The 57,671-nt window shown below is 43.7% G+C and carries 50 protein-coding genes and 1 riboswitch (2 of these 51 running past the window's edge); of the genes, 22 read left to right on the top strand and 28 right to left on the bottom strand.

Going from position 1 to position 57,671, the window contains the following annotated elements:
* Positions 1–859, bottom strand: partial view of a methyl-accepting chemotaxis protein gene (locus AC04MN_RS10375; RefSeq protein ID WP_475383136.1) — the 5' portion only. The gene continues 464 nt to the left of window position 1, outside the view; 859 of the gene's 1,323 nt are visible here — the first part of the coding sequence; the start codon lies at positions 857–859; its stop codon lies beyond the left edge, outside the window.
* 254 nt (positions 860–1,113) lie between these two features.
* On the opposite strand from AC04MN_RS10375, the gene AC04MN_RS10370 reads away from it, so the two are divergent.
* Positions 1,114–2,238, top strand: a complete 1,125-nt coding sequence (locus AC04MN_RS10370; protein WP_475381291.1) for a transposase — start codon at positions 1,114–1,116, stop codon at positions 2,236–2,238.
* 71 nt (positions 2,239–2,309) lie between these two features.
* Here AC04MN_RS10370 and AC04MN_RS10365 read toward each other — a convergent pair whose 3' ends face one another.
* From AC04MN_RS10365 to AC04MN_RS10330, 8 genes are all read right to left on the bottom strand, one after another.
* Entirely contained in the window at positions 2,310–2,771 is a 462-nt protein-coding gene (locus tag AC04MN_RS10365; RefSeq protein WP_475383135.1) for a 2Fe-2S iron-sulfur cluster-binding protein, read from the bottom strand.
* Positions 2,772–2,774: 3 nt separating this feature from the next.
* Positions 2,775–4,001, bottom strand: a complete 1,227-nt coding sequence (gene tyrS, locus AC04MN_RS10360) for a tyrosine--tRNA ligase (protein WP_475383134.1) — start codon at positions 3,999–4,001, stop codon at positions 2,775–2,777.
* Complete coding sequence (rny, locus tag AC04MN_RS10355; RefSeq protein WP_475383133.1) at positions 3,998–5,566, bottom strand: ribonuclease Y; 1,569 nt, start codon at positions 5,564–5,566, stop codon at positions 3,998–4,000. Before rny ends, tyrS begins: the two co-directional genes overlap by 4 nt.
* Positions 5,567–5,580: 14 nt before the next feature.
* Positions 5,581–6,138, bottom strand: coding sequence for a 5-formyltetrahydrofolate cyclo-ligase (locus tag AC04MN_RS10350; RefSeq protein WP_475383132.1), 558 nt, complete (start codon positions 6,136–6,138; stop codon positions 5,581–5,583).
* 11 nt (positions 6,139–6,149) lie between these two features.
* Positions 6,150–6,449 carry a cell division protein ZapA gene (locus AC04MN_RS10345; RefSeq protein ID WP_475383131.1) on the bottom strand — a complete coding sequence of 100 codons (300 nt, stop codon included), beginning with the start codon at positions 6,447–6,449 and terminating at the stop codon, positions 6,150–6,152.
* A gap of 109 nt (positions 6,450–6,558) precedes the next feature.
* On the bottom strand, positions 6,559–7,155 hold the full coding sequence (locus tag AC04MN_RS10340) for a hypothetical protein (RefSeq protein ID WP_475383130.1): 597 nt from the start codon (positions 7,153–7,155) through the stop codon (positions 6,559–6,561).
* Between the two features lie 10 nt (positions 7,156–7,165).
* Positions 7,166–9,499 (bottom strand): L,D-transpeptidase scaffold domain-containing protein, encoded by a 2,334-nt coding sequence (locus AC04MN_RS10335; RefSeq protein ID WP_475383129.1) that lies wholly within the window; start codon positions 9,497–9,499, stop codon positions 7,166–7,168.
* A 146-nt stretch (positions 9,500–9,645) separates the two neighbouring features.
* Positions 9,646–11,595, bottom strand: a complete 1,950-nt coding sequence (locus AC04MN_RS10330) for a DUF7844 domain-containing protein (protein ID WP_475383128.1) — start codon at positions 11,593–11,595, stop codon at positions 9,646–9,648.
* 270 nt (positions 11,596–11,865) lie between these two features.
* On the opposite strand from AC04MN_RS10330, the gene AC04MN_RS10325 reads away from it, so the two are divergent.
* Together AC04MN_RS10325 and AC04MN_RS10320 are read left to right on the top strand one after the other, a co-directional pair.
* A complete protein-coding gene (locus AC04MN_RS10325) occupies positions 11,866–12,231 on the top strand; it encodes a hypothetical protein (RefSeq protein WP_475383127.1) in 366 nt (121 codons plus the stop codon).
* A gap of 17 nt (positions 12,232–12,248) precedes the next feature.
* Entirely contained in the window at positions 12,249–13,457 is a 1,209-nt protein-coding gene (locus AC04MN_RS10320; RefSeq protein ID WP_475383126.1) for a hypothetical protein, read from the top strand.
* A gap of 47 nt (positions 13,458–13,504) precedes the next feature.
* Here AC04MN_RS10320 and ftsY read toward each other — a convergent pair whose 3' ends face one another.
* Together ftsY and smc are read right to left on the bottom strand one after the other, a co-directional pair.
* Positions 13,505–14,665, bottom strand: coding sequence for a signal recognition particle-docking protein FtsY (gene ftsY, locus AC04MN_RS10315; RefSeq protein WP_475383125.1), 1,161 nt, complete (start codon positions 14,663–14,665; stop codon positions 13,505–13,507).
* Between the two features lie 168 nt (positions 14,666–14,833).
* A complete protein-coding gene (smc, locus tag AC04MN_RS10310; protein ID WP_475383124.1) occupies positions 14,834–18,421 on the bottom strand; it encodes a chromosome segregation protein SMC in 3,588 nt (1,195 codons plus the stop codon).
* 320 nt (positions 18,422–18,741) lie between these two features.
* Here smc and AC04MN_RS10305 point away from each other — a divergent pair, with 320 nt between their 5' ends.
* The 6 genes from AC04MN_RS10305 (at position 18,742) to AC04MN_RS10280 (ending at position 27,585) form a co-directional block, all read left to right on the top strand.
* Positions 18,742–21,606 (top strand): hypothetical protein, encoded by a 2,865-nt coding sequence (locus AC04MN_RS10305; protein ID WP_475383123.1) that lies wholly within the window; start codon positions 18,742–18,744, stop codon positions 21,604–21,606.
* Positions 21,606–22,058, top strand: a complete 453-nt coding sequence (locus tag AC04MN_RS10300) for a hypothetical protein (RefSeq protein ID WP_475383122.1) — start codon at positions 21,606–21,608, stop codon at positions 22,056–22,058. The genes AC04MN_RS10305 and AC04MN_RS10300 overlap by 1 nt, the downstream gene beginning before the upstream one ends.
* Positions 22,055–23,059, top strand: coding sequence for a hypothetical protein (locus AC04MN_RS10295; protein ID WP_475383121.1), 1,005 nt, complete (start codon positions 22,055–22,057; stop codon positions 23,057–23,059). Before AC04MN_RS10300 ends, AC04MN_RS10295 begins: the two co-directional genes overlap by 4 nt.
* A 24-nt stretch (positions 23,060–23,083) precedes the next feature.
* On the top strand, positions 23,084–24,334 hold the full coding sequence (locus tag AC04MN_RS10290) for an EF-hand domain-containing protein (protein ID WP_475383120.1): 1,251 nt from the start codon (positions 23,084–23,086) through the stop codon (positions 24,332–24,334).
* 53 nt (positions 24,335–24,387) lie between these two features.
* The gene (locus tag AC04MN_RS10285) at positions 24,388–26,073 is read left to right on the top strand and encodes a c-type cytochrome (RefSeq protein ID WP_475383119.1); all 1,686 of its coding nucleotides are present in this window, start codon (positions 24,388–24,390) and stop codon (positions 26,071–26,073) included.
* A 132-nt stretch (positions 26,074–26,205) separates the two neighbouring features.
* A complete protein-coding gene (locus tag AC04MN_RS10280; protein ID WP_475383118.1) occupies positions 26,206–27,585 on the top strand; it encodes a sensor histidine kinase in 1,380 nt (459 codons plus the stop codon).
* Here the strand turns inward: AC04MN_RS10280 and AC04MN_RS10275 are convergent.
* Both AC04MN_RS10275 and ppdK read right to left on the bottom strand, forming a co-directional pair.
* The gene (locus AC04MN_RS10275; protein ID WP_475383117.1) at positions 27,504–28,256 is read right to left on the bottom strand and encodes a hypothetical protein; all 753 of its coding nucleotides are present in this window, start codon (positions 28,254–28,256) and stop codon (positions 27,504–27,506) included. The genes AC04MN_RS10280 and AC04MN_RS10275 overlap by 82 nt on opposite strands.
* 100 nt (positions 28,257–28,356) lie before the next feature.
* Complete coding sequence (gene ppdK, locus AC04MN_RS10270) at positions 28,357–31,065, bottom strand: pyruvate, phosphate dikinase (RefSeq protein WP_475383116.1); 2,709 nt, start codon at positions 31,063–31,065, stop codon at positions 28,357–28,359.
* A 169-nt stretch (positions 31,066–31,234) separates the two neighbouring features.
* Here ppdK and AC04MN_RS10265 point away from each other — a divergent pair, with 169 nt between their 5' ends.
* Entirely contained in the window at positions 31,235–31,882 is a 648-nt protein-coding gene (locus tag AC04MN_RS10265; protein WP_475383115.1) for a GNAT family N-acetyltransferase, read from the top strand.
* A 37-nt stretch (positions 31,883–31,919) separates the two neighbouring features.
* Here AC04MN_RS10265 and AC04MN_RS10260 read toward each other — a convergent pair whose 3' ends face one another.
* Positions 31,920–33,254 carry a glycine--tRNA ligase gene (locus tag AC04MN_RS10260; protein WP_475383114.1) on the bottom strand — a complete coding sequence of 445 codons (1,335 nt, stop codon included), beginning with the start codon at positions 33,252–33,254 and terminating at the stop codon, positions 31,920–31,922.
* Positions 33,255–33,375: 121 nt separating this feature from the next.
* Here AC04MN_RS10260 and AC04MN_RS10255 point away from each other — a divergent pair, with 121 nt between their 5' ends.
* The 3 genes from AC04MN_RS10255 (at position 33,376) to AC04MN_RS10245 (ending at position 34,400) form a co-directional block, all read left to right on the top strand.
* Complete coding sequence (locus AC04MN_RS10255; RefSeq protein ID WP_475383113.1) at positions 33,376–33,759, top strand: photosynthetic reaction center cytochrome c subunit family protein; 384 nt, start codon at positions 33,376–33,378, stop codon at positions 33,757–33,759.
* A 9-nt stretch (positions 33,760–33,768) separates the two neighbouring features.
* On the top strand, positions 33,769–34,146 hold the full coding sequence (locus tag AC04MN_RS10250) for a YbaN family protein (RefSeq protein WP_475383112.1): 378 nt from the start codon (positions 33,769–33,771) through the stop codon (positions 34,144–34,146).
* A gap of 95 nt (positions 34,147–34,241) precedes the next feature.
* Positions 34,242–34,400, top strand: coding sequence for a hypothetical protein (locus AC04MN_RS10245; protein WP_475383111.1), 159 nt, complete (start codon positions 34,242–34,244; stop codon positions 34,398–34,400).
* 72 nt (positions 34,401–34,472) lie between these two features.
* Here the strand turns inward: AC04MN_RS10245 and AC04MN_RS10240 are convergent, their stop codons facing one another.
* Positions 34,473–34,715 carry a Sec-independent protein translocase subunit TatA/TatB gene (locus AC04MN_RS10240; RefSeq protein WP_475383110.1) on the bottom strand — a complete coding sequence of 81 codons (243 nt, stop codon included), beginning with the start codon at positions 34,713–34,715 and terminating at the stop codon, positions 34,473–34,475.
* Positions 34,716–34,848: 133 nt separating this feature from the next.
* Between AC04MN_RS10240 and AC04MN_RS10235 the strand changes: the two genes are divergently transcribed.
* From AC04MN_RS10235 to AC04MN_RS10215, 5 genes are all read left to right on the top strand, one after another.
* Positions 34,849–35,532, top strand: a complete 684-nt coding sequence (locus AC04MN_RS10235) for a response regulator transcription factor (protein WP_475383109.1) — start codon at positions 34,849–34,851, stop codon at positions 35,530–35,532.
* A 76-nt stretch (positions 35,533–35,608) separates the two neighbouring features.
* Positions 35,609–36,880, top strand: a complete 1,272-nt coding sequence (locus AC04MN_RS10230; RefSeq protein WP_475383108.1) for a sensor histidine kinase — start codon at positions 35,609–35,611, stop codon at positions 36,878–36,880.
* A gap of 42 nt (positions 36,881–36,922) precedes the next feature.
* Positions 36,923–37,573, top strand: a complete 651-nt coding sequence (locus AC04MN_RS10225) for a class II aldolase/adducin family protein (protein ID WP_475383107.1) — start codon at positions 36,923–36,925, stop codon at positions 37,571–37,573.
* A 13-nt stretch (positions 37,574–37,586) separates the two neighbouring features.
* Positions 37,587–38,654, top strand: coding sequence for an S-methyl-5-thioribose-1-phosphate isomerase (mtnA, locus tag AC04MN_RS10220; RefSeq protein ID WP_475383106.1), 1,068 nt, complete (start codon positions 37,587–37,589; stop codon positions 38,652–38,654).
* Positions 38,651–39,493 (top strand): MTAP family purine nucleoside phosphorylase, encoded by an 843-nt coding sequence (locus AC04MN_RS10215; protein WP_475383105.1) that lies wholly within the window; start codon positions 38,651–38,653, stop codon positions 39,491–39,493. The genes mtnA and AC04MN_RS10215 overlap by 4 nt, the downstream gene beginning before the upstream one ends.
* A gap of 23 nt (positions 39,494–39,516) precedes the next feature.
* Here AC04MN_RS10215 and AC04MN_RS10210 read toward each other — a convergent pair whose 3' ends face one another.
* The 4 genes from AC04MN_RS10210 to AC04MN_RS10195 form a co-directional block, all read right to left on the bottom strand.
* On the bottom strand, positions 39,517–40,545 hold the full coding sequence (locus AC04MN_RS10210) for a Ppx/GppA phosphatase family protein (protein ID WP_475383104.1): 1,029 nt from the start codon (positions 40,543–40,545) through the stop codon (positions 39,517–39,519).
* Positions 40,542–41,318 carry an acyl-[acyl-carrier-protein] thioesterase gene (locus AC04MN_RS10205; protein ID WP_475383103.1) on the bottom strand — a complete coding sequence of 259 codons (777 nt, stop codon included), beginning with the start codon at positions 41,316–41,318 and terminating at the stop codon, positions 40,542–40,544. Before AC04MN_RS10205 ends, AC04MN_RS10210 begins: the two co-directional genes overlap by 4 nt.
* Before the next feature lie 55 nt (positions 41,319–41,373).
* On the bottom strand, positions 41,374–42,996 hold the full coding sequence (locus AC04MN_RS10200) for an FMN-binding glutamate synthase family protein (RefSeq protein ID WP_475383102.1): 1,623 nt from the start codon (positions 42,994–42,996) through the stop codon (positions 41,374–41,376).
* A 119-nt stretch (positions 42,997–43,115) separates the two neighbouring features.
* The gene (locus tag AC04MN_RS10195; RefSeq protein WP_475383101.1) at positions 43,116–43,688 is read right to left on the bottom strand and encodes a hypothetical protein; all 573 of its coding nucleotides are present in this window, start codon (positions 43,686–43,688) and stop codon (positions 43,116–43,118) included.
* A gap of 206 nt (positions 43,689–43,894) precedes the next feature.
* On the opposite strand from AC04MN_RS10195, the gene AC04MN_RS10190 reads away from it, so the two are divergent.
* Both AC04MN_RS10190 and AC04MN_RS10185 read left to right on the top strand, forming a co-directional pair.
* Entirely contained in the window at positions 43,895–44,422 is a 528-nt protein-coding gene (locus tag AC04MN_RS10190; protein WP_475383100.1) for a hypothetical protein, read from the top strand.
* A 15-nt stretch (positions 44,423–44,437) separates the two neighbouring features.
* Complete coding sequence (locus tag AC04MN_RS10185; RefSeq protein WP_475383099.1) at positions 44,438–45,058, top strand: class I SAM-dependent methyltransferase; 621 nt, start codon at positions 44,438–44,440, stop codon at positions 45,056–45,058.
* Here the strand turns inward: AC04MN_RS10185 and AC04MN_RS10180 are convergent.
* Positions 45,033–45,485: a hypothetical protein gene (locus AC04MN_RS10180; protein WP_475383098.1), complete on the bottom strand. Its 453-nt coding sequence runs from the start codon at positions 45,483–45,485 to the stop codon at positions 45,033–45,035. The genes AC04MN_RS10185 and AC04MN_RS10180 overlap by 26 nt on opposite strands.
* Before the next feature lie 48 nt (positions 45,486–45,533).
* Here AC04MN_RS10180 and AC04MN_RS10175 point away from each other — a divergent pair, with 48 nt between their 5' ends.
* Complete coding sequence (locus AC04MN_RS10175; RefSeq protein ID WP_475383097.1) at positions 45,534–46,325, top strand: Mrp/NBP35 family ATP-binding protein; 792 nt, start codon at positions 45,534–45,536, stop codon at positions 46,323–46,325.
* A gap of 443 nt (positions 46,326–46,768) precedes the next feature.
* Positions 46,769–46,851, top strand: a riboswitch (cyclic di-GMP riboswitch).
* 158 nt (positions 46,852–47,009) lie between these two features.
* Here AC04MN_RS10175 and AC04MN_RS10170 read toward each other — a convergent pair.
* Both AC04MN_RS10170 and AC04MN_RS10165 read right to left on the bottom strand, forming a co-directional pair.
* The gene (locus AC04MN_RS10170) at positions 47,010–48,557 is read right to left on the bottom strand and encodes a LysM peptidoglycan-binding domain-containing protein (protein ID WP_475383096.1); all 1,548 of its coding nucleotides are present in this window, start codon (positions 48,555–48,557) and stop codon (positions 47,010–47,012) included.
* A 98-nt stretch (positions 48,558–48,655) separates the two neighbouring features.
* Positions 48,656–50,857 carry a transglycosylase SLT domain-containing protein gene (locus AC04MN_RS10165; protein WP_475383095.1) on the bottom strand — a complete coding sequence of 734 codons (2,202 nt, stop codon included), beginning with the start codon at positions 50,855–50,857 and terminating at the stop codon, positions 48,656–48,658.
* Between the two features lie 2 nt (positions 50,858–50,859).
* Here AC04MN_RS10165 and AC04MN_RS10160 point away from each other — a divergent pair, with 2 nt between their 5' ends.
* Positions 50,860–51,474 (top strand): hypothetical protein, encoded by a 615-nt coding sequence (locus AC04MN_RS10160; protein ID WP_475383094.1) that lies wholly within the window; start codon positions 50,860–50,862, stop codon positions 51,472–51,474.
* Here the strand turns inward: AC04MN_RS10160 and AC04MN_RS10155 are convergent.
* The 6 genes in view from AC04MN_RS10155 to AC04MN_RS10130 are tightly spaced (each overlapping or abutting the next) and all read right to left on the bottom strand, a layout consistent with a single transcriptional unit that may run on beyond the window.
* Positions 51,471–53,447, bottom strand: coding sequence for a BatD family protein (locus AC04MN_RS10155; protein WP_475383093.1), 1,977 nt, complete (start codon positions 53,445–53,447; stop codon positions 51,471–51,473). The genes AC04MN_RS10160 and AC04MN_RS10155 overlap by 4 nt on opposite strands.
* Positions 53,431–54,207 (bottom strand): tetratricopeptide repeat protein, encoded by a 777-nt coding sequence (locus AC04MN_RS10150; protein WP_475383091.1) that lies wholly within the window; start codon positions 54,205–54,207, stop codon positions 53,431–53,433. Before AC04MN_RS10150 ends, AC04MN_RS10155 begins: the two co-directional genes overlap by 17 nt.
* Positions 54,204–55,271 (bottom strand): vWA domain-containing protein, encoded by a 1,068-nt coding sequence (locus AC04MN_RS10145; protein ID WP_475383090.1) that lies wholly within the window; start codon positions 55,269–55,271, stop codon positions 54,204–54,206. The genes AC04MN_RS10150 and AC04MN_RS10145 overlap by 4 nt, the downstream gene beginning before the upstream one ends.
* Positions 55,271–56,287, bottom strand: coding sequence for a VWA domain-containing protein (locus AC04MN_RS10140; protein WP_475383088.1), 1,017 nt, complete (start codon positions 56,285–56,287; stop codon positions 55,271–55,273). Before AC04MN_RS10140 ends, AC04MN_RS10145 begins: the two co-directional genes overlap by 1 nt.
* Complete coding sequence (locus AC04MN_RS10135) at positions 56,284–57,162, bottom strand: hypothetical protein (protein WP_475383087.1); 879 nt, start codon at positions 57,160–57,162, stop codon at positions 56,284–56,286. The genes AC04MN_RS10140 and AC04MN_RS10135 overlap by 4 nt, the downstream gene beginning before the upstream one ends.
* Positions 57,162–57,671: the 3' portion of a DUF58 domain-containing protein gene (locus tag AC04MN_RS10130; RefSeq protein ID WP_475383086.1), read on the bottom strand. 357 nt of this gene lie beyond the right edge of the window; 510 of the gene's 867 nt are visible here — the last part of the coding sequence; its start codon lies off the right edge, out of view; the stop codon is at positions 57,162–57,164. Before AC04MN_RS10130 ends, AC04MN_RS10135 begins: the two co-directional genes overlap by 1 nt.

Here is a 57,671-nt window from a genome sequence, read left to right as displayed (position 1 = left end):
TATCATCGATGACAGTTGTGATTTCTTGAATCTTCTTAGAGCTTTCAGAGATCTCTCGCATCGCTGAAATCAAAGCCTGGACTCCATCACGTCCCTCTTTGGCAAACTTCGCACTTTCACGGCTACCTTCAGAGGCCTCGTGGGCATTTTCAGAGCTGGACTTCACCGTCGAAGAAAGCTCTTCCAAAGAAGCCACTGTTTCCTCGATCGCCGCTGCCTGCCGAGTCGCTGCCTGAGAGATGTTTTCGAAAACCTCTTTAAGTTCGGCTGATGTCTGCCAAGTAGTTTCTGAGGTATGAGCGATCTGCTCTAATGAGGCGATAAGCTTTCTCACGTTGCTGCGAATGACGAAATAAAGAATAAATGACAATAAGAACTGCGCAATAAGAACCGCAGACATTGTTGTTAAGATGCCTCTTTTAAATGCGGCTTCGATCGAATTACGATTGTATCCGACCTTCATTTTCCCGATCACACCATTTGTTGCGTATGTCACATCCGAGTCGAATTCTAAATGTTCTTTATTTGCACTGGTTTTTTCTTCGTTGATTGGCTTTCCATCTTTATCATAGAAATTAACAAACTCGACGTAATCCTCTTTAGAGAGGTCATCAGAAATTGATTTTAAAGCCGCGTTATCCAAATTCCAGATATAAAATCCAGCAACCTTTGAAAGATAACTTCCAACGGTCTTAACCTTCTCATCAAGACCGTTAATGGCATCCGTTCGCTTTTGATAGATGATCTGGCCCGCAAGTCCCATCAGCATCACAAAACAGATAAAGTTGACCCAGATGAGCAACCGCGTACCGAATGAAAAACGACTTTTGATTTCCGAATGCTGCTGAACTTGATCCATCTAAAAACTCCCATATTCTCAGAGTTTCTTATCGACGAATCGCAAGATTTCTTAACGACCAGAAATTATGTCATCTTAATACGAATTGCCCGGAAATAAATGTTACCGAAGCTGCCTCAAAACGAGATCCAGATTTTCGTCCCCAAGCTCATTGCCCGTTAAATAGTGTTACCGAACAGGCTAGCCTTAAGTCCTTAGAATCACAGGGAGGTGATTTGGTGCAAGGGTCTAGTAAGTGGGACTATGTCCGAGTTATGAGCGAACGTTACCAGAATGCGTGTCGCAAGGAGAAGCGTCTCATTTTGGATGAGCTGGAGAAAAATTTAAAAGTTCACAGAAAAAGTGCCGTGAGGGCCTTGAATTATGTAAAAAATAAAAAGCCCAAAGAGTCTCGAGGTCGCCGTCGTATTTACGACGATTTCGTGATCCAGCATTTAAAGAAGTTGTGGCTGGAGATGGGGCTGCTCTGTTCGCGCAGAATGAAGAAAGCCCTGCCCCGTTGGATCGTTCATTACGAGGCTCCAGAAGTGACCAAGCACTTATTGCTGCAGATGAGTAAAACAACCATAGATGTTTATCTGCGGCCCTACAAAGCACAATACCGCCGCCACTGGAATAGCGGCACGAAAGCCGGCAAGTACATCAAAACAATGATCCCGTTAAAGCCCCTGGACTACAACGTAAGATCCGTGGGCCATGTCGAGGCCGACACGGTTCACCACTGTGGTGGAAGCTTAAGTGGAGCTTATGCGATTACGCTAACCGTGACGGATGTACTGAGCAGTTGGACGGAGTGCCGTGCTATGTGGGGCAAGTCTTCGTTCGGGGTTACGACTTGCATGGTGGACATTGAAAGAAGTTTACCGTTTAAGCTACACACGATCTGTACGGACAATGGGAATGAGTTTTTAAACCATCAGTTCCTCCGTTACCTGCAAGACCGCGAAGAGAAGGTCGCTCTTAAGCGAGGTCGTCCCTACCGCAAGAATGATCAGTGTTACGTTGAGCAAAAGAACTTCACCCATGTCAGGGAGCTTTTTGGTTGGGATCGTTTAGACAAAAAAGATCTGATCGAAGTGATGAACGACATTTACCGCAACGAATGGTCGTTACTACAAAATCTTTTTTATCCGCAGATGAAGTTGGAATACAAAACTCGAGTGGGGGCAAAGTACAAGAAGAAATACTCGGAACCACAGACACCTTTAGAAAGAATCCTAGCTTCACCAAACGTCTCCCCAGACTGCAAAGAGAAGCTAAGAAAGCTTGAACAAACTTTAAATCCGTTCGAACTCAAAAAAAGCATAGAAACTAAACTAAAGATCATCAACAAACTTCTTCAAAAAACCGAAGAAGATCCAGAAGGAATACCAGCATGACACACAAACCCACAGACAAGTCCTTCGGTAACACTTATTTATCGGTCAATACGAATAAAAGGGCGCTATTTTTAGCGCCCTTTCTTTTTAGTGTTTTGATTTGAGTCACTAGCTTCGGATTTTAGATTATTTGTAATACCGGACTCAGGTCTAGGATCCGAAAGAATCATCGTATCTAAAACGGCACGAGACTCTTGCGTTTTATCCATCTTAAAGCCCCGAATCTTTTTGTTTTGAATACTTGGATCCAGGTGCTCGGTGATATCCACAGTTAGATCTCCAAAACAGTGCATCTGACATGCCAATCTTCGCGAATCTAAATAATAGCTGGTTCCAATCAAGCTTAGTTCTGTTTTATTCGGCGGAATCACATTCTTGCCGCCTTCAACAACTTGAACACGGCACTCGGCACAACTTGGAACGCCCTTACAAATAGAGCGAATCTCGATCTGATTTTCTGATGCGATTTGAAGCAAAGATTTATCAGGATTTCCCTGAACCTCAACCCCACTTGGTAAAAACTTAATCTTCATTTTTTACCCCACCACGATACGAACAAACTTCTTCTTGCCCGCTTTGACGACAAATTTTGCACCCGATTTTAAATCCATTTTCAAGCGAGGATCCGAAACCTTTTCGCTATCAATCTGAACCCCACCACCTTGAATCAAACGTGTCCCTTCGCTATTTGAAGTCGCTAAACCCGCTTGAACCATCAAAGCTACAAATGAAACCTGGTCTGCTGCTGAAACCGCAAAATCAGGAATATCATCAGGAAGGCCTTTATCTACAAAAATGCGATTGAATTCGTCTTCGGCCGCCTGTGCCGCCGTTTGCGAGTGAAAGCGCGTGATCAAGAATTTAGCTAAGTCGACTTTGACTTGTCTTGGATGCTTCCGTCCCTCTTTAACGTCCTTTTTCAATGACTCAAGTTGTCCGGCATTTAGATCCGTCAACAACTCGTACCAACGGTACATCAGCTCGTCAGAAATACGCATCGTTTTTCCAAACATATCCTTAGGAGTGTCCACCACACTGATATAGTTATCCAAGGATTTGGACATTTTGTGAACACCGTCGATGCCCTCTAAAATTGGCATGGTCAAGATACATTGTGACTCTTGGCCATAGGCTGCTTGAAGGGATCGACCAACCAATAGATTGAATTTTTGATCAGTACCACCCAGCTCGACATCCGAACGCAAAGCCACGGAATCATAACCCTGGGTCAATGGATACAAAAATTCATGAATCGCGATAGGAACTCCGCCGCGATATCTTTTTGTGAAATCGTCTCTCTCTAGCATCTGAGCAACAGTGTACTTTGCTGCCATTTTTATGATCTCTCCTGGACTCATTTTATTGATCCAATGAGAGTTATAAACGATTTCAGTTTTATCAGGATCTAAGATCTTAAAAATCTGCTTAGCATAGGTTTTCGCATTTTCTTGAATTTCTTCTTCAGTCAATGCAGGTCGCGTAGCACTTTTACCAGTAGGATCACCGATCAGGGCCGTAAAATCACCGATCAAAAAATGAACATGATGGCCCAAATCTTGAAACTGCTTTAACTTATTTATGACGACGGTATGCCCAATATGAATATCAGGGCGCGTAGGATCTGCACCCAGTTTGATATTCAAAGGCTTCCCAGTTTCTTTAGAACGCTTCAGCTTCTTCAGCATCTCTTCGTCATTAATGAATTCGGCAACTCCGAACTTAATGCGTTCAAGCTGTTCGCGCGGGTCTAAAAAAGAACTCATCTCGCATGCTCCACCGAGCGGGACTCACGGATCACCGTGACCTTCGCTTGCCCAGCATGCGGAAGTTCACGCTCGATTTTACGAGCCACATCACGCGCCAGAACCTGAGCCTGCTCGTCACTTACGCGACTGCTTTCGACCAATACTCGAATATCTCGACCCGCCTGAAGAGCAAAAGTCTTCAATACGCCATCAAAGCTATTCCCAATGCTTTCCATCTCTTCAAGACGATGGATAAAGTTATCCATGTTGTTTCTACGAGCCCCAGGACGGCTGTTTGAAAGAATATTCGCAGCGTACACGATCCATGCTAAGATACTGTGTGGCTTCTCGTCCTCGTGGTGGGCTCGAATCGCATGGCAAATCTCTTCAGACTCGCCATACTTCTTAGCCCATTCAGCTCCGACAACAGCGTGATTGCCGTCGGCCGCATGATGTTCGACCGCTTTACCGATATCATGCAATAAACCTGCACGACGGGCTGTCTTAACATTCACACCCAGCTCTGCCGCCATCAATCCAGCAATATAAGAAACTTCCATCGAGTGATTCAATAGATTTTGAGCATGCGAAGAGCGAAACTTCATAGAACCTAAAAGTTTCACAAGTTCCGCATGAATCTGGCCAATTCCCAGCTCAGCAATAACGCGTTCGCCTTCTTCTTTGACAGATTTCATCAACTCGGTTCTTTGTTTTTCTACAACTTCCTCGATACGTGCTGGGTGCACTCGTCCATCTTCCATAAGCTTCTCGATTGTACGTCGAGCAAGTTCACGGCGAACTGGATCGAAACCAGAAATAACCACAGCCTCTGGCGTATCATCAACAATAAGGTCGACGCCGCAATGAGCCTCTAAGGTACGAATATTACGGCCTTCACGACCGATGATTTTACCTTTCATCTCGTCACTAGGTAGCGACAGAACCGACACGGTTCTTTCCGAAGTGTACTCGGAAGCAAAGCGCGCCAAAGCCTGGCTAATAATTCGTTTAGCTCGATTCGACGCTTCTTTCATCGTCTCTTCTTCGATAGCTGCAATTTTCTTAGCCGCTTCTTGCTTTGCTTCATCCTCTAATGCGCTTAGTAGTTGGCGACGAGCTTCGTCCTGAGACATCGCAGCGACGGACTCAAGCTTTTTCTTCAATTCATCATTGGACTCGTCGATCTTTTTTTCCATGTCTTTCACACGGTGCTCAGAGATCGCGATTTTTTCTTCTCGGTCTTTCAACGAGTTAACAAAACGCTCGTTTTCTTCCATTTTTGCCTTGAACTGATCATCGACCTCTTTCAGGCGGCGCTCAAGTTGCGATTCCTTATTTTTCAAAGTGGATTTTTGCTTATGAATGTCAGCTTCGACATTCTTACGCGCCCGCACTTCGAAATCCTTAGCCTTTGTTTCGCTATCTTTTTTAATTTTAGCAGCTTCAGATTTTGCTTTGTTAACGATTTTATCTGCTTCAATTCTGGCAGACTTCTTTTTAGATTCATCTTGAATCTTCTTAAACACATAAGCGCTGACGGCTCCAACAATCAGGCCCAACGCTACGGCAATTACCAATTCCATTTACTTCTTCCTCTTTACTTCAGTTTCAAAATTTCCCGCTCGGTGATGATCACATCCATTTTTATGTCGTGCTCTTCACTTGGAATCTCTGATGTGCTTAGTTGGCAGTGCCAAGCCAAACCCACTTTCAATCCCGACGATTGCGTCAGAGTTCTATCATAAAACCCTTTGCCTCGTCCCAAACGAGTTCCATTTCTATCAAATGCTAGTGCTGGGATAAGAAAGCCTTCAATTTTGCCGGTTGCAACTGCTGGCATTTTTCCAACGGGCTCTAGGATTCCTAAAGTCCCCTTTTCAAAATGAGTTGCCACCATAAACTGTAAATCTGGCCCATGAATTCGTGGGAATACCCATTGAATTAATGTATTGGTGATATCGCCAACATTTACAGCGGCCTCTTCAGGCAAAGCACAATAGCTCGCCCAGATTCCCCGCTTGTCAGCTAAAAATAGATTCAAATTCTTTAAGAGAGCTTTTTGTTCTTCGGCTTGTTGTTCAAGCGAAAGCAACTGAAGTCGATCCTGCAATTGCTTTTTAAAAAACCGACGAACCTCTGATTTTGAGGTTCCCATGCTCACTCCCGTTACAGACTACGCGTCTTGGAGTTTTCGACTTCTAAAGAAAGGCGAAGCGCTTTCTCTTCAATTTTCTCAAGCTCGCGATGAGCTTTTCTTTTTAGAAGGATCAACTCTTCAGCAATATTCATTGCTGTTAAAACGGCCGCATTTTGGAAGGAACCATTTTTGGTTACACCCATTGCCTGCTCCATGCGAGTATTAACAAAATCGACAAGCTCTTGAACTGTAGCATCGTCATGTTGTGATTTTAATTTATAGGGGACACCCGCTATGAGGAAATTAAATGTTTTTTTCTCAGATGCCACTTCGAACCTCGCAGAATTTGAATGCCTTAATTTTTAGGCTAACACCTAAAAGTATAAGTCCCTTCAACTGGTTAAGCCAAGGTCTTTTTATAGACACAGACCCTAAGATTTATTTTTTGATGCAGTCGCAAACGACTGCTCCTGCTTGCCGAATATCACACAAAATCTGACGTTTCTGAGGCGGATCGTTCAGACTCAGCTCTTCAATCTTTTCGATATTCTTCTTGTAGGTCAGACGGACTCCATTGAGCTTCGTGTCAATGTAGGTATAACGGTCTGATTCGAAAACTGCAGTGGCAAAAAATTGATTCAAATCCTTCTGAGGAGGATTGAGCTTTAGCTTTTCTGGAATAATTTGCTCTTGCGTCAAGCCCTTCGCATCAAAATAATCAAGCTGCATGCGATAGTTTATTTTAGGGGATGTCACACTGTCAGTGGTCCATAGGCGGATCTTCTTTTTTACATCTGAAGAATCGGTAAAAACAGCCACTCTTTCAAGCATCAAACTTCGTGTAGTTACAAACTTTAAATCAATTAAGTCCTTCAGTTTCGAAAGATCTACCTTCGCCTTGACCTTTTCACTCTCGAGTTCTGGAAAACAACGCACCACATTCAAGTAGGATAAAGAAACTGGCTCCACCCCGAACGATTGAGCGCCAACACTGATGCTAAGAATAAATAAAAAGAAAAAGGGGATGAACTTCATCCCCCCAAGCTTACTGAGCCGATTTCAATGCCGCAAGTACTTTTGCGTCCAGTTTATAGGCTTGTTCATCTTCGATGAATCTTAACTCACCACTATTGCCCATCTCTGCACTTAGGTACATCATGTGAACTGTCACAGCCTTAGGTAAATCTACCCGCATATTCTGATATTCCTCACGGCTTTCTTCAGCCTCGGAGGCTGGCAAGAAAGACTTGATTTTTTCGATATCAAAACCGCGGTAACCTTGAATCAACTCGGCCGCAAGCTCTACGGGATACTGCAATCTCACACAACCCGAACTTTCCAATCGTCTTGCATTCGCAAACAGATGTCTTTCGTTCGTATCATGCATGTAAATATCCAGCGGATTGATCTTATTCGGATTGCCATATTCGAACAATGGGAACTTCAACACACCCAAGGTTGAATTATATCCTGGCTGTTGAACTAACCAATAAGGTGTATTCGAGTTTGGCTTGAAGTCATCAAAATCAACTTCAGATTCATCTACATACTGAGCCAAGCGTTTAATCACATAACGATCAGTTACAGGATCCCAAACTCTTTCATCGCTCCAGCTAGTTGCAATTCTAAAGTTATTATCTCGAAGCCAATTTGGATTCTGCTTGATCAAAGGTAATTTTGCACGATAAGCCATGCCCGCAGGCACAGTCCAAGTCGGATTCAATAGAACATGACTAATTACCTGAGTCTGTGAAGGCGTTTTCTTATCGTCCTCGCCATTCAAACGACCATTCACTGTTCTGAATGACATCTGAACACGACCACCAGTGAATAACTTAAATTCTGAAAAACCTAAATTGATAAAAATATAACGGTCTTCCGAACCCACCGGCAACCAACGTAAGCGCTCTAGGTTTGCTTCAATTTGCTGAATGCGTTTGTCGAAAGTCACATTCAATTTACCTAAAGTCAACGCTGTCACCTTACCCGGCAAAGCATTCATCGAATTGTAATTCTTTAAAACCGCCTCAAGTTCAGCGTCGTAAACATCAGATCCTAAAGTGACTTTATACCCAAAATCAAAAAGTCGCTCGCGAAGCGCAGGAATTCCCGAGTCTTTCTTTCCAAGAACCAAAGCAGATTCAGTGACTTTTAAATTTGAGCCACGTCCAGCCGCCTTCAAGCCTCGAAGCTGAGCCAAATTAGCCTTCAACTGCTTATATTGAACATGAGTTGGTTCAATGCTTGCCATGTACTGGCGAAGTCCTAAAGCTCCAGAATTGAGAGCGCGAATGACTCCCTGAATATCCTTAAATTCTTTTTTGTCATAACGGAAGCTCTCGTCAACTTGCGAACCTACTAAGCGACCTGAAGATACATGCATTGCATATCTTAAAGCACCTGCTGTCGCCAAAGAATGGAAGCGATAAGCATCACGAATATTACCGTCTGCATACAAAGATTCAATTTCAGAACCCCAATAATCATCAGGGTTCAAGCCTTGAGCTTTAGCCGCACGAAGAAGAGACCGCAACTCGCGAGCGGTTTCGGTCGCCCGTCCATTTTCGACTAAGATGTTTAAAGAAACACTTCCCGCTACTGCGTCCTTGGCACTTGAGGACACCTCATTGGCGTAAGTTGCAGAACTAGAACCAATAACATCTTGCTCGGGCCGCACAGGGACGGGCGCCGGAGTCACTGGTTGAGCCGGTGGCGTAGGCTGTGTCGGTTGAACTACAACTGGCGGCTGCGTAACAACTGGCGGCTGCTGCGGCTGAGTTGGCTGAGCCGGAGGCGTTGGTTTTACTGGTGGCTGAGTTGGTGTCGGCGTTGGTGCAGGAGTCGCCCCTGCAATCAATCCTTTACCTTGTGCAGAAGCTGTCAACACGCGTATGATTTCTGATTCACCCTTATCGAAGAGCTGAGCCAATCCTTTGAAGCTATCAAAAAACTTTCCATTTTGCCGGACTTGAATTTCATCTAACTGCTTAAAGACCGTATAAGTTAGCATGTACTCTAAAGTGATATTTGGTGAGCTGCTTTTTAAGAAGTTCTGCAAATAAGCTAAGTTTGCATCAAGGTTAGCACCCTTAGATCGACCTTCTTTAATAAAATCAAAAGCCATTTTGACCATTTGACGATCAAGCACATTGTTGCGATAAAAAATAGATCGATTACCCCGATGCGAATAAACAATCCGAATAGGATCTGTCGGAAACGCCAGATCAGGGCGTCCCGGAGGTTTAAGAGTCTTATATCCCTCGAAGTTACTTGCAAAACACTGTGGTTCTACGCTTAAACACATCGAAGCAGCTTCGACAGCTTGAACGTATGTAAGGTTTTGAGCCAGTAGCATAACTATCACCGACCATTTTTTCATAAAGACTCCTTCAGATCATTTCGATACAAAATGAATGCCACGTCAGATCGAATTAATCGCTTCACAGCCCCTAAAAGCGTAAAAAAACCCTTCGCTGTGACAACGAAGGGCATCCACATTTTTAACGCTTTAAAGCCTCAAAAAAACTATCGATTTTCTAAAATCACCTTTGTAAAAAGCTCTTTGTTTTCTCGTGCGCGAGTGACCGCATCAATTTGCTCTTTTTGGAAGAGCTTATTATAGAGCTCAGATAAAAGGCCCCGACTCTGGCTTCTTTTTTCTGCAATGGACTCAAATTTCGCATTCATCGAAGTTGTTTCCGTAGAAGATGGAACGCCATACCCAATTGCTACCATTTTGGCGGGAGTAACCAATTCGCCTTTTATCTCAAAAAAACCACTCTGAAGCGCCAATATCTTTTTAACTGCATCTGTGATTTCTTGTGAAAGATTGTCATTTTTAATCACGTTCATAATAAAAGACTGAAGAGACGCCTCGCTGGTACGCTCCGCCTGAGACTCTAACAGTAAAAACGCCGCCGCATATTTAGTTCTTAATGACTTCTCCGCTGGCAAAAATTTATGGAACAAATAACGCCGAACTAATGGAGACTGCTCAATCCAGTCTTCAAGATCACGAGCTTCAGACACTTTAGTATAAAGAGAAACTGTCTCTAAAGCCTTCTCTAAATGCTCTTGATGGGAAATAAATAAATACCCGTTCTGCGCAGCCCAATCCCTGTTATCCAAGAAATCATCATCCAACATCTTGACGTAATTCAAGACATCTCTCATTCCATAAGGAGTCTGAGCCGATTCGTTCATCAATTCTGGCCTTAAAGTAGCAGAGCGAAGAAGATTCATACTCTCGACGGCGCAGTTATTAGAGAAAAAGTAGTATTGGCCATTGTATGACCAATGAGTTTCAATCGAACGCTCCAAAAATCTTTCCACCTCGTCACGAGTCAAATTCAATGGATAGCTCTGTAAATCTCGAAGTTCTGTTTTATTATATTCTTCAATCACCTGGGCAAAAGGGATAAAAAACAACCGAGATGGATAGTCACCACCGATACCCGCTAAATTACTGATTTCCGGTGTATTCACAAAAGCTCTAAATGAAAGCACAATGTGGTATTGAATATCCTTTAAGCAATCCGGACCAACAACTTTACGTTGAGGTGCACACATCACCAGCCTAAACATAGAATGTCCAAACTTCGCAGACAATCCATCACCACGGCTAGCTAACAAATAGTGAACTTGATAAAGACGCTTTTTATCAATTCCCACCAATGCTTTAGAGGCTGAATTAAACTGAGGATTCACGATCTTTAAACTTTCCGAGCAGTCGGCAACTGGAAAGGGCCGATATTGAAAATGGGTCACTAAAAGTCTATTCATCGTTGGCTTTCGACATTGAAACTCTGAATCCGTAAGAAAGGCTTCCATATTGACAGCAAACATCTCTGCCGAGCTTCGCAGCTCGTAGGAATCCAAACTTCTAAGAGTAAATGAAGTCTCGCTGATACGACGACCCTCGCCATGAATATTCAAAAACCAGCCGCCAACTTCCAAGAACTCGGGAGTTGTTGATAACGTGGACTTGATTTTTAAAAGTGGATAACAATCATCTGGAACCTTATCATCACGACTGTGAGTATTGCCACCATACCAGGTTTGACACCAGCTGATTCGCGATGCTTTTTCAGGATCATGTATATTTAAAAAGTCATATAGATGAGTCCACTCGTGGATCAACATCTTCTTTAACATCAAAGGATTATTTAAATACTTCTTATTGATAAACATTTCGCCCTTACGGTTCGAAGATCCACCAATATGTTCTGCTTCTTCTTTAACAGTGATTTTATAAATTTGAGTCTTCCGAGGTAAGTGCGTCTTCAAGGCCGCCAGCATTTTGGGAGGCATTGTGGCCTCGACATCCTTTTGGGCTCTATACATCAAACCTCGCTCTTCAGCGGACAGATCTGCGTTCTCCATTAAATTAATAGGCAAGGCAGTGAAGATCCCTTCAGCCTGGGCACAGAATCCTACTAATAATATAGATAAAAACCAAAAGCCTGCATTTTTCATAAGTTAGTCCTTAAAACCAATGATTGCAAAAGCAGGTCCACTGTTTCCAAATTCCTTCACGTTCTTAGCCCCTCTAAAACGAGCAGTGACGAACAAGACTTTTACAGAGGCTACAAAAAATGTCACTCTCCCAGCCATTTCACTAAAACCTCTGTCTCAATTTGAATCTATTGTATTTAAGCCTGAAATCCTTGGCCCGGACATTGCTCAATGGGTCTGCGTACTGTTTTTAAATTTGAAAGTTTTTAATTTTAACTAAAAGAGGTGTTTATGAAAAAGAGTCTAATCCTAATCGCAATTCTTATGTCTTCTCAGACTTTCGCATTCGAAAGCTCTAACAACAAAGACAAAGATACTCAAGCCACAGTAACTGAAGAAAAGAAAAGCAAAGGCATCAGCAGTTCTTCGGGCTCTTTATACACTGAAGTTGAGTGTGATATGAGCGATTACACTTGCTACCGAATTATTTTGGATTTGGGGCGCCAAGAAGCTATTGCTCACATTATCGATGGTGGTGATGTTGGCCACAGAACTACTCTTTTAAATCAAGCCATCGAAGCCTATCGAAAAGTAAATCCTGCTGCTGAAGTTATGAGTGACGAAGAAGTCATCTATCTTTTGGCTACATCTAAATAATTCTAATCGAGGTCAAAATGTTTAAGAAAATACTTTTAACAATGGCCAGCTTATTTTTAAGCACTCAGGCCATGGCTTATATCACAGCAACTTATGGTAACAATGGGACTGATGCATACACTCGTACGCATATCCTTATCGTTGGTAAAGGTAACGAACTCTCGACTCTTTTACAAACAACTGCGGCAGCAAAAGCCAAGAAGTACGCAGAGCTTTTCCCGAACGAACAGGTCTATTTGATTTCTGTTAACGAAACTGGAAAAGACGACAACTTAGAACTTCTTTCTAAGTATGGCTTCCGCAACGTCACAGAAAAAAGAAGCTGGAACTTTGACAGCTCTGATGTTTTCAAAGAGATGAGCCAGTTCAAGAAAATCGCTTCGGTAGATATTTTTTCTCATAGCGTGGCTTATTACGGAGTTATCCTTGATGGAAAACTAAATCGTATGGACCCTAAAAAGGACGGTTACGAAAAGCTTGCTCCTAACTTCACTCCAGATGCTTACGCAGTTCTACATGGTTGTAACTCGGGTCAGTTCTTAGCTCCGATTCTATCACACCAATGGAATATCCCTGTTGCTGGATCATTTACTTCAACAGACTTCCAACGTTTGCATGAAAACGGCAGCTGGTACTTTGACGATGGTCGTAAACCATCAGAGGGCTCATTCGTATCAACAAACAAAAAGTCGTACCAAAGAAACGAACTTTGTGTTGAGGGCGCTTGCCGTCGCTTGACTCCAGACAACCACCCATACAACGGTTACTGGGGTGACTTCGAAGGTGGCGGACTTGGTTTCTTTAAGTTCTTCTGCTTAAAGAACTCAATGGAAGATTGTCAAAAAGGTATGGCACGTGCAGCGATCGCTCATGTCTCGAATCTGCCGATCACCAAAAACAGCAGCTTCGAAGATTATGAAAAAGTTGTGTTTGATATCCTTTGCCCAATCTCTGCGAAAAAAGATCTACGTGGTGAGTGTATCGCGGGTCTTAGAAACGCAGCTGCAACAGGTGGAACTTACGACTCTTTTGGTGGAAAATCACTACAGTGTGACTTCAAAGGTTGTAAAGCTAAGTTTAAGTGCGAAAGAATTCCGATCATTGACTTGTTGAAAGAAAAATCATGCACAGTTATCAACTTGCGTGAAAGCTCAAAAACAACAACTCAAGTAGAAGAGTACAAAGCCTACATCCGTGGTTGGAAACTTCTTCAAGCTCAGAAGTAGTTCGAAACTAAAAGTAAAAAGCCGATCCCAACAAGGATCGGCTTTTTTTATGGCAGAATCGAATTTACAAATTCCTCGGAAGAAAAACTACGCAGATCCTGAATGCGCTCGCCCACACCGATCAACTTAATTGGAATTTGAAGCTCATGAGCAAGTCCTACCGCGACTCCCCCCTTAGCAGTTCCATCCATTTTAGTCAGAACCGCCCCCGTCAATTGCAATGCTGCGTGATATTCTTTTGCTTGCAACAAGGCATTTTGACCAGAGTTCGCATCCAAGACAATCAAAGTTTCATGAGGAGCCGATTCAATTACCTTGGTCATCACTCTTTTCATTTTTTTAAGCTCTTCCATTAAATTTGCCTGAGTATGCAAACGACCTGCGGTATCCACGATAACCACGTCGTAATTTTGGGCTTTGGCCTTTGCCACAGCATCAAATGCTACAGCAGATGGATCCGTAACACCTTCTGGAGAAAATATCTCGACCTGAGCTCGCTCGGTCCAAACTTTCAACTGCCCACCTGCCGCTGCTCGGAACGTATCCCCCGCGGCAACCAGAACTTTTTTACCAGCCTTCGCCAGCTGAGCTGAAATTTTACCAATCGACGTCGTCTTTCCTGCCCCATTGACTCCAACGATCATCAAAACCGTGGGACCGCTTGCTGCAAATTTGATTTTGTGAAGAATATCGTTTTCCGGAGACAGCAACGACACTTCCGAGTCTTTAAATATTTTGATCATTTCATTTTTGATCGCAGCACGCACAGCTTCGTAATCTGATTTTTCTTTTCTAGACAAATCTTCTAAAACGGCCATTAATTGCTGTACAGTTTTAGGACCTAAATCGCTTGTATAAAGAACTTCTTCGATGTCCTCTAGGTGGGCTTTAACTTCAGCACTATCACTGAAGAAATTGCGAATTCGACCAAAAAGATTTTCCTCTGTTTTTTTAAGAGCCGCCTTCAAATCAACGTCAGCCCCAGAAGCTTCAGCAACTTCCACAATCGCCTTTGAATCAACCGTCGCTTCCAATGTATTTTTAGAAGCCGTCACAGATGCTGGCGCATCCTTTTTCGTTTCCGTCAATGTTCCTGCAGGCTTTGTCTTTTTTGTCTGAGATACAAATAGGACTCCCAACAATACCGTCATCAAAAGAACTACAAAACCAACCAGGTACATCATTGCATCGCCATGAGCTTCAGACATAATCTCTCCAAATAAAAAATCCTTGGTACTTGTATACCAAGGATTTTTAGCTGTCTAGCTGTGCAGCGCACAGCTTTTCGCCTGGCGGCTGCTGTCTAGCTGTGCAGCGCACAGCTTTTCGCCTGACGGCAGTCTAGCTGCTGGCCGGGCTTTTCGCCTGGCGGCTGATTAGCGGTAGTCTTGCAATGAAACGGATACCATTGTTGATACACCGCGCTCTTGCATTGTGACTCCGTAAAGCTTTCCAGCAACTTCCATCGTGTGTTTGTTGTGCGTAACTACGATGATTTGCGAACGTTTAGCCATTTCACGAACTAGATCGTTGAAACGGAATACGTTGGCATCATCAAGAGGAGCATCAACCTCATCCAGCAAGCAATATGGTGATGGTTTCACCAAGAAGATCGAGAAGATCAACGCAACAGCTGTTAGAGCCTTTTCTCCACCCGACATCAAAGAGACGTTCTGCATCTTCTTACCCGGCGGCTTCGCAATGATATCGATACCCATTTCTTGCTTCTCTGGATCTTCAATCAAGGCCAAATGAGCCTCTCCGCCCCCAAATAGAACTGGGAATACGCGAGTAAAGCGATCATTCACAAGATCAAAAGTCTCTTTAAAGCGCTTAGAACAGATACGATTGATACGATCAATCACTTTGCGTAATTGCTCTTTAGCTTCCGTCAAGTCAGCGTGCTGCTTGTTCAAGAACTCATAGCGCTGAGCAGTTTCTTCGTACTCTTCGATCGCCGACAAGTTAACTTCGCCAATTTTTGAAAGCTTCTCGCGAAGATCTTTCAGCTGAGTATCAGCTTCTGCCAAGTTTCCTTCGCGTGCTGCATACTTCTCGGCCACCTCAGGCAATAGAAGCATATAGCGTTCCCGAACTTGCTCGATCAAATAGCCTTCCTTCATACGCGCTTGCTCAAGTTTTAATTGGGCATCATTCATTTTAGTTTGACGCTCGTTGCGCGCTCTTTGGGAAGCCATCGAAGCCTCTTCCATCTCGCGCACTGTTTCCGCCATCACTTCGTACTCGTTCTTCGCTGAAGAAACTTGAGCTTTCAAAGTCTCAACTTCAGTCAAAGCACGTTCAAATTCAATTTTCTTTTCTTCAAGCGCCAGTTGGGACTCTGTCATCTGCGAAGAATAGCCCTCAGCTTCCTCACTCATTCGAGTCAACTGCGCATTCAATTCATTCAATGATCTATTGACCATTTCTAACTGACGTAAAACACCTTGATATTCTTGGTTTTTCGAAGCGGAATTAGCTCGCAGCTCGGCCACTTCATTTTGAAGACCATCAAAACCATTTTGGAAAGATTTAAGCTCTACAGTCAAAGCTTCGACCGCGGATTCAAGTTCTACTTTTTTCTCGCGAGTTTCAAAGAGAGCTTGATTTAGCTCTTCAAGCTTTTGCTCTGCTTGTTCTACTTGCTCAGTTAAACGACGAGCCTCACGCTCTTGGCGCTCGACCGCGTTTTGCGCATTTTGAACTTCCGTTTCAGCACGCTCTAAGTCTTTACGTAGCTCAGTAACCTTGATTTCTTGCTCGACCTTGCGTTTTTGAGCACCCTCGAAATCGTTTAATACGTTTTCAAGCTGCTCTTCGGTTTTCTTAAGAGCAGCGCTCGCCAATGCCAACTTGCCAGCAAGCTCGTCTTTTTTAGCCGATAATTCTTTAATTTCACGACGACGCTTTAACATTCCAGAATCTGCACTCTCTGCAGAGCCTCCTGTCAAAACTCCGTCGGCAGTCAAAGTATCACCATCTAAAGTGACAAATGTCCAACCTGCATACTGTGGACGAAGAGCTAAAGCCGTGCGAATAGAGTCAACAACAGCAACACCGTCTAAAAGATGTGCTACTGTTTTTTCAAATTTTTCAGAAGAACGAACCACATCTTTAAGAATAGCAACGATACCATCGTGCCCCTGAGGCGCCGCCGATCTTTGGATAAAACTTGATGAACTTTCAGAAGAAATAAACGAACTGCGTCCCGTTTTATTCTCTTTAAGGTGATCAACCGCTTCCAATGCCATTGACGAGTCCGTCGACAAAAGCATCTGTAAGCGAGAACCTAAAGCAGCTTCCATCGCGACTTCAAAATCAGCAGGCACTTCGACAACTTCAGAAACAGGCTGGAAGTAAGAAGAAACCGATCCATCAGCATGAAGCTGTTCGGCCTTTACCTTCTGCCATAACATTACCTGTTTCACGCCCTCTTGGAATCCCTCAAAACTATTTTGAAGATTCTCAAGACCATAAAGCCGCCCTGTCACTTCATTTAACTGATCCTTGAACGACTCGACTTCAGACTTTTTCGTCTCAACTGAATCCGTCAAAATGCGTTTGTTTGCTTCGAAAGACTCTACATCGCTGGAAAGATCCAATTGCAACTGACGTTCTTTATCCAACTCATTAGTAATTTTTTTGCGACGAGACTCAAACTCTACTTGTTTCTCGCGAAGTTCCGCCAAAACCATTTCTTCGTTATTGGCGCGCTCTTGAAGATCAGAAATATTTGCATTCAAAGAGTTCACACGAGCATCTAACGAAGACTCTGTTTGCCCGATCGCAAAAAGTTCACGACGCTTGTCGGTCAACTCAACGTCAACCTCTTGAATGCGTGAACTGCCCTTTTGATAAATTTCATTCTTTTCATTGTAAGCAGCTGTCAACGACTCGGCTTCTTCTTGAAGCTCGGTCACCTGATCTTGCAATTGCACCTGATCACGTAAAAGCAATTCTTGTCGAGCTTGCTGCTCTTGTAGAATTGTCCCGGTCATTTGCTCATTGCGACGAGCCTGTTCAATTTCAAAGCGAAGCTCTTGGATTTCCATTTCCTGCTTTTGCAAGCCCTGTTGGCGATCCATAAAGTTCTGCTGAAGAGTCTCAACAGTTTTTTCTTTTTCAAGAATTTGCAGTTTCAAAACTTCCAGCTGACCATGCAAAGTCGATAGGTTTGTTTCGCCTTCAACTTCCATACTCTGAGCTTCGTCAAAAATTCTTTGCGCTTCGTCTGCAGCTCGTTTTAATTCCACGTACTGAGCCGAAGAAACCCATAAATCTAAATCTTCGATTTGTTGTTTAATATTTCGGTAGCGCTCTGCGCGCTGTGCCTGCCGTTGCAAAGAATCAATCTGGCGCTTTAATTCACCAATAATGTCTTGCAATCGAAGAAGGTTTTGATCAGTAGACTGAAGTTTCCTTTGAGATTCTTTTTTACGCGCCTTGAACTTCGTAATACCTGCGGCTTCTTCGATAAGCATACGACGATCTTCAGGCTTTGAGGTAATAATCTTACCGATCATACCCTGTGCAATAATAGAGAAGCCTTTAGATCCAGCCCCTGTATCCATGAAGACTTCTTGAACGTCTTTTAAACGAGCAGGCTCTTTATTTACGAAGTACTCCCCTTCGCCATTTCTGTAAAGACGACGAGTGACCATAATTTCAGAGTGCTTAAGATATTTAGCAGGGAAAGGACCACCATCATTTTCAAGAGTCAAAGAGACTTCGCACATACCTAATGGCGCATACCCCTCGGCACCTGCAAAGATAACATCGGTCATCGTCGATCCACGAAGGTCTTTCGCGGACATCTCACCCATGACCCACATCAATGCATCTACGATATTCGATTTTCCGCAGCCGTTAGGACCAACGATCCCCGTAATACCTGCGTCAAAATGAATAACTGTACGATCTTTAAAAGACTTAAATCCGACGAGTTCAATCTTTTTGATTCTCAAAGCAATCCCCTCTTCATCACTGTAAGAAGCCTGATGAAACCTAAGGTGTTAATGTCCCTAGACCTTGGTCCTATGTCAATCATAGGTATGTAATTGAGGAAAAAGCAGGCAATGACACGGCGACTAATGCATAAGTTTTAAGCGATTATCTGAAGCATTGCGCAAAGTAAAGTCTTAGCTTCAAATCATATCAAACTGAAACAAATTTATTGCAAGTGACAGTTGTCAAATGTTGGCGTGCCGTTCGGGAACAGAATTAGTCGAGAAACTCTCAAGAGTCCAGTCTTCCGTGCCGAAGAGATTCATTGCGGAGCTGAACCATGGATATGAAACGTTTTTTTGGACTCAATAAAAAGCTGCTAAAGAATCAACGGGGTAACACCATATTGCTTGCATTGGTAAGCACTGTGGCGACATCGATGAGCGTTTACTACCTAGCAGATTATGTTATTAAACAACGCTCTCAGGTTAAAAAAACCGGCAGTGTCCTGACCACGAAGCTAGCCCTCCATTCTCTCGCCGATTACGTCGTCTTTGGAGTTCGTCAAAAATACTGCTTTAACTCGACACTTTTACCTGATGCAAACTGCAATCTACAACACTCTGCCAGCGTCGAACGTCTTATCATGTCTACAGAACAAGAGAGCTTCATTAAAGAACTTATTGCCACTGGAAAAAGTGTTGGACCAGTAGATGCCTCAAATATCTCTCTGTCTAAAATAGAAATCGACGTCAACCTGGCATCCATGACATCTGTCCACCCATTATTTAAAATCTTTAGCCGCCTCAATAAGGACGAATTCGACCGGGCCCGAGTCATCTTAACTAGAGACAACCGTGCCTTTTTACCACGAGCTGGCCGTGAAGTTTTCATCAACATGGAAGTCTATCTGGAAAGACCAGGCTCTAACGAGCCGGCTCAGCTAGGTGGAAAATTCGTGACGATCAACTCGAGTATTTCCATACACCCACGCGAAGTGGGATCATTTGCTTTAGTCGCAGCCTCCGATCTATACCTCAGTAAGCCTTGGAATGAAACTCTTCCAAAAGGAAGTATTGGTTTTCATAACTTCAAATCTAAAGATGAATTAGGCAACAGCCCGGGCTTAATCTTTACGAGCCCCGTTTTTGTTAATGGCGATATTCACCTCCCTTACGTCTCGGATAAAGAAGGTGGCGCCCTTGCCAATACGAAGTCTTATACAGGTGTCACCTTTGCCGAACGAGTCGTGCTTGGTAATGGCTGGGTTCTTTCAAATGGTGAAAAATTCTCGCCGAAAGTCGCTGGTGCCACTGGATATGTCAACTGGAGTGATCACTTACTTTTCGGGGGCTTTTTAAAAGGGATCGAAAACGATGGCGCTAAAGATATAGGTTTGGACTATTTTGCTAAAATTGCATCTGCTTCCGCACCTAACTTGACTCTATATAAACAGTGTATCGAACGTAATATTAAACAGTCCGAACTTAAATACTTAAAGGATTCAAAACTTTGGGGATCTTTTGAGTGGAATCCGGGCTTCTATACAGAACAAAAGTTCCGCAATATGCGCTTGTCATTAATTTATCCGGGAGAATATCTTCAGCAGGAAGGGAACTTCGGGCCTGCAAATACAAGCAACTGGGGTAAAGGGACATTCAATCGAACTTCCGGAAAAGACCGTGATGGAATCATGGAACTAACGATGATCTTAGGAAGCAGAACCGTGACCTTTAAAATGCCAAAAAATGGCACGGTTGAATTGAAAGCAGACGTCAATTTTCCGGCGGTTGCTAATGACTTAAAGAACAAAGTGACCTCAGCAAAGGCCTCGGTAACTGATTTACAAAACGACATAAAAAATCTTCAAGACACTCTGGATAATCAATACGACAAAAGAAAAGATCTTGAAGACAAGATATCGGATTACGAAAACGATCTAGCAGATCTTCAAGCCGACTATAAAAAAGAAACAGACCAAGACAAGAAAAACTTAATCAAAGTTGACATCGATCGGCTAAAAGCCAAAATTCAGGCAGTTGAAACGCAAGTGGATGCTACGAACATCAGCATTAACAACACGAAGAAATCAATCAATGATAAAAACGCTCAGCTTGCAACTGCCGAGACAAATCTTGCTGCTGCTGAAAAAGCACAGAAAGACTATCAATACAAAGTCGACAACCCGCCAGAGTTCACGATCACCACCGAGACTTCCAAATGGGATCGCCAAAACACAATTCTAAAAGTCGAGTACGACAACGTTGGCTCGATGATAGACTCCAATGGAAAACCAGTTCCGCCAAGCATTGGCGTTCAGGCATATGATCTTTCATACAATAAGTACACGTCACTTTTGGACCCTCCAAATCCAAAACTTAAACAATATATCAATTTCACAATGCAAAACGAAAATACCGCGAATCCTTACCTGCGAGTTTGGCAAAACCTTAGCAATACGTCGCTAAACGGAACAGAACCTCCACCAGCTACAGAACCTGCTAATATTGACTTAGCAACTCTGGACCAACAATGCGAACAGCTACGAAATGCAATGAGCTCGCAGTCTTTTGGCGGTGCGGGCTGGGATGCAGATTTCTCTAAGACGACTCGCCACTCTTGGAACTTCGCCGGACTTGATACATCAACGGCAGGTCAAGATCCTGTCGTCAACACCCTAATAATGGATAGTGCAAATTCGTTATTGGGAAATAACCCCAAGTTCCTTGTTCATTCGATCGTAGGTCAATGTATTATCAAATCGACTGCAAACTTCGTAAGTGGTTTCCTAAGCTGCGATGAATTGATCATCGAAGACCGTGGCACTCCATTACGGATTATCGCCAGTATCATTACTGGAAAAGTCAGCATTCATCCAAATGCTTTCAAGTCAGGTATTCGCTGGTCGACAATTTACCATCCTCAGGCGACTCAAGAACTACGAAACGCGAGAATTTTAAAACGTGGAGGTGGCGGAGCCTGCACCGGCTTCAGTCAGCCAATTTGGCATCCGATCCCTTCGATCATCGAAACATCGGATCGCTATGCGTGTAATGCCATCTCACTGCGCGCTAAAGCGAATCCCTTCCAGTGGACTTCTGTTGATCCAGACTGTGGTCTTCTACCTGGAGCAACCAACACTTCTTGTAAAAAACGTGCAATGCGCTTCTTCGTTGTCGAGCATTCACGTGAGGCAGGTCTATAATGAAAACTTCAATGATTAAAAACAACCTGGGTTTAACTATCGTCGAAGTTCTTGTGGGACTGGGAATCGCCGTTACTGCGGGCTCTGCTGTGACGATGGGGCTGATCCAGGCGCAGAACCAAACGAAAAAAACGACCGAGACCGATGTCACGGACAAACAGATCTTGGAAATTGCCGAAAATATTCGAATTGCACCAGAAACATATCAAGTGACCTTCGATTATACCGGCGATGCGGCCGACAGACTTTTAAATCCGACCAGCTTGCCAATGGCCTGGGATAAAAATAAATCCGTCCCCGTTGCCGAGTGCCCCGATTGCCCAGGACGCTATGGATATATTGTTCAACCTTTTGAAAACTATCGTGGTCTTTATTTAGTGACACTTCGGCTTACCCATAAAAGCTGGAAAGACACTTATCGAGAACACCAATTCGTTGTGAGCCCAAAATGAAGAACAACTTTTCTCGTTTCATAAAAAACAATAAAGGTTTGACTCTGGTCGAAGTATCCATTGCGGTGGGCCTAAGCGCCCTGGCGTTGTATATGATGTCAGCCAGTCAAATAAATCTGACCAAAGAAACAAAAACTCTCGAAGCCAAAATCGAAGATCGAACATCGCAAACAATCGCTGAACGGATGCTGATCTACGACTTAAACAATTTGGATGTCATCTTTAACAACATCACCTTAAAGGATGATAGTGGTAACGAATTTTTCGATTACTACTCGGACATTCCTAGCAATCTTGTGCCAGGTACAAAATCACGCAAATATACAATGAATTTAGGGTCTGGCAAAAAAGAAATTATGTTCGTTACCGGAGACAATTCAACAGGTGGATCGATTGTTATCGACCCTGTGGCCGCTTACGATGTTGGCCCCACTCCCGCCGATTTCAACCAAGCTGCAACCTTAACCTTTATATCGTTAAACAAAGACAACATCATAAAGAAATCTCGTCCCAACCTTTGGAGAGACGGACAGATTATTCTTTTAGACACTCCGGCTAAGTTGCGTCCGGTAGCTGCTGATGGCAGCATCGACCTCGGCATCCCTGGACGCTCTTCATCTTTTGCAGGAGTTGTCTCGGGACAAAACGTTCTACAAAACTCTTTTATTCTAAGTTTATTTAAGTCGAATCATCCTGAGACAGGCCAAGCTCTTAATACTGCTGATCTTTTCCTAAGAACCCTAGGTTCTATGGGGGGCGGCCTACCTTTAACTCGTCTTCATGGAGTTAAAGTGGTTAAATATTACATAGAGAAAATGGACAAGGTCGATGATCCGACTCAATTTCGACTTATGCGCACAGTTTACTCGAATGGTAAATTTGGCGAACCGTTCATGGTTCTTGACGGCTTGACATCCGTTGAGTTTAGCCGGGCTTCGGTAACACAAAAGCTTATCGCCTTTAAGTTTGTGATGCCGAAGAAAGATTATAGCAAAAGATAGTTAATGTTCTTATTAGGGGGAATGATGAGAACTTTTATTCAAAAAAAATTATGGACCTATTCTGTCTTGGCAATAGCCCAGACATGGTCATTAAATGCCTTCTCGGCAGACAGTAACGATGAAGTTAAACTCTTCGTCACCTCCTCGAGCGCCGGCGAATCAGCTGGAAGTATTCCCGCAGCGGGCGCTATCACGCGTACTGGAAATACAGATCTCATCGTGAAGATCCGTAACTCTTGCTTCGGAACCAACCTGCGAGGTGTCGGTAATCCCGTCGCTCCAAGTTCAATTATTACGACAAATGTGACACTGAATGTGGGAGGCACCGACATCCCTCTTCGTGTTGAATATCCCGCAGAGCTAGTCACTGCCGCAGGAATGAACACAGCTACCTTAACTGAAATGAATGCCTCGAAGTACTCGATTCCCGGTGGCGGTAAAGCAGCCATCAGCGGAAATACAATTCAGTTAAACGTACCCGTTAAGTCTGTACTGACCATCGATCCAAATGGTCAATATATTCAACCCAAATCGAAAGTCTTTATTAAAAGCTACTCATTCAACCAAACCGTCACTGTCTGCGGCGGGCCCGCTATCTATGGCGCTTACGGCCACTCTTCGCATAATGCGACTTATGCCTGCGGCGATTACATGGGTAAAAATGGCGCCCTTTCAGCTTCAATTGGTGGCCTCACGGTGGCCCCAGATCAATCAGCGATTGAAATTGCAGTGGCCTTTCCAGGTCAAACTGGATTTTGTGGATCTTATTGGTCGCCATTGATGCTCTTCACTAGTGATGAACGCCCAACTTTCACTAATATTTCACAGTTCCCGCTGAATCCAACGGGACGCACTCATTGGCCCGAGGCTGGATCTCCAGGCCACTTTATCGCCTTTGACCGCGACAAGAATGGTAAAATTGACAAAAAAGATGAACTGTTCGGAGACTCAGAAAACGTCGACAACGGCTTCATTGCGCTCAAAGAATTTGATTCGAACCGTGATGGTGTCGTGGATTCAAAAGACAAACGCTTCCATGAGCTAGTACTTTGGCAAGACTTAAACGGCGATGGTATCAGTCAAAAGAACGAAATGATCAAGCTAAGCAAAATGGTCAAAAGCGTTTCCTTAAAATATGAAGCTGGCCGACTCCGCCCGATAGGAGAGTACGCCGAAGAGCGAGAAGCCTCGGTAGCGGTCCTAAAATCGGGTAAAAAAGCCACGGTTGTGGACGTCTGGTTTTCACCAGCCCCCCTACAACTTTCTTCTCGATAAATTACGTATTTTTTTGATGACAGAAATAAGCAAAGAGCTTCATGATCCGCCTCATGAAGCTCTTTTTGTTTTTATTAGTCTTTATCGGTATAGGAACATTTTCCAACCCCTTGCTGGCCGCTGAACCTGACTGGTCAGTCGGGGCTCCAGTCCCTGTCAATGGCCGCCCTAATATTCATGCTTGGCCTGAAGGCACATTTGAAAACTATGTCACTGCCGGAAAACTTCACGCCCAAATTTATCCAGTTACGGTCACTGGAGCTCTTCCGCCTTACGCACCCTTAAAGAACTTTCTAGAAGAGCGCCAAAGCAATCCTCTTAAAGAGTTGTTTCGCCAACTAGGTCGAACGCTTTCAGGTTATAAGTCTTTCGATGACGTTCTTAAAAATCTAGGTCTTCACCCTTATCCTCAGGTTCAGGATACGGGTGTCTACGAGGTTCCTTATCCTGTCGATATTCGCCCTTCACACCGCATGGGAGTCGGACTCATTCATCGAGACGGTGCTACCGGATTCACCTTCAGTTGTGCCACCTGCCACAGCTCAAATCTATTTGGCAAAACCGTCTTAGGAATGACCAATCGCTTTCCAAGAGCTAACGAATTTTTTGTGCAAGTTAAAAAACTGACTCCCTTTGTAAATCCATGGCTGTTTCAAAAATCCACTGGAGCCACTGATGCAGAATTGGGTCTGATGAACCAGACTTTGAATAACCTTGAACGGGTCAATGTAAAAAGCCCAATCGTCCTAGGCTTGGACACCTCTTTGGCTCAGGTGGCACTGTCCTTAAATCGCAGAACTCCAGATGCATGGGCAACTCCCTCGCAGCGCTGGCAAAAAGCTCCGGCAAAAGATCCATTCTTAGACTCCAATCCAGCCGATTCTAAACCGGCTGTGTGGTGGAATCTCAAGTATAAAAATCGTTGGCTGAGCGATGGCAGCGTCCTTAGCGGCAATCCAATAGTCACAAATATTCTTTGGAATGAAATTGGGCGAGGCACCGATCTCAAATTATTAGACCAGTGGATCGAGCAAAACCAAAAAACCATCGACGAAATCACTTCGGCGGTATTTTCAATAGAGGCTCCTCGCATCACCGATTTTTTCAGTGAAGACCAAATTGACATCGCTGCGGCCCAAAGGGGCGAAAGCATATTCAATTTACGCTGTGCTAAATGCCACGGTCACTATGACAAAGCTTGGAGTCTTCCAGAAGCAAACCAGCTGACTAAAAAAGAGCAAATCAAGACCTATCAAGTTCGCTACAAGACTTCGACTCCTGTTGTGGACGTGGGAACAGATCCTTATCGCCGTCTAGGCATGAAATCGCTAGAGATTTTAAACCGCCTCGAAATCTCTAGAAAATACGGTGTACTAGTTCAAGCCCAAGAGGGATATGTTCCACCACCTTTAGTTGGTATCTGGGCGCGTTGGCCTTACTTCCATAACAACTCGATTCCGAATCTATGCGCTTTGTTAACCCCAGGCCCCCAACGGCCAAAAGTTTATTATGCCGGTGCTGCAAATGATCCAAAAACTGATTTTGACTTTGATTGCAACGGATATCCACTGGGTGCCAAAACCCCAAACAATTGGAAAAAAGACGTTCTTCGCTTTGATGCTCGCCGTAAAGGTATGAGTAATTTAGGTCACGACGAAACGATCTTTATCAAAGATGGTCGAGAGGTGCTGACGCCTCAAAACAAGAAAGATTTAATTCGCTTCCTGCAAACCCTGTAAGAGCTGGACCTTGATCTGCACTATTAAGAGACACGGTCTAGCAATAAATTAAGATTTGATTACATATTTAAATACGTTTTAATTTATGATTCAAGATTCCGATATAATTGTTGCCGATAATTGAGGAATCATATGACATCCAGCCTAAAAACGATCTTACTGTTTTATAGTGCGATCCTACTAACCAACGCCGTAGCAAGCTTCTTTTATTGGAGGCGTTCGAAAGACCCGATCGTTGGTTGGACGACCTGCATATGGTCTGGCGTGTTCATTAACTTCTTACTACAAGGTATATTTCAAGAGCCTGGATATCTTTTGTTGCTTGCTTTCTCGACTTATATTTTCGTTTCTTTTAGTTTACTAAAATTTGCCGAAAGCCTTTTTAAGTTTGAGTTCAACAAGAAGCCGTTATTATTTACGAGTCATGCATTCTTTATTTTAGGTCTTATAATTTGGGGATTTTCAAAAGAATTTATTCCCTCAGCCTATGCCATGGCAATCGGCGTTTCTCTTCCCATGTTTTTTACTTCGGTTTTAATATGGAATCACAATAAGCGAAACCATTTAGAACCCAAGATTTTGGCTATACTCATTTTCTTAAATGCATTGCATTTTTTAGACTATCCCCTTTTACGCTTTGAAGAAAACGGCGCCCATTTTGGTTACTCAGTGGCTCTATTTTTGAAGGTGTGTTTTGCAATCACATTTCCCATGGCCATCATTCGTGAAGTTAGTGCCGGCTATCAGGACCTATTAAAAAAAGAAGTAGAAAATCAAACTCGAGAACTAAAAAGTCTATCGGCGCAAAATTCGACATTATTGAATTTAGTCTGTCATGACCTTGCAACACCCGTTACCGTCTTAAATACCTCTGTCGGTGGGCTTCAAAAAGCCTGCGACAATTTTGACAAGGAACAGTTTAATAAATATTTAAGCCGAGTTGTCAAAGCAACAGAACATGTAGGAGAAATCTTAGAAAAAGTACGCAGTCTTCAGTCAGTAAGAAGCGGAAAAGAAAGTTTAAATCTAGAAGCGATTTCTCCGGGACCGTTAGTTCTTGAATCAATTGAAAATGCCAAACCATCCATCGAAGTAAAAAATTTACGGATCAAGTTCACGAACTTACTGGATGCAAACGACAAGATTATGGCAGACAAACTTTTACTGAAACATCAAGTCTTGGCCAATTTAATTTCAAACGCGATTAAATTTTCACTGACTGGAACAACAATCGAAATTCTACTAAGCAAAAAAACCGAGAAGGTGTGCATAGAAATTTCCGATCAGGGCATTGGAATTCCGCCCGGAATCCTAGGGCACCTCTTTGATTTTAATGTGCCTACATCTCGGCCCGGAACTATGAATGAAAAAGGGACAGGCTTCGGCCTGCCCCTAGTAAAAACGACCCTCGACTATATGGGTGCCGAGATTCAAGTTTCCAGTAAAGTAGTTTCTGCTGGCAATGAAATCAGCGGCAGCAAATTCACCATTTTACTAGATAAAGCTTCTTGATGCCAGTGAGTGAAAAGCTCATCAAATTTTGCAAAGATTTGATCCACAAGCAGAATCACCAGGGCTTCTTGTTCCTGGCTTAGGTTCAGTTCTGCAAAATCTAAATGAAGATCCTCTTCACCATCTTCAATCCAGCTTCCCATGGCATGAGACTGTTCGCCGTGATCGTGTTTCATTCCAAAATACGTTAAACGCTGATATAAATTCCGATCGACCAATTGAGGCCGCAAACGCTCGATAAACACCGTAAAAGCCGCCTCTAAGCATTCAATTATTGCTAAAACAATCGCAGGGTCTTTATAAGTCTGTATCAAGTGAGTTAGAAAATAGACCATATTTCTAGGCACGCGCTGCTCGTCGCTCCAAATTTTATAAAGAAAGCTTTGGGCGGAAGACGCTAAAAATCCCATTTCGGTAAGGTCATTCAGATACCACTGCCAATGCTCACTGTCTTCATCACAATGGTGATTGATGGCGTGCTCTAAGGGGGACTGAGGGTCCTTAAAACGTGCAAGCTCTAAGATATCCCGAAATCCCAACACGAAATAGCTCATGGCCGGAGCAAACGCCAAGACGTTTTCTTGAGGTGTTGCTTTAGACAGCCACTGACAGAATAAATGTTGATCTAAACCTGCTTTTTTTGAGTCTATTTTTTGTAAAATCGTGTTCATAATCCAAATAGAATCAAAATTTAGTTTAGAAACAAGTTATAGTTTTGTTATGAAATAAAAAAATCCTCCGTTCTTAGTTTAAACGGAGGACTTGAGACCTTTAATGTAGTTTGCGAGATGCCACTGCCGCTTTTGCCGCAGCTAATCGAGCAATCGGCACCCGGTACGGTGAGCACGACACATAATCTAAGCCCACTGCATGGAAGAACTGAATAGACTCTGGGTCTCCTCCGTGTTCTCCACAGACACCTGTCTTTAAATCAGGACGAGTCATTCGACCTTTTTCGACTCCAAGCTTAACCAAATAACCCACCCCCTCTTTATCAATAGAAACGAAAGGGTCCTTTGGTAAAATGCCCTGGGACACATAAGATCCCAGGAAACGTCCCGAATCATCGCGGGAAAGCCCCAATGTTGTTTGGGTCAAATCGTTTGTTCCAAAGCTAAAGAAGTCCGCATTATCTGCAATTTGATCAGCAGTCACCGCCGCCCGTGGAAGTTCGATCATCGTCCCAACGATGTAATCAAATTTCACGCCTTTTTCAGCTTTGACCTTTTCTACCGTCTTGATGGTTAGATCACGAAGCATCTCTAGCTCTTTATTCATCCCAACAAGTGGAATCATAATTTCAGGCTTTAGTTTCATTCCCTCTTGAACAAGCATCGTCGCGGCCTCCGCAATGGCACGCACTTGCATCACATAAATCTCGGGATAAGTGATCGCCAAGCGACAGCCACGATGTCCCAACATCGGATTGAACTCATGAAGATTGTTAATCTTCATCTTCAATTTTTCGACATCCAAGCTAAGTCTTTTTGCTAGTTCAATCGTTTCATTTTCCGAATGCGGAACAAATTCATGAAGTGGTGGATCCAATAGACGGATTGTCACTGGATGACCATCCATAATTTTAAACAAGTGGTAGAAATCTTCCCGCTGCATCGGTAAAAGTTTTGCCAATGCTTTCTCTCGCTCAACTTTATTTTCAGCAATAATCATTTCACGAACAGCGTCGATTCGATCAGCACCGAAGAACATATGCTCGGTACGGCACAAACCGATACCTTCTGCTCCGAAATTCTTCGCTGTTTGCGCATCCTTCGGAGTGTCGGCATTCGCACGAACACCTAAGCGGCGCTTAGAATCAGCTATTTTCATGATGCGCTCGAAGTCACCGTCTAATTGCGGTTCGATTGTGTCCACTTTACCTAAGAAGATTTCCCCAGTTCCGCCATCCAAAGTGATGATATCACCTTTCTTAAGAACGTAGCCTTTTACCTTCATAGTTTCATTGCGATAATCAACATCCACGTCACCACAACCAGCAACACAGCACTTGCCCATACCGCGCGCGACAACCGCGGCATGAGAAGTCATCCCACCTCGAGTCGTCAAAATACCCTGAGCCGCAACCATCCCCGCAATATCCTCCGGCGATGTTTCAATACGTACAAGAATTACCTTCTCGCCACGCTCTTTCCAGTCTACCGCCTCTTCAGGAGTAAAAACGATCTTACCATGCACTCCTCCTGGAGACGCCGGAAGACCTTTTGCCAGTAATTCTTTTTTAGCTTTAGGATCTAAAGTCGGATGAAGAAGCTGATCTAAGGCTGCTGGATCTAAACGTAGAAGCGCTTCGTCTTCAGTGATCAATTTCTCATCAATCATATCACAAGCAATTTTCAATGCCGCTTTTGCCGTGCGCTTCCCGTTACGGGTCTGCAACATCCACAAAGTATTGCGCTCGATAGTAAACTCAATATCTTGCATATCGCGATAGTGCGATTCAAGTTTTTTATAAATAGCAACAAGCTCGGCATAGGCTTTAGGCATCGCTTCTTCTAAAGACATCAGACCAGCTTTAGCGGCCGCAATTTTAGTGACCGGCTGAGGAGTACGAATTCCCGCAACAACATCTTCACCTTGGGCGTTGATTAAAAACTCTCCATAGAAGGCTTTCTCACCGGTACTTGGATCCCGAGTAAAGGCCACACCGGTTGCGGAGTCCTCTCCCATGTTCCCAAACACCATCGACTGCACGTTGACGGCGGTTCCCCAAGCCGCTGGGATGTCATGAAGTTCACGGTACGTGATTGCTCGCGGAGTGTTCCACGAATAAAAGACCGCAGAGATAGCTCCCCACAATTGCTCCCAAGGGTCCGTCGGAAATTGCTTACCTGTCGATTGCAAAACCATTTCTTTGAACTTCTTAACCAGAAGCTTCAAATCATCGACAGTCATTTCTGTATCAAGTTTATAGTGTTTTTCTTCCTTAAGATCTTCCAGTGTCACTTCCAATAGCGACGAGTTCATTCCCATCACAACATCAGAATACATCTGAATAAATCGACGGTAAGAATCCCAAGCAAATCGCGGGTTGTTCGAAGCTTTTGCCAAACCTTCGACAGTCTGGTCATTAAGACCTAAATTAAGAATCGTATCCATCATCCCCGGCATCGATGCACGAGCTCCAGAGCGAACGGAGAACAACAAAGGATTCGCAACATCACCAAATTTTTTACCAATTTTTTGCTCGACTCGAGCCATTGCCTTCTTCACTTCTGGATGAACCCAGTCCGGTAAACTTCCACCGTTTTCATAGAAGTGCGTGCAAATCTCGGTAGAAATTGTAAAGCCCGGAGGAACTGGAAGCCCAAGCTGAGTCATCTCGGCCAAGTTCGCCCCTTTACCACCTAAAGAGTTCTTCATGCTGGCATTACCTTCAGCTTCACCAGCGGCAAAAAAGTAAACAAATTTATCTGGGCGAGCTGTTTTCGTGTTCGCAGCAGAGTTTGTTTGGGTATTCATAGATGTCTCCTTATTCACATGGACACGGATCTTAATATATGACTCAGTTAAACTATGGAGGCGCTGCAATATCAAGCAAAAAACATATCATCGGCATCGCAGAAAAGTGTTGAAATTACATGACTTTACAAGCCTTTTCAAAGAGCATGAACTCTAATTTGAGGCTTTCATGAGTGAACTATATCGACATTACAAAAATAAACCCTATCTGTTACACCGAACCGTCGTACATTCTGAAACACTTGAAGAGTTCGAGCTTTACGAGTCCTTGTACGACAACCCGGTCAGCAAGCATTGGATTCGTCCTAAAAAAATGTTTCATGAAAATATCATTCACCAGGGCGAGGAGCTTCCCCGCTTTCAAAAAGTAAATGTTGATTTTATTGAACGCGAAACTTTATCAAATGCCGAGAAAGAGCGTATTTGCGATTTCTTTCAAAAAAACACCATCTTCAATGACTTCGATCGCAAAAAGTTCCTTTATCAATTGGAAACCAAATCTCGAGTCCATTGCACTATCGCCGAATACAAAGGCGACATTGTGGGCATCAAACTGGGTTATGTTTTGACGCCCTATAAGTTTTATTCCTGGATGGGGGGCGTCGCAATGGATTTCCGCAAAGGTGGCATTGCTAGCCAAATGATGGAAATTCAACACCGCTGGTGCAAAAAGCAAAACTTTCTTTTGATCGAAACTCGCACCCGTAATCAATTTCCCCAAATGATTGCGCTGAATTTAAAATACGGCTTCCAAATCGTGGGAGTAAAAATGGACGACAAAGGGGAACCTAAAATCCTTTTGGAAAAGAAGCTTTAATAAAAAAGGCAGCCTAGTGGCTGCCTTTTTTAACGACCTAAAAGTTCTTTAAGGCGTTTCGAACGTAGTTGTTCAAATCTGCAATTTTAATACGCTCTTGAGTCATCTTATCGCGGTGACGGATAGTCACCGCTTCGTCGTTGATTGTATCAAAATCGACAGTCACACAATAAGGAGTTCCAATTTCGTCCTGACGGCGATAGCGTTTTCCGATTGATTGTGCCTCATCATAGGTCACGTCAAATTCTTCAGCTAAGGCATCACGAACCTTGTCCGCGATCGACGTTAGCTCTTCCTTCTTAGATAAAGGCAAAACAGCAACCTTGTACGGCGCAATTTCCGGGTGAAGACCCATCACAATACGCACATCTTCCTTGCCAGCCTCATCTGTTGTGACCTCTTCGCGGTAAGCATCGCACATAAATGCCAAGAATAAACGATCACAACCCACTGCCGTTTCAATCACATAAGGGATGTATTTTTCTTTATTGGCTTCATCGAAATACTCTAAATTCTTTCCAGAAAATGTCTGGTGCTGAGTCAAGTCGAAGTCCGAACGATTGTGGATACCTTCAAGCTCTGAAAAGCCCATCGGAAATTTATATTCGACGTCGACCGCTGCACGAGCATAGTGAGCCAATTTTTCATGAACGTGGATCTGCAAGTTTTCTTCGCGAATACCGAATTTTTTATAAAAAGCCAGACGCGTTTCTTTCCAAGTTTCAAACCATTGAGCATCCGTCCCTGGTTTCACAAAGAATTGCATTTCCATCTGTTCGAATTCACGAGTTCGGAAAATGAAGTTTCCTGGAGTGATCTCGTTACGGAATGATTTACCAATAGCTGCGATACCAAATGGAATTTTGTAACGAGAAGACTGCTGACAGTTCTGGAAGTTAACAAAGTGCCCTTGAGCGGTTTCTGGACGTAAGTAGACAACCGCTGACGAATCTTCAAGCGGGCCCATATGCGTTTTAAACATCAAGTTGAAATTGCGCTCTTCAGAAAGATTTTTCGATCCGCACTGAGGACACTTCTTATGTTGAAGATACGAGTCCGTATTATCGGCTCGGAAGCGCGTTTTACAATCCTTACAGTCAACCAATGGATCGGAAAATCCATCAACGTGCCCTGAGGCCTTCCAAACAGTTGGGTGCATCAGGATTGCAGCATCCAGACCGACAATATCTGGTCGACGAGTCATGGCATTCCACCACGCTCGTTTAACATTTAACTTCATTAACGAACCGAGGGGACCATAATCCCAACAGCTTCCCAATCCGCCATAGATTTCACTGGATTGAAAGACGAAGCCACGGCGTTTACTGAGGCTCACCAAAGTCTGTAGGTCTTCACAACGTCTGATTTTCATAAATGATCTCCCGTACTTGACATATCAGGGGTATCAAGCCTTGGGCAAAAGGTCAACGGACAACCAAACTGGACTCCTGCGATTCCCTGCTATGAGCTAGGATGGATCTACGGAGGCAACTTTGACAAAACTTTTGCTGATGTTTTTTATATCGTTAACGGCGATTGTAGCCCTTTTTGATTCGTGGAAACTGGAATTATTGCCCTATTCTTCAGCACAAGCTCAATCCGCTCAGGAACTTAAAAAATCCGAAGAGCAAGTCCGTCACGAAATGCTCACTATTTCAAATCAACTGGGGTTAACCTGCATCGACTGCCACAACACCAGTAATTTTGCCTCGGACGAAAAGAAAAATTTCAAAATTTCTCAAGAGCACATCAAAATCACGCAAATGCTGAAAGAAAATGGATTCGATGGCAAACGAGGCCCCGAAGCCTCCTGCTACATGTGTCATCGTGGAGAATTAAAACCAGCTTATCTTGATCCAAAGGTCGAAAAAAAGTAAGTTGGCTCTATGCGAGCCCTCAAAGAATCATCCAGAATTATTTATTTTATCCTCGGCTGGGTGAGTCTTGCCTTAGGAATCTTAGGAATATTTCTGCCTCTGCTCCCCACAACACCGTTTCTTCTACTGACGGCTTATTTCTGGGCGCATAGTTCTAAAAAATGGTATCACTGGCTTATGACTCAAAAAACTTTCGGTCCCATCATTCGGGACTGGGAAAGCCGAGGAGTCATCCGCAAAAAAGCCAAAATAATGGCCACGATACTGATGCTTCCCTTGTACCTGACAGCTCTTTTTACAAACTATGTCCCCATCTATGGAAAAATTTGTCTAGCCTTGATCGGCACCTCGGTCCTCGTTTTTATTTGGACCCGTCCTTCAGAATAAAGATCTTTTCATTTTCGATTCACTCATCTCGCAGGCCTTTTTGTTAATCTGATTTCAGAAAACGCGGCAGTGTCCGCAACAAAAAGGAGAATCCAATGAAAAAGTTAACAGTGATTGCCTTACTAATGGCAACTTCTGCTGCTTTTGCAGGCAAAATGACTCATAAAGAAGCAAAAGCAGAGTGCCTTAAAGAAAACTCTACAATTGCTGGCACTGAATTAAAACAGTGCATCAAATCAAAATTACATAAATAACAAAGCCGTTTCCGACATCATTTTTGGTATCCCTACCTGCAAAACGGGGCGATTCTATCGCCCCGTTTTGTTTTAACTCTTCTGGCTCTCAGAAGTTTGCTTGGATTGGTCATTATTTTGCGCCAAAACAGAAACAGGAGGCGCTGGTTTTTCCTGAGCTGAAATTTCCTCGTGAGCCCCTTGAGCGATTCCCTTTTTAAATTCGCGAATCCCCTCTCCTAAGGACTTACCAAGTTGAGGCAAACGTTGTGGCCCAAAAAATACAAGAAAAATTATACCAACTATCAATATATGCGAAAGGCTGAATTCTCCCATGGGATCTCCTTTTCTTTATTGCTGCCATGAACTGTAAGCTTTGGCGAGAATATGCGTCGAAAATAAAAAAAAATTTATCCTGCTTTAGCTAAAAGCCATAGGTTTCATAAAAAAAAAGCGTTAAACTTTGATTATGAATATCTTACTTGTCGAAGATGAGATTAAAGTCGCAAGTTTTTTAGAAAATGCCTTAAAATCAGAGGGCCATTCGGTCTATTCAGTTCACAATCTTCAAGATGCCATCTTGCAAGTCGAATCCCCCCTAAGACAGTGGGATTTAGCCATTCTAGATCGCATGCTTCAAAGAGACGACGCCGCTCAACTGCTGCCCCTGATAAAAAAACACAAACCGCAAACAAAAATTTTTGTTTTATCAACCATATCTAGTCCTCAAGAAAAGGCACGCCTGATTAATCAGGGTGCCGACGAATACATGTCTAAACCCTTTTCTTTGGAAGAGCTTTCAGCAAGAATTCACTTAGTCCACCGCCGGAATCAGGTGCTTCAGCCCTTAGATCAATTGAAAATTGAAATTGGCGATTTGCAAATTGATCGCATTCAACACAGTGTTCATATCTTAAACAAGAAAATCGAGCTGACCGGAAAAGAATATCAACTACTTCTACTGCTTGCCGAAAAAAAAGGCCGTGTCTTTTCAAAGTATCAACTTTTAGATTTAATTTGGAATACACAGTTCGAAATTGAATCCAATGTCGTTGAAGTCACAATCAAGAATATTCGCAAAAAACTAACAGAGGCCGGTTCCTCTGTACAAATTGAAAGTCGTCGCAATGTTGGCTATTGGCTTGAGGAATAGATTCATTTTAACCACCACTCTGGTGTTACTTGTCACTGTCTTTGCAGTCAGCTTTTTTCAGCATAAACTTTTAGAAATGGAACGCTTTCGTCTGGTTGATCGTAGCATCGAAGCTTCGATGGCTTTGGTACTTTTATCAGATCCTCTCGTAGAGGACACATTGACGAATATCGATGATGTCGACAGAGTTATTTCTGAAATTTTAGGAGAGGACAAACTCAGTCAGTTCGTCATCGTTTCAAACAATCGAGGCCAGATCGTCTATAAATCCCACAAGGTCGACAATTTAGATTTGCATATCGACCCCCGACAACAATGGCAAACTATCAGCCTCAATGGGACTTTGATTCGAGTACTGACTGTTCCCGATGCTAAAAATCTATACAACTTAAGCCTGGGACAAATTCTAACTTCTGAAGAAATTACCTGGAAAAAAGAGGCTCGCATTTTCTGGTGGATTGGATTAATCACAGCCGCGATTGGCATCCTCGCCGCAATCTTAATCACCAGACTAAACTTGACTCCATTACGCGAACTTTCAAGATACCTAAAACACCTCAGTGACACAGAAAATACACACTTAGAGTCCAAAGTTTTAAAAGAGATTCAAAGCCATAAAGACGAACTATCCGAGCTTGCGCAGTCCATATTAAATCTGACCCAACATCTGCAAAATCAAAAGAAGAATCAAATTCAATTAATGTATCAAATGGCGCACGAAATTAAGACGCCGCTAACGATCCTCAGTAATGGCATCTACCAACTCAGAATAGCTCTGACCGAATATCACGGCTCTCAAATACCTCTTAAAGTCGAAACAGAAATTCTGACTCTTCAAAAGGAAACTCAAGAGCTCAACGAGCTGGTTTCGACGTTCTTAGATTGGAGTCAGTCCTCTGCGAACCCCTTTAAGGACGATGATCTGTTTGCGATCGATATCCAACAAGCTTTACAGCAAGCCATCGGACTTTTTCCAATTCCAGACCAAAAACGCATATTACTTCGCGCTGACAATAACGCTTTAAAAAAAGTCTTTGCCAATCAAAATTTACTGCAACAGATGATTACAAATCTTTTGTCGAACGCACTGAAGTACACTTCTGGCACTATCGAAGTTGAGCTCGGTAAAACATTTCTTAAAATTTCAGATCATGGTCCTGGAATACCTTCCCTCGTTGAAAAACATCTGGGCGAACCATTCAATCGTGGTCAAAACTCGCTTAAAGGGCATGGCTTGGGCTTGGCCTGGGTTTATACAATATGTCAAAAATACGATTGGAAGTTCACCATACAGCGCCCAGAGGACGCTCAAAAAGCTTCGGTTCAAATTCAGTTCGAATATGAATAAATCCTTGGATCAATACGGGTTTTGCGCTAAATCCAATGAGACATGCCAAATCAAAAAATATCTGAACAAATCGTAGAGGTTGCCCGACGCCTGCATCTTAGAAACATGCTGGCCGCTGCGGACGGAAACATTTCTTATCGCATCAGCGACGAAGAAATCCTTATCACGCCATCTGGGATTTCAAAAGCATTCATGAATCCTAGCGAAATGGCGATTATCACATTGGATAACAAAATTCTTAAAGGGAAGCCATCCAGCGAGCGCCTTATGCACCTTGAAGTTTATAAAAATTGCCCCGAGGCACGCGCCGTGGTTCATGCTCACCCACCGACGGCTGTCGCATGGACGATCGCCCGACCGGATCTGAAAGAACTTCCCAGTGAATCCCTTAGCGAAGTGATTTTAGCCTGCGGCCGCATCCCTTTTGTCCCGTACGCTCGTCCCGGATCTTTAGATATGGGCACCGTTCTAACCCCCTATCTACCCCAGCAAAGAGCCTTTCTTTTGTCGCGGCACGGAGCCCTAACTTGGGGCGAAGACCTCGATGAAGCCTGGAAGGGCATGGAGCGCATCGAACACAGCGCCGAGATGTTACTAAAAGCAGTTCAGCTTGGGGGACTGACTTCGTTGCCAAGCGAAGAAATTGCAGTACTTCGAGAAATGCGCACGCAGCTTGGACCACGCCTACTTTAAAAAGGAATCTGTTATGCTTAAACTTGAATCCCTCTCATTACGTTTTAAAGCGGACTCCTTCAATGCAGGGGCTGCTTGTCAACTTGAACTTCTGGATCAGACTTTGCTTCCGCACGAAGAAAAATGGTTGGACATCAAAAACACGTCCGACATGATCGAAGCTATTAAAGCTCTTCGCGTTCGTGGGGCTCCTTTAATTGGCGTCGCTGCGGCCCTGTCGCTGGCTCAAAGTGCAATCCAAAAAATGTCTAAATCAGATTTGATAGTTGCTGCGAATGATCTTTATGAAGCTCGTCCCACGGCTGTCAATTTGATGATTTGCATGGATCGCATGAAAAAGGTCTTATCCTCGGAACAGTTTTCCGTTGAGGCCTTAGTTAAAACCGCTGTCGATATTTTTGAAGAAGACGTTCAGCTATGCAATCGCATCGCCGAAAACGGAGCCACTTTATTTCAAGACGGTGATCGCATCCTGACTCACTGTAATACGGGAGCTTTAGCAACTGCTGGTGTTGGAACTGCGTTGGGCGCGATTCGCAAAGCCTTCGAACAAGGTAAAAAAATTCATGTCTATGTTGATGAGACTCGGCCTTTACTTCAAGGCGGCCGCTTAACTGCTTGGGAGTTACAAAAACTTGGCATTCCCTTTACATTGATAACCGACAATATGGCGGGTCATTTGATGAGCCAAGGTGCCATTTCGAAAGCAATCGTTGGCTGCGATCGCATCGCTGCCAACGGGGATTTCGCAAATAAAATTGGCACCTACTCGGTCGCAGTTCTTTGTCACTTCCATCGCATTCCATTCTATGTAGCAGGTCCCTACACAACAGTGGACCCTCTTTGTCCATCGGGCGCCGATATTCCAATTGAAGAGCGCAAAGCTTTTGAAGTTCAAGGCGTCGAAGGAAGTTTTGATGGCGGCTATAAAAAAATTCAATGGGCGCCGAACGGAAGCCCCGTTTACAATCCTGCTTTTGACGTGACTCCTCATAGTTTAGTCAGCGCGTGGATTATGGACAATGCTGTATATAAAATTGATCAAGTTATGGGTGGAGCATTCCACGGAGGTAAAAAATGATTGGTGTCATTGGTGGATCAGGTTTTGAAAAATTTGAAGAATTTGAAGTCATCGAACTTATGGATCGCAACACTCCCTTTGGCTTAGCCTCATCGGGATTTAAAAAAGTCCGCGTGAACGGTCATGAGTTTTTATTCATGTCCCGCCATGGAGAACACCACGAGCATCTTCCTTCTGAAGTGAATTACCGGGCCAATATCTACGCCATGAAAAAGGCCGGGGCTGAAGCTATCGTTTCATTTTCAGCAGTTGGCTCTTTGGAAAAAGAATGTGCTCCGGGCGACCTCGTCATTCCAAATCAATATATCGATCGCACAAAAGGTGTCCGTAAGCATACATTTTTAGGGGAAGGCTTGATCGGCCATGTCTCTTTGGCAAAACCCACTTGTGGACAAATGGAACACGCCGTTCGTTCTTTAGTTAAAAAACACAACTTCAAAACTCATTTTGATAAGTGTTATGTTGTCATTGAAGGGCCTTATTTTTCTACGAAGGCCGAGTCCAATACCTATCGTCAAATGCAGGCAAACATCATTGGGATGACGAACTTCCCCGAGTACGCGTTGGCTCGCGAAGCGGGACTTCCATACCTTCCTTGCTGTTTCGTGACCGATTATGATTGTTGGGATGACTCCATTCCCCATGTCACAGTTGAAGAAGTCATCAAGGTCATGAAAGGCAATAATGCAAAAGCCTTTGCTTTATTCAAAGATATTTTAGCGGCAGGCCCGATCTGGAAAGATTCAGAAGCCAATAATGGCGGACTTAAAACCGGCCTCTTCATGTCACCAGAAGCGATTCCAGCTGACAAAAAATCTTGGCTATCATTGTTCATGTAAATTATAGACCGAGGGTCAGGTATTTAAATGCCTGACCCCATTAAAAGCCCCTCGCCCAAGGAACTCGATAGGGTTTCGATTTTTTTGATATTCAGCACATCCATATAACCTAAAACCAATGCTAAATTCGATACATCAGTGATTCGATAATCCGATTGAATATCCGCATCTGATTTTTTAGCCGCAGCGAAAAAGGCCGCCTGCAAAGAATCCCGGTCAAAATATTTTTCTCCGGCCTTAGACTGCTTTTGCACTGAACCTGATAGAACTCCACCGATGCCAATCCAGCGAGCCTGGGCTGACTTCCTTCGCACCCAATTAGGCAAATTAAGACGTGCATGATTTTTAGAAAGCTGAAGCACCGCTGATTCATACGGATGAATAGGATTGGGGGAGTTCACTTTTTGAATATCAACAATTTTTACCTGACGTAAAATATCATTCTTAAAACTGACCGAGGCCATATTACCTTCAAAAAGATCGAAGTGCTTTGTCGCCATGTCTTGATGAACCATCTGCATCGAGCCACCGCCAATATCCCACACAATGACAGAGCTGGAATTGCCATCAACCCCCAAACGATAACGAACAGACTCGTATCCTAAAATCGCCTCTTGTTTTTGAGAGATCACCCGAATAGAAACGCCCAGCTTTTTTCCCAAATCATTAGCAAATTTTTTACCATTCTTGGCAACTCGGAAAGCCGACGTCGCAATCCCTTGAATAGAGTCTAAAGACAAGGATTGCAGCTCTTGCATCAAGGGAGTGATTTTTTGCACACCCATCTGTAAGGCCTCGGCATCTAACGTGCCCGCTTTAGACTTTTCAAGAAATTCATTAAAAGGAACTGCCGTTCGCTTATCGATTAAAACTTCGACAAGCTTTTTTTTGCAAAAGTCTATTCGAGCCGCATAAATCTTTGTAGAACCGGAGCCCACCTCTAAAACCCCAGATCGACGCTCGCAATCTTTGCCAGCAATCTCACCTTGAGCTAATGCCGCTGTTCCAACACTAAGAAGAAAAACAAAAATAATACATATCGTTTGCATCATGACGAAATTTCCTGATCTGTTGAGAATGTCTTTGCAACAAAAACAATTTTTTGGTCCGACATCCTGATTCCACGAAACAGGCTTTGCTTAAGTTTATCCGCCGAATCACTTTGGGGGCATTTTTGAATGAGTACCTGATCTTTAAGATGAGTCTCGGCTAAAAAATTAATGTCGTACTCGTGAAGTAAAAATCTTTGATGCCACTCGACAGGAATAGCATCCAAAATCCATTGTGCGTACTTTGTATTATTCACGTGCCGATTGACGTCGAGATCGCTATTCCGCACTTCGAAGGTCGTTAGGTCTTCAAAGCGCTGTTCATCTTGAGATTCAACAACAATTTTAACTGGATCAATAGCAACCCTCTGATCTGCCACGAAAGCTGGATCAATCAATTTTGACATTTCCTGCTTAGTAGGACGTCGGGTCTCAGCATCTAGCAGTAACCAACCCGTAGTCGCCTCTCCGATCACTTCTTCACTTCCTGCAATTAATTGAAAATCACGAACAACGCTTCCTGTCTGCGGGTTGCGAATCCACGTACGTACCGTCAACTCTTCGCCCCACCGCAACCAACGCTGCATCTTGACCTTTTGACGTGTCAGAACCCAAAAAGTATTACGCCCCAAAGTTTCCGAGTGACCATGACCAATTTTATGAGCATGCTCCCATGCGCAATCCTGCAAGATATTCAAAAGAGAGTACAAGCCTAGGCGCCCTGAACTGTTGACGATCAATGAACTGACTTTGTATTTTTGCTCAAAAAGTTGCATGGCATATTTTTGTTCTTTCAAGTTTTGAAGTCAAACTCGAAGCCTGAACGATGCCTTAGGCCACTAACTTTCTTTTTTCATCTTCGGTCAGATCGTCTTTGTGTTTAAAACTTTCTGCAATCGCTCCATCCATAATGTTTGAAAAATCTGCGGGAAAAGGCGACTGCAATAAAGCCCCGTCCCGAAGATAAGAGTAGATTTCATTATATGTTTTAAACTCAGCCGTGGCCGTGCGCCGCTTTAAATGGAAAGGTCGTAATTGGGAGGTATGCTCTACCCCCAAGGCACCAACCAGTTCTGCAATGCTCTTGAGTGTTTCATGATGAAAGCGCGCCGCGCGGACTTTCTTATCGGATGGATCTAGACCTGCAAACAGCTCTGGATCCTGAGTCGCAACCCCAACTGGACAGGTATTGGCATTACACTGAAGGGCCTGAATACATCCAACGCTCATCATAAAGGCTCGGGCACTTGATACCATATCGGCTCCGGCACATAAAAGCCTGACAATATCAAAACCACTTGTGGCCCTACCTGAAGCAATGATTCGAATTTGCTGACGCAGACCAAATCCCCGTAAACAATTATGCACAAAGATAAGACTCTCCATCAGTGGCGTCCCCACCCGATTTGAAAAATCCAAAGGCGCAGCCCCGGTACCGCCTTCACTTCCGTCCACCTGAATGTAGTCAGGATAAATCTGCGTTTTTAACATGGCTTTGCAAATAGCGACGAACTCGCGCTTTCGCCCAATACAGATTTTAAAACCAACTGGCTTGCCTCCTGAAAGATCGCGAAGTCGCTGAATGAAGTTCATCATCTGAATAGGATCAGAAAACTCTGGATGAGCAGGCGGCGACAAGACGTCCTGCCCCAAAGGCACACCTCTGATTTTGGCGATTTCGGGAGTCAGTTTTTTAGCGGGCAAAATTCCACCATGGCTTGGCTTTGCCCCCTGCGAGATCTTCAGCTCAATCATTTTTACCTGAGGATGCCGAGCTTTTTTGGCAAACTCTTCAGGACAGAAACGCCCCGCTTCAGTGCGACATCCAAAGTAGGCAGTTCCCAGTTGCCATATAATATCCCCGCCTTCAGCTAAATGATAATCGGTTAAACCGCCCTCGCCTGTATTTTGCGCAAATCCCCCCAGCTTAGCACCCCCATTGAGTGCACGTACAGCCGTTGGAGACAGCGAGCCGTAACTCATCGCCGAGATATTAAACAAACTAGCCTCGTAAGGATGAAGGCAGTCCTTGCCGCCGATACGGACTCGCAACGAAGCGACATCAATATGCTTGGGAAGTATCGAATGGGTCAGAAACTCGTAGCCCTCGGCTTCAAGATCCATTTGCGTTCCAAAGGGCAAAGTATCTAAAACGCCTTTGGCTCGTTGATAAATCACACTTCGAGTTTCTCTTGAAAATGGACGACCATCTCGATTGTTTTCAATAAAGTACTGTTGAATTTCCGGTCGCACCGATTCAAAAAGATAGCGAACCCTTCCCAAAATGGGGAAATTGCGACGTACCGAATGCTTCTTCTGAAAGAAGTCCAAATAACCAACTCCTATCAAAGCCCCCACCGGCAGTAGCAACCAAAAAAATATAGAATTTAATAAAGAAAGCCCCACGATCACCAAAGGGGCCAAGACAGAAAAATAGACAAACTTAGAGCGCATAACCCTTCCTTTGTAACTTCCTCTATTTTAGCGAAAGCACAGAAGGGCTTAGATTAATGTTTTGATTTATAAACAAATATTAATAATAAATTTGAGACAATCCCATAACCTACGACGAACTATTTTATGGGACATTGTTGTGCGCGCTGACATTCGATCATTTTGTCTCGGATTTGAGACATCTCATCTAGGCTGTATTCCATTTCATAGTCAAAGCCAGCTTGACGGCCCCCTTTTTGTGAAATCGAAATAAACTCTTGAACGTACTGAAACTTAGATGAGTCATAAATTTCGCCCGTCGATGTATTTACAAAGTGCAAGGGTTTGCCTGAACCCAAATGACTTAGAAAACGTTTTCTTTGTTGTTTGGCTTTACTTAATCCCGAGTGAAAGTTTGTATAACATTTCACTTCACCAACCATGACGACCTTATTTAAATTTTTATCCATTAACACCATATCCAATTCACCAATCGTGCGCCCTTTCCAATTGTAGGCAACACCAACAATCACTTCATATTGAGGTGCAGGATATTGTGCCTGAAATTCTGTACGTGCAATTTCCTCGCAAACAGCGCCAGGATCTTTGTAATAACGTGCCTGAGTCCGTATCTTTTCAAAACCTTGATTAATATCTGCGGCAGATGCAGAGGTAACGATAAAGAAACTGATTAATGTTAAAAAAGATTTCATAGGGCTCCTCGCTAGACAAGATCGTCCTTATAAAAGGACATCCGAAACTAGCACATCCGACCAAACGCGGCAGCCCGATTCAGTCTGCTTGTAATTAGAATCCAAATGACCAAATTTTTGACAGCCTTTATGTGCCATGGTCGTGTAATTAAACCCCGAAATACTATAGTTTTGACAGGATTCCGCCCCGTCATAATGATAGATGCATGCAAAAAGCGAATTCATCTTTAATTATTGTTCTTGTGGTTGTAGCTCATGCTTATCAGATTGCTAATGCAAGTACGAAACTGGTCAAAAAAGCCCCTCAAGCTTCGAAAGAAGCTCAAGTCGCCTTTCAGGACAACGTTCCTAAACACTTACCAAGCACCTGGAGGCTTTCAGGAGGGACCGACGACTGCCCCAAAGAACTTATAGCACGGCAATCCGATTTCTGCGTTGGATTTGAAATCTTAGATCCCAACCCTCGATCTATTTTTCGCGAAGGCTTTTGTGACATCAATAAAGAGGCCATCATGACCTCTGAAAGTTTAAATAAAGAACTCATTCAATCTAAAATTACGACTCGTTTTAAAGATTCTATTTACACCCGTGATCAAATGGATCAAATTTTTGAAAACAGCCTTCTCAAAAAAGAGGTCCTTACCGAAAGCCGCCTGACTTTCCAGGGCACTCATTTAATGCTGGATCGAAAAAAAGAAAAAACGGGTTGGAGTTGCCTTTATAATAAGAAGTAACTAAATTACCCCACCATGAGAGCCTTTAATTCTGAAAAATTACCTCGCCCCCGCCTTAGTGAAGCCGAGGTGGAAAAACTGATTCAATTCCTGTCAGAAAAGCAGCCTTTGGATTTAGAGATCGGCGCTGGCGTCGGATTCCAGGCGATTCAATACTCGAAAAACAACCCTCAACGAAATTTGCTCAGTATCGAACGCACTTTGGAAAAATATCAGAAGTTTCTGCGACGCTACCAAAATCACAACTGTCCGGAAAACCTTCTACCCGTGCACGCTGACGCGATCTCATTGATTCACTATTATTTGCCGCCCAAAAAAATCGAGAAAGTTTTTTTCTATTATCCCAATCCCGAATCTAAAAATCCAACTCAGCGCTGGATTAATATGCCGTTCTTGGGGCGACTGATCGAACTTCTCCCGCCAGAGGCTACGATTCAATTCGTTACGAACGAACTTTTTTATTTTGAAGAGCTTAAAAACAACCACCCTATTTGGCCCTTGAAGTTGATTCACGAGCGCAAGTTCACGCACCAGGATCAAGCCCCCAACTTCAGAACTCATTTTGAGCGAAAATATCTAGAGCGAGGAGAAACCTGTTACGAACTAGTATTTAAAGTGTGCGCCGATCCAAAATAGCTTTATAAGCAGTTTCTAAAAACTCATGGGATACCGCCTCGGAGCGAACCAACTCTCGCTGGTAGGCTTGGGTGACTTCGCTTAGCGTTGCGCCAGCTGGCACCCCTAAAACCTCGTAGGCATCCCATGTATGACCATTGTAATTAAACAAAATATTCAGATTTTTAGCCTCGCGCGCCGTTGTTGCCGCAGAGGGCAATTCCTTTAACAGATCGGTCTGAGAATAGCGGGAATACTTAGATGTTAGCTTCCCGGCCGAGGTCGTACCTTGGCGGATCGGCATTTCTGCCGGCAATATGACTGGTTGCGAATCTGGAGCTTTTAAATCAAGCTGAGTCGGCCTTTTAGGCTTACGCCCCACCCAAGTTGACACTAAAACCAGGACAATCAGCGAAACGAGAATAAGTAAAAAGTCTTGGCTATTCATCTAATATTCATTATTAGATGAACACCAACTTTTTTCAAGGAGTCCCCTATGGCGACCAATCCATTCGATCAACAACAAGCCATTCCCGGAGTAAAACACATTATTGCCGTTGCTTCAGGTAAAGGCGGAGTGGGAAAAAGCACAGTTGCAGCCAATTTAGCCGTTGCCCTAGGAAAGAAAAATAAAGTCGCATTATTAGACGCAGATATCTACGGCCCCAGCGTTCCTCGCATGATGGGGGCTCTGAATCAAAAGCCCATGGTGAATGATCAAAATAAAATCGAACCCATTCAACGTTATGGCATTAAGCTGATGTCTATTGGCTTTCTCGTCGAAGAAGGCTCTGCCGTTGTTTGGCGTGGTCCGATGCTGTTTAAGGCAATGGATCAATTCTTCCGTGATATTGCCTGGGGTGAAATTGATTATCTCGTCATCGACCTGCCGCCCGGGACTGGTGATGTACAACTGACTTTAGCTCAAAAAGTACCTGTTGCGGGCTCGGTTCTGGTAAGCACTCCGCAAAACATGTCTTTGATCGATGTGAAGAAAGCAGTCGACATGTTCAATCGTGTGGGCGTGAAGCTTTTAGGAGTTGTTGAAAACATGTCATACATGATCAACCCCGCGAACGGAGAGAAAATTCAGATGTTCCCTAAAGGTGAGCTAGATGCTTATATGGCTTCGAAAAATGTTCCAAAGATGGGTGAAGTCCCCTTCAATCCTTCGGTTGGCCTTGCTTGTGAAGCGGGAGTGCCTATAGTTGAAAGCCACGCTCAATCGCCAGAGGCACAAGAATTTTTACGAATGGCAGATCGCCTTCGCGAGCTACTTCCAGTATAATTATAACAAAACGATACAATTTTAATTTAAAATGGCCGTCCTCGTGACGGCTTTTTTTTCGTCCTGAGACAAAATTTGTACTTAATTGAGAATAAAAATCCGCCCTCTTGAAAACATCAATCGCCCTTGGTTATCCTGATCTTGTTGAAACCCACGCTCGGTAATCGTCGCTAAACTGACGATGGGAAAGTTGAGCGCCCTAGAGGAGGCATTAGATGAAGAATCGTATACACGACCATCATGATGAACCACCGAAGTGACGTCGCTAGTATGAGTTCTCTTTAACCAGCACTATTCACGTTACGGATGGGTAGTGCTCATTAAGGAGAATTTTTTTTCCTTTTCACAAGCCATAACACTCGGGCTTTTCAAAGAATGGTAGTGCCAATCTTAATATTTTAAAGGAGGTTCCAAGGGTCATACTCTTAGGATTTATTCCTTCTTTTGCCTCAAGGTAAACCTAGAGAAATCTAGGGGCACAAAACTAGAGGGGCTTCGTCGAAAGACATGCCAGCCAGTTGCCAAAGGTTAGAGTCACCTGCGGAATTACGGTGCGCGAATGGAAGGACGCTCTAAAAAATATATTTCAAGGATTGGTTTCATTCCCCTTAGCCTGTGACTTATCATGGTTGATTTTCACAGGCCTTTTTATTTGGGGAAGGCCTGCCAAGCAGACCTTAGAACTTACTGAATCTGTGGAATCATCAATCGGCTTCCAACACTAAGTTTAGCCGCTCTATTAAGACGATTAAAGCCCTTAAGCTCACTCATAGTCACATTATACTTTGCTGCAATTGAAGAAAGGTTCTCGCCCTTTTTAACGACGTGAACAACGACTTTCTTTTTCGAACTAGAAGCCACTTTGCGATTGGCTTGCGAGCGCGCTTCCACTCCGTCTTTAGCCGGAACTTTTATTTTCAATCCTGCTTTTAACGATTTGCCACGGCTTAGCTTGTTCATTTTTTGGATTTGGGACACTGAAGTACCGTACTTTTCAGCGATAGTATTTAAAGAATCCCCATCCTGTACGACATGATAACGAACAGGCGTTTTACTTTCGGCAATTTGACGATCCGAACGTTGAGATAGCGGTGTACGATCTGGAACATAAACGCTCATTCCAGGACGCAATTTTTTTCTTCGTGGAAGATCATTCAATTCGCGAATATAGGCCACCGTCGTTCGATATTTTCTGGCGATCGTGAATAGGGTCTCGCCAGACTTCACTTTGTGACGACGAGTATCGCCTGAATCCGCGATGAATTGAACTTCAGCAACAAAAGCTTCGTTCGCTGCTAACATCGCCTGCTCTGAAGATCCCGGAGGAATACGCAATGACAACTGATTTGATTTTAACGGAGCCACTTCACCTTTGTAGCGAGGGTTCAAATCTTTAAAATCTTCGTAATTGATATTTAACTTTTCGGCCATCACGCGCAGATTGACGGGCTGATTGACAACAATGTGATCAAACTCGATCGGTGGCATATAGTCGATTTCTTCAAAGCCGTACTTTTCAGGATTCTGCGCAATCAAACGAGCCGCAATAAACTTTGGAACGTAGTTCATCGTCTCTTCAGGAAGGCGACGCTTACGAACTAGCTCCCAGAAATCTCGAGTATTCGCTTTTGCCGTTTCACGCAAGACGCGTCCTTCACCGACGTTATAGGAAGCCATCGCCAAATACCAAGAACCAAAAATATTATAGAGGTCTTTGAAATAATCAGCAGCTGCCTGAGTCGCTAAAACTGGGTCCCGACGTTCATCGACAAAAGAGTTAATTTGTAAACTGTAGCGTTTACCCGTCCCACGAATAAACTGCCAATAGCCAACCGCTGACGCGGTACTAGTGGCCCGAGAACTAAATCCCGATTCGATCAAAGCAATATAAAAAAGATCTTCAGGCAATCCGTTGTCACGCAAAACCTTCTTCATCAATTTTTCATAGCGAGTTGAACGCGATAAGTAGCGTTCCATGTGACCGCGACCACGGCCCTGGAAATAACCAATCCACTTTTCAACAAGAGGATTGATCTCTGTGGGAATCGATTCCAATTCCTGAGCTTTGACCGCAGGGCCTTCGGCATCAGCAATACGAAATGAATCCATTTCTTTAATCTCGACCGCCCCATCCTGAGCTGCGTCTGTTAAAGCCGTATTCTTTGCTGTCTCTTTATGTGCACAGGCAGTGAAAAGCAAAGCCAACGCGACAAGGCTGAGAGTTTTCTTCATGAATCCTCCGTGAACAGACTTCAGGCTATCGGAGCTTATAGATTTTTTCAAGAAAACAAGGACTTAAACTTCCTTTTTTGTAGCGAATGTCACAGCAATCACCACCAGACTGGTCCTAGGTCAACTCCAGACTGTAACTTATTTGCACCAGGTCCAGCATCTGCCTCATACTTGATCAAGCGATAGATGCTTAAATTGCGCAAAATCGCCTTCACATAGAATGAAGTTTCACTCCAGGGAAGTTCATCAAACCAAATCTCGATATCGGGATCAGAGTTTTTCAATCCTGGTAAGACCTGAGTTACTGGCCTCTGGTCTAGCCAACGTTTCACTTTATGAGGGCCTGCGTTATATCCCGCCAAGCCTAATGGTATACTTCCGCCAAATTGACCGATGACTTCTGCGATGTATGAGCTGCCCATTTTAATGTTAACGGAAGGTCGATAGGCGTCTTGTGGAAGATTCAATTTTAACTTGAGCTTGGCGGCCACATCTTTAGCCGTTGGCGGTATCAACTGCATCAAGCCCATCGCATTTGACGTTGAAGTCGCTCGAGTGTTAAACCCGCTTTCTTGGCGAGTCAAACTCCACAAAAGCTCAACCGGCAAAGAATATACTTTCGCCTCGGATTCGTATTCTTGCGGATAAGGACGCGGGAAGACCTCTTTGGTCACACTCCAACTTAGATAAGCTTTCTCGGCTTCTTGAGCGGCATTCATCTGGATAATTGCTGGAAGCCAAAGAGCCCCTTTTTGGAAAAACTCTGAAAGCGCCTTCATTTGCGAAGCTCTGGGCAGGCTTGCCAACAGCCGCGCTTCATAGTGAGCTTCTTCTTGCATCCCATTCTGAAGTAGAAACTCAATGCGTTTAAAGATTGCAAAGTCTTCACCCTCGAGCCAAATTTTATCTAAGTCTGGTTGCTTAACGACTTCGAATTCAGGCAATTTCCAAAGTCCTCTATTTAGCTCGGACTGAATCCTTAGTCCGTAATAAGACCAAGGATACTTCGCAACCAGTTCGCGCATTAAACTGTCAACGCTGTCGCCTTTTTTTTGCAAAGACCGGATCTCCCAATATCGAGCCAGTAGATCAAAACGATCTGAATCGGATTTGCGTATTTGAGCAAATACTGCCTGAGCCTCACTCCATTTTTGCAATCGATACAGCACCAAGCCCGAACGAAAAAAGCCTTCTTGCCCTTCTTTTGTTGCCCCCCAACGAGCACCCAGTTCAGCGAAATACTCTAGGGCCTTTTCATACTGCCCCAAAAACTGCGAAGAGCGGCCAGCCAACCATAAAACTTCAGAGTCCTCGGGAGCCCCCAACCCTCTGGCCATCACTACCTGACACAATTTCAATGCATTTGAGTAATCCAATCGTCGATGCAAATTTTCAGCCCAATCAATTAAAAATATACTAGGGACTGACGACAACCCACCGATAAATTCTGAAGTTTTCCCCGTCTTTTCGGCCTTGTCATAAGCATCAAGAAACTCTTTTCTCCATTCGGCCAAGTTTTTACCCGCCGGCTCTTTTTGAATCCGAATTTCCAAAGAATCCGCGACAGCGGCCTTGGCAACGGAAGATGGCGACACCGGCGGCGTTGCCACCGGAGGCTGCAACTTCATTCCCTTCAGCGCTTCATTGTAATCTTTAATACCAACCAAGCGCGGATCTACTTTTCGAGCTGACTCAAAACGGAAAAGAGCTTCTTCAAATTGCTTCTTTCTCAAAGCTTGTTGACCACGAACAGCTTGCAAAAAAGCCTTTTGGCCTGGGGTTAACAAATCGTTTTGCTGAAATAGCCAATGAATTAAACTCTCATCGGTCTCTTTATTAAGCACATCCATCGCCAACTGAACTGATTTGTTTTTAAGTTCCGCACTCCAAGGCCCCTGACGAAACAAAGATTCAGCATTCCACTCTTTAAGTTTCTTTAAAAAATCCCCTGCCTGCAAAGAGGCCTGCCCGTCAAAACACTGTAAATAATTAAGTGCAATCCACCCTCGCACCAATTTGCCGGCCCTCCAGGCCTTCTCGTAGCGTTGGTGACAAAGTTTATGATCACGTTCAATGGCGGCCTGTTTATAATGAGCCAAAGCCGGCCATTTCGCTTCTACGTCCTTCGAGCTGGAATACAACGTCAAAACCTTTAACTTCTTTGCCTCCGCTTTCAAACTAAGCATCTCGGCAGTGGCGAATTGCTGAAACAACATTGACAAAGTGAAAGTTGCAAAGGAAATAATAATCGAAGATTTCTTATTTAAGTTCATGCTAACCACGCTCGGATATGGAGCCATCGATGTCAACACCTCAACTGTCATTAGTCCTGATTAAAGGCGCCCCTCGGCAATCTGCCGAACCGAGTCTAAAAGACATCGAATCATTTCTATCTAAATTTCAGATCCCTTACGAAACCTTCGTAGGAACTCACCAACAAATATCTGATTTTTGCAATAAAGCGCAAGGTCAGTACATTGTCCTGACCAATGCCGAGCTGACGTCGCCTCTGGGCGATGCGTTTAAGCTTATTCAGGCTCTAAGCTCTTCACCCGATATCGAAATAAGTTTTGGAAATCGTTTTGCAAAAAAAGAATCTCCTTTTCTACATCTGCAAAGCGAACGCAGCCAACTTGACCTCATTTACACGCCCATCTTTCGCAAACACCTTCGTGGCCTCTTTCAAGATCCCCTTTGCGACTTGGTAGCTTTTAAAAAATCTTATTGGGATAAGCTTAAACCACAGCAAAAGAGCGAGCTGAATCAAGCGCGATGGACTCCGTTCCTACAACGACTATGCCTTGAAACAAACGCTAGAACTGCTGATATTCCCATTTACGACAATGGCCAAACAGATCCTGCTTGGCCACGTTGGAAAAGAAAATTTCAAATGATTTGGATCAATGCTAAGTTTTAGATCTCGGCCAAAAGCTTGTCGATCAACTTCGTTGACTCGTTATCCATCACCAACAGTCGATCAGATTTAAACAGCCCTTCGCTCACTTCGCTTGGAGCAAAACAAAGCATTTGATAAAAATCAATGCTCTTAGTTATTTCGCTGCCGTAGTCTCGACGTAAACTTGGCGACAAATTCTCGAGAAGCTTTTCAACCGTCATCGAAGCACCTTGGTTTTCAGACGCCTTACCAAGCACTTGATACCAAATGTTCAACATCTCTGCCGAGTAAGCCGCCTGGTTTTTGTCTTGCAAAAGTCGCTGAGCTTTCTTTAAGCGTTTTCGAACGACATCTTTGACGGTTTTTTCTTTGCGCCCCCACCCCAGTATCAAACTAGCACGGACTAACAAGGTCAACAGCACTCCGCCAAATACAGGCCACCAGAAAATAGGATTCACTGTGGAAAATTGCGCAAGTGCTGAAGGTGTCGCCTGGGCTTCATCTAACAAATCGTAAGCCGGAGGTAGAAGTGGCGCCTGAACTACTTCTTTTTTAGAGCTTCCCCAATCCTTTAAAGGACTGGCACTTCCAACAGGCGCATTAGGATTGTCAACAACACGAAGAGTGATGGGCAGTGAATTCCTAGAGTAGTATTTTCCCGTCTTAGGGTCAAAAAAACTGACTTTGATTTCTGGAATAGTAATGTCTCCGGTCTCCCGGGGAATAACTAAAACTTCGAACTCTTTATAGGATCGCCCGTTTTTAAAAAACTTCGCGTCCGATTTAGTATCATAGACTTCTAAATTCGATGGAAGATTCAAGGCTGGAAGCTCAATCAATTTGGCATTGCCCGCCCCTTCAAAACGCAGTCTCATCGAAAAAGGCTGATTTACCGGATAGCTGCCATTCCCATCAATTGCCGCTTGCACGTCGAATTCCCCAACAGCTCCAGAGAAATCGGAAGGTCGCCCTTCGGTTGGCAAGGGCTTAACAGTGATTTTTACCGGCTGTGAGGTTTTTGTATATTCATAGGGCTTACCCCAAAAACCACCGAATCCTTGCGAAGGCATCCGAACACGAGACTTAATTTTAAATTCATCAATAACAGCTATGCCTGCCTTTATGGGAAACAGCGCATGTGAGGCCAATAAAGCTTTTCGATAAGGAACCCCATTCAACACTTCTTCTCGAAACTGAATACTTGGGACCTCTTCGATGATTTCCTTCCAAAAACCTTTTAACGACGGAAACTTCAAACGATCCAACGATTCCATTTGTCCACGAGTGTACAAATACCAATTTACCGTGATCTGCTCGCCTTCGTAAACGGTGTCTTTGTCGACTTCGACTTGAATGAAAAAGGCTTCATTAGGATTTTTAGGTGTTGTGCGAACGGCCGGATTTAACATTTCACCGTCTTCATTAAAGCCACCTGCCCCACCGCCTCCTTGCTGGAGTAGGCGTTGTCGACTTTGTAAAAGCTGCCTAAAAATTTCGTCTTCGGCATCTTGCATGGCTTGAAATGGATCGTCTTCAGGCTGCGCTTGCCTTCCACCATTTCCAGCCCTTCCGCCGCCATGGGCGCTGGCCTCAACCACTCTGATTACGACAGGACTTGTGCGAAAGGTTCTACCATTCACAACCACTTCAAAAGAGCCAATGGGAAAAGATCCCTTTTTTCTGGGAGCCAACTGAAAGTTGAAATCCCGAGTCTTTGACGACTCAAAATGCATTCCATTTGCACCTTGAACGAGTCTGCTTGAATTTGAATTACTCACCCAGGTATTTAATAACTGAAAACCTTCAAAGTCCGGAGATCGAGGCTCGTCAGCTTCGAAATCATCCTCACTACTGACGCTCACCGTGACGGTCAGCGTTTCATCCAGACCAATCTCTTTAGAGTCCGTCCTTATAGCGACTTGAACTCCAGCCCAGGCTGAAACAAAGCCAAATAACAAAAAGAAAGAGATCGCAATTTTACCAATCTTTACCACGAGGGCTCTCCTTCGAATCACGCTTATTATACTCTGCTCGAATTTTTTGTTCCTGATTCTTTAACTCACCTAAGATTTTTTTTACGTCAGCTTCGTTCAAATCCTTACCATTAAACTGGCGCGGCACATACTTTGGACTCTCGGCATATTGCTTTTGCTTCTCGCCCTGAGGACCCTGCTGATCTTTATTTTGATTTTGATCTTTAGGATCTTGTTTATCGTTACCATTGCCATTTTGCTTTTGATTGTTTGACGAGTTTTGCTGTTGTTGCTGCTGTTGATCGTTTTTCCCTTTACCGCCCCCCTGCTCTTGCTGGATCAAAAGTTCGATATTGGTTTTGGTCTCGATCGAATCTGGCTTGTACTTCAACGCTTCTTGATAAAATACTAAGGCCTCATCGACTCGCTTAGCTTTTCCCAAAAGTTGCCCAGCATTAAATGAGGCCACAAAGAGCTCATCATCAGCGCGAGCATATTTCTTGGCATTAAGATAGGCCTTCAACGCGTTTTCAGCGTTGCCTAAAGCTTCTAAAGACAATCCCATGTTCAAGTGATGAGTCGCGCTGAAGCTTTCATTTTCAACTCCTCGGAGACTGGCTTCGTAGGCTTTGGCAGCTTGATTGTCTTTTAAAAATCGAGCTGCTTCTTTACTTGCTTGAACCGATTGAAGTTCGGACTGTAAGCGCTGACAACCAGTGCCCAGTCCTACAAAACCAACCAACGATATAACAATAAGAATCTGTTTCATTGAAAACTTCATGCTGCTGGCACCTCAAAACGTCCCTTCCAGAATCGGAAGGACTGCCTTCTTTCACCAAGTCCAACTTCAAATATTCCAATCAAAATTGCCAACAAAAGAGGCCATTGAAATTTTTCGTCGTATTGGGTCACCACCGAATTTTCAAATTCTGCCTTTTCCAATTTTGAAATATCATCAACGATTTGCCGAATATGAGAGCCGCCAAAACTTGCAAAGTAAAAAGCTCCCTGACCAGAATCTGCTAAACTTTTTAGAGCATCACCCTTGACTGAGCTTACAACAACCTGCCCGCTAGGATCTTTTTTATAACCTTTTAAAAATCCTAAACCGTCACGAACTGGAATCGTGCCGCCTTTTTCCGTCCCGTATGCTAAAGTAAATACACGAATATCATCTTTAACCAAGGTCTCTTTAGCGTAATCCAAAGCCCCCTGCTCGTGATCTTCACCGTCCGATACCACCAATAGGACACGTGTCACTTTCACCGCTTCTTGATCTCCAGCACCACCTCGATCGAAGGCCTCTTTAGCCGCCGTCAACATATCTAAAAAATTCGTCCCCTGAGAAGACACTGAATTCGTTTGCAAGGAATCCAAATACATCTTCACGGCATTCGGATCATTTGTCATTGGCGACAACAAAGCTGCAGAGCCCGCAAAAGCAATAACACCAATTTTATTTCCCGGCATAAGATCGACCAGCTTAGCCAACTCGGCTTTAGCTTGTTCAAGACGGTTCGGCTTCACGTCCTCTGCGAGCATCGAATCCGAGACGTCTACTGCCAGAATGATTTCAACTCCTTCAGATTTTACTTTTTGCTGACTCTGCCCAGCTTGAGGTCGAGCTAAAGCGACAATCATTAGCGCCAAACACACAAACTGAAGGATCATTTTTATTCTTCGTTTCAATGGCGACACAGAGGTCGTTAAAAAAGGAAACGGGCGCTGCCCCAGTACGGCCTTAATTTTGTTACTTTGCCGACGTCGCAACCACCACGTGGCCAAGAACAAGATTGGAATCAATAAAAGAAACTGAAAATACATTGGACTTTCAAAACGAAACATTATGGAGTCCTCCGCAACCAAGTCAATCCCAAGACTACACCTAAAGCGTAAAGAATCATCCCAATCAAAAGCCAGTCCCTATAAAGTTCTGAGTACCGGGTGAATTTGTTAATGTCGACTTTGGTTTTTTCTAAACGATCAATTGTATTAAAAACCTCTTGCAACCCTGTCTCCCGGGAAACTCGCCAGTATTTCCCACCAGTCTCGGCCGCCATTCGACTTAATAACTCTTCATTCACCGTAGACTCAAAAGGTTGATAAGTTTTTATTTTGTTACCAAACATATCTTGCGTAAACACAGGAATTTGCGTCGGCCCACTCTTGCCCAAACCAAGAGCATAGGTCTTAATGCCATAACCTTTGACAATTTCTAAGCCCGTTTCAGGATCGATGGTTCCACTATTATTTTCACCATCTGTCATGAAAATCATAATTCTGCTTTTGGCCTGAGAATCCTTCAAGCGTCCTGCTCCGGCCGCCAAGGCCACACCGATCGCAGTTCCATCTTTGATTCGAGCACTCTGAGCCGTGGTGATTTCCTCAATCCGCTGAACAAGCACTTGATAATCCAAAGTTGGGGGCACTAAAGTAAAGGCCTCTCCGGCAAAGATCACTAAGCCAATTCGATCCGAGGTTCGCTTTGTAACAAAGTCTTTAATTTTTTCTTTAGCAGCCTCTAACCGATTCAAAGGCTGCATATCTTCGATTAACATTGAGTCCGAGATATCCAAGACAATTACAATGTCGATTCCCTCGACATTCTTTTTTACCTTCGTGTTGGCTTCTTGCGGACGAGCTAAGGCTATAATTGCAAGTATCAACCCCAAGGCCTTTAAAATAAGAGGCAACCATAATAGTTGCGAGCGCAGCGAAGAAGATAAATTTTTAAACGCCTGAATAGAGCCGAACTGCAAAGTGGCAATCTTCTTTTTCTTGGCCAGAAAGTACCAAACAAGAACTGCCAAAAGCGGCAGAATCAGAAGTAAAGAATAAGGAGATTGAAAAGTACTCATCATAGAGCACTCCGCTTTAATCGATCCATTTTTTCTGCTAAAACGCGACTGCGCTCTAACAGTCTTAACACATCAGTCATTTCGAGGTTCTTAGCAGCTAAGGCTTTCTCGAACTCGGAAACAGCATGAACCAATTCTTTAGAGCATTCTTTATAAATCAAAGGATCATACCTTTTTGTACTTTTAATGACTTCAGAAATTGGCCATTTGTCGGCCGGGACTAAAAGTTCTCGAGTTAAAAATAATTGAAATATTTTATAAATTTCCTGAATATTGTTTTTTATCTGTTCAGATGAAAGTGAAGAACCTACATGTATGCTATGCTCCCGCACCAATTTGCGTAGCGAATGATGCAGTTGGTGCAATGCAGACATTGAGGAATCATGAATAGAAAGTTGCTCTATTAACTGACGGCGCTGCCACCAACGCCAAGTTTTCCTACCCATAATACCAAAAACGAGCACCGAAAAAGCAGCCATTGATATCCATAGCCAAATCGGCCAGCTCAAGATCAAAGGCCCTATGGGACCAAAAGGCTCTGGCTTCGTCTGCGGGTCTGGCGGAGGCAAAACCGAAGCCACAGAAAACTGAACTGGCCCCAAAGAGACCACGTCCTCACCAATATTTAATTTCAAATCAGGTAATTCGGTCACCCCTGTTTGATAAGAAGTTACTTTAAGATCAACCTCTTCGGGATTGCGAAACTCAGCAGACACTAATTTTAAACGATACTTATCAGCAGGTTCTAAAACAAACTGAGCGTGATCCAAAGGTTTCTTTGGCCACTCTCCTTGGCAGACTAAATAGAACTCACGCCCCACCGTCAGTTCATTGTCCTTTAAGCCAGAAATTTTAGGGATATCAAGCTTACACTCCATTAGCGTCTCCGAAAGAAATTTACAAGTGGGGTAACATAGTCCGTACTTGAATTGACTTCAATCCGATCAACTTGGCTTTGCCTTAATAAGCGGTCTCGACGCTCGGTTCGCTTTTTCATTTCATCAAGATAACTCGCTCGGAAGGTTGAGGACCCCGTATCTATCGTGATGATTTCGCCCGTTTCAGCGTCTTGAACATCAACCACGCCCATATCTGGAAGCTCTAACTCAACGCGATCATTAACAACACAGGCTACCACGTCGTGCTTTCTTCCCAAAAAGCGCAAAGATTGATCATAGCCTTCATCAATAAAATCCGAAAATAAAAAGACAGTGGCCTTCTTTTTTAAAATACCTTGTAAAAAACTAGTGGCACTTTCAATTCGCGTACGGTGCGACTTTGGCTTAAAATAAAAAAGATCACGCATTAGACGCTGCACATGCCCCCGGCCTTTTTTGGGGGGAACGTAATGCTCGACTTGATCTGAAAAAAGCAGCAATCCAATCTG

The sequence above is a fragment of the Bdellovibrio sp. ZFWA1 genome (assembly GCF_056175665.1).
The sequence above is the reverse complement of the archived record's forward strand: the minus strand, read 5'-3'. Positions and strand labels throughout refer to the sequence as shown.

Excerpts from the sequence above, each read along its gene's own strand:
- AC04MN_RS10370 (WP_475381291.1), top strand. The coding sequence starts at position 1,114 with ATGAGCGAACGTTACCAGAATGCGTGTCGCAAGGAGAAGCGTCTCATT.
- AC04MN_RS10365 (WP_475383135.1), bottom strand. The coding sequence starts at position 2,771 with ATGAAGATTAAGTTTTTACCAAGTGGGGTTGAGGTTCAGGGAAATCCT.
- tyrS (WP_475383134.1), bottom strand. The coding sequence starts at position 4,001 with ATGAGTTCTTTTTTAGACCCGCGCGAACAGCTTGAACGCATTAAGTTC.
- rny (WP_475383133.1), bottom strand. The coding sequence starts at position 5,566 with ATGGAATTGGTAATTGCCGTAGCGTTGGGCCTGATTGTTGGAGCCGTC.
- AC04MN_RS10350 (WP_475383132.1), bottom strand. The coding sequence starts at position 6,138 with ATGGGAACCTCAAAATCAGAGGTTCGTCGGTTTTTTAAAAAGCAATTG.
- AC04MN_RS10340 (WP_475383130.1), bottom strand. The coding sequence starts at position 7,155 with ATGAAGTTCATCCCCTTTTTCTTTTTATTTATTCTTAGCATCAGTGTT.
- AC04MN_RS10335 (WP_475383129.1), bottom strand. The coding sequence starts at position 9,499 with ATGAAAAAATGGTCGGTGATAGTTATGCTACTGGCTCAAAACCTTACA.
- AC04MN_RS10330 (WP_475383128.1), bottom strand. The coding sequence starts at position 11,595 with ATGAAAAATGCAGGCTTTTGGTTTTTATCTATATTATTAGTAGGATTC.
- AC04MN_RS10325 (WP_475383127.1), top strand. The coding sequence starts at position 11,866 with ATGAAAAAGAGTCTAATCCTAATCGCAATTCTTATGTCTTCTCAGACT.
- AC04MN_RS10320 (WP_475383126.1), top strand. The coding sequence starts at position 12,249 with ATGTTTAAGAAAATACTTTTAACAATGGCCAGCTTATTTTTAAGCACT.
- ftsY (WP_475383125.1), bottom strand. The coding sequence starts at position 14,665 with ATGTCTGAAGCTCATGGCGATGCAATGATGTACCTGGTTGGTTTTGTA.
- AC04MN_RS10305 (WP_475383123.1), top strand. The coding sequence starts at position 18,742 with ATGGATATGAAACGTTTTTTTGGACTCAATAAAAAGCTGCTAAAGAAT.
- AC04MN_RS10300 (WP_475383122.1), top strand. The coding sequence starts at position 21,606 with ATGAAAACTTCAATGATTAAAAACAACCTGGGTTTAACTATCGTCGAA.
- AC04MN_RS10295 (WP_475383121.1), top strand. The coding sequence starts at position 22,055 with ATGAAGAACAACTTTTCTCGTTTCATAAAAAACAATAAAGGTTTGACT.
- AC04MN_RS10290 (WP_475383120.1), top strand. The coding sequence starts at position 23,084 with ATGAGAACTTTTATTCAAAAAAAATTATGGACCTATTCTGTCTTGGCA.
- AC04MN_RS10285 (WP_475383119.1), top strand. The coding sequence starts at position 24,388 with ATGAAGCTCTTTTTGTTTTTATTAGTCTTTATCGGTATAGGAACATTT.
- AC04MN_RS10280 (WP_475383118.1), top strand. The coding sequence starts at position 26,206 with ATGACATCCAGCCTAAAAACGATCTTACTGTTTTATAGTGCGATCCTA.
- AC04MN_RS10275 (WP_475383117.1), bottom strand. The coding sequence starts at position 28,256 with ATGAACACGATTTTACAAAAAATAGACTCAAAAAAAGCAGGTTTAGAT.
- ppdK (WP_475383116.1), bottom strand. The coding sequence starts at position 31,065 with ATGAATACCCAAACAAACTCTGCTGCGAACACGAAAACAGCTCGCCCA.
- AC04MN_RS10265 (WP_475383115.1), top strand. The coding sequence starts at position 31,235 with ATGAGTGAACTATATCGACATTACAAAAATAAACCCTATCTGTTACAC.
- AC04MN_RS10260 (WP_475383114.1), bottom strand. The coding sequence starts at position 33,254 with ATGAAAATCAGACGTTGTGAAGACCTACAGACTTTGGTGAGCCTCAGT.
- AC04MN_RS10250 (WP_475383112.1), top strand. The coding sequence starts at position 33,769 with ATGCGAGCCCTCAAAGAATCATCCAGAATTATTTATTTTATCCTCGGC.
- AC04MN_RS10245 (WP_475383111.1), top strand. The coding sequence starts at position 34,242 with ATGAAAAAGTTAACAGTGATTGCCTTACTAATGGCAACTTCTGCTGCT.
- AC04MN_RS10240 (WP_475383110.1), bottom strand. The coding sequence starts at position 34,715 with ATGGGAGAATTCAGCCTTTCGCATATATTGATAGTTGGTATAATTTTT.
- AC04MN_RS10235 (WP_475383109.1), top strand. The coding sequence starts at position 34,849 with ATGAATATCTTACTTGTCGAAGATGAGATTAAAGTCGCAAGTTTTTTA.
- AC04MN_RS10230 (WP_475383108.1), top strand. The coding sequence starts at position 35,609 with ATGGAACGCTTTCGTCTGGTTGATCGTAGCATCGAAGCTTCGATGGCT.
- AC04MN_RS10225 (WP_475383107.1), top strand. The coding sequence starts at position 36,923 with ATGCCAAATCAAAAAATATCTGAACAAATCGTAGAGGTTGCCCGACGC.
- mtnA (WP_475383106.1), top strand. The coding sequence starts at position 37,587 with ATGCTTAAACTTGAATCCCTCTCATTACGTTTTAAAGCGGACTCCTTC.
- AC04MN_RS10215 (WP_475383105.1), top strand. The coding sequence starts at position 38,651 with ATGATTGGTGTCATTGGTGGATCAGGTTTTGAAAAATTTGAAGAATTT.
- AC04MN_RS10210 (WP_475383104.1), bottom strand. The coding sequence starts at position 40,545 with ATGATGCAAACGATATGTATTATTTTTGTTTTTCTTCTTAGTGTTGGA.
- AC04MN_RS10205 (WP_475383103.1), bottom strand. The coding sequence starts at position 41,318 with ATGCAACTTTTTGAGCAAAAATACAAAGTCAGTTCATTGATCGTCAAC.
- AC04MN_RS10200 (WP_475383102.1), bottom strand. The coding sequence starts at position 42,996 with ATGCGCTCTAAGTTTGTCTATTTTTCTGTCTTGGCCCCTTTGGTGATC.
- AC04MN_RS10195 (WP_475383101.1), bottom strand. The coding sequence starts at position 43,688 with ATGAAATCTTTTTTAACATTAATCAGTTTCTTTATCGTTACCTCTGCA.
- AC04MN_RS10190 (WP_475383100.1), top strand. The coding sequence starts at position 43,895 with ATGCAAAAAGCGAATTCATCTTTAATTATTGTTCTTGTGGTTGTAGCT.
- AC04MN_RS10185 (WP_475383099.1), top strand. The coding sequence starts at position 44,438 with ATGAGAGCCTTTAATTCTGAAAAATTACCTCGCCCCCGCCTTAGTGAA.
- AC04MN_RS10180 (WP_475383098.1), bottom strand. The coding sequence starts at position 45,485 with ATGAATAGCCAAGACTTTTTACTTATTCTCGTTTCGCTGATTGTCCTG.
- AC04MN_RS10175 (WP_475383097.1), top strand. The coding sequence starts at position 45,534 with ATGGCGACCAATCCATTCGATCAACAACAAGCCATTCCCGGAGTAAAA.
- AC04MN_RS10170 (WP_475383096.1), bottom strand. The coding sequence starts at position 48,557 with ATGAAGAAAACTCTCAGCCTTGTCGCGTTGGCTTTGCTTTTCACTGCC.
- AC04MN_RS10165 (WP_475383095.1), bottom strand. The coding sequence starts at position 50,857 with ATGGCTCCATATCCGAGCGTGGTTAGCATGAACTTAAATAAGAAATCT.
- AC04MN_RS10160 (WP_475383094.1), top strand. The coding sequence starts at position 50,860 with ATGTCAACACCTCAACTGTCATTAGTCCTGATTAAAGGCGCCCCTCGG.
- AC04MN_RS10150 (WP_475383091.1), bottom strand. The coding sequence starts at position 54,207 with ATGAAGTTTTCAATGAAACAGATTCTTATTGTTATATCGTTGGTTGGT.
- AC04MN_RS10145 (WP_475383090.1), bottom strand. The coding sequence starts at position 55,271 with ATGTTTCGTTTTGAAAGTCCAATGTATTTTCAGTTTCTTTTATTGATT.
- AC04MN_RS10140 (WP_475383088.1), bottom strand. The coding sequence starts at position 56,287 with ATGATGAGTACTTTTCAATCTCCTTATTCTTTACTTCTGATTCTGCCG.
- AC04MN_RS10135 (WP_475383087.1), bottom strand. The coding sequence starts at position 57,162 with ATGGAGTGTAAGCTTGATATCCCTAAAATTTCTGGCTTAAAGGACAAT.